This is a genomic window from Hafnia sp. CBA7124 (genome assembly GCF_002355555.1).
In the GTDB taxonomy this organism is placed as follows: domain Bacteria; phylum Pseudomonadota; class Gammaproteobacteria; order Enterobacterales; family Enterobacteriaceae; genus Hafnia; species Hafnia alvei.
Genome location: NZ_AP017469.1, coordinates 2,588,438 through 2,646,108 on the forward strand (window position 1 = coordinate 2,588,438; position 57,671 = coordinate 2,646,108).

Annotated in this window: 58 protein-coding genes and 1 pseudogene (2 of these 59 running past the window's edge); 24 read left to right on the plus strand and 35 right to left on the minus strand. The window is 48.4% G+C overall.

Annotation, left to right across the window (positions count from 1 at the left end):
- Positions 1–982: the 3' portion of a DUF1996 domain-containing protein gene (locus CPY98_RS12085; RefSeq protein ID WP_096387877.1), read on the plus strand. It extends 458 nt beyond the left edge of the window; the window shows 982 of its 1,440 coding nt (coding positions 459–1,440); its start codon lies beyond the left edge, outside the window; the stop codon is at positions 980–982.
- Positions 983–1,063: 81 nt separating this feature from the next.
- Here CPY98_RS12085 and CPY98_RS12090 read toward each other — a convergent pair whose 3' ends face one another.
- Positions 1,064–2,368: an NAD(P)/FAD-dependent oxidoreductase gene (locus tag CPY98_RS12090; RefSeq protein WP_025797100.1), complete on the minus strand. Its 1,305-nt coding sequence runs from the start codon at positions 2,366–2,368 to the stop codon at positions 1,064–1,066.
- A gap of 385 nt (positions 2,369–2,753) precedes the next feature.
- Between CPY98_RS12090 and CPY98_RS12095 the strand changes: the two genes are divergently transcribed.
- Together CPY98_RS12095 and CPY98_RS12100 are read left to right on the plus strand one after the other, a co-directional pair.
- Positions 2,754–4,820, plus strand: coding sequence for a carbon starvation CstA family protein (locus CPY98_RS12095; protein ID WP_046449158.1), 2,067 nt, complete (start codon positions 2,754–2,756; stop codon positions 4,818–4,820).
- 25 nt (positions 4,821–4,845) lie between these two features.
- Positions 4,846–5,151 carry a YbdD/YjiX family protein gene (locus CPY98_RS12100; RefSeq protein WP_157743860.1) on the plus strand — a complete coding sequence of 102 codons (306 nt, stop codon included), beginning with the start codon at positions 4,846–4,848 and terminating at the stop codon, positions 5,149–5,151.
- A gap of 62 nt (positions 5,152–5,213) precedes the next feature.
- Here CPY98_RS12100 and kdgT read toward each other — a convergent pair whose 3' ends face one another.
- Positions 5,214–6,197 carry a 2-keto-3-deoxygluconate transporter gene (kdgT, locus tag CPY98_RS12105; RefSeq protein WP_096387881.1) on the minus strand — a complete coding sequence of 328 codons (984 nt, stop codon included), beginning with the start codon at positions 6,195–6,197 and terminating at the stop codon, positions 5,214–5,216.
- Positions 6,198–6,457: 260 nt separating this feature from the next.
- Positions 6,458–7,123 carry a fructose-6-phosphate aldolase gene (fsa, locus tag CPY98_RS12110; RefSeq protein ID WP_025797109.1) on the minus strand — a complete coding sequence of 222 codons (666 nt, stop codon included), beginning with the start codon at positions 7,121–7,123 and terminating at the stop codon, positions 6,458–6,460.
- A gap of 159 nt (positions 7,124–7,282) precedes the next feature.
- Between fsa and CPY98_RS12115 the strand changes: the two genes are divergently transcribed.
- The 4 genes from CPY98_RS12115 (at position 7,283) to CPY98_RS12130 (ending at position 11,695) form a co-directional block, all read left to right on the plus strand.
- Entirely contained in the window at positions 7,283–8,182 is a 900-nt protein-coding gene (locus CPY98_RS12115; protein WP_096387883.1) for a glycyl-radical enzyme activating protein, read from the plus strand.
- A gap of 4 nt (positions 8,183–8,186) precedes the next feature.
- Entirely contained in the window at positions 8,187–10,619 is a 2,433-nt protein-coding gene (locus CPY98_RS12120; protein WP_096387885.1) for a formate C-acetyltransferase/glycerol dehydratase family glycyl radical enzyme, read from the plus strand.
- Between the two features lie 72 nt (positions 10,620–10,691).
- Positions 10,692–11,453: a DNA-binding transcriptional regulator YciT gene (locus CPY98_RS12125; protein ID WP_043493637.1), complete on the plus strand. Its 762-nt coding sequence runs from the start codon at positions 10,692–10,694 to the stop codon at positions 11,451–11,453.
- A complete protein-coding gene (locus tag CPY98_RS12130) occupies positions 11,450–11,695 on the plus strand; it encodes a DUF2164 domain-containing protein (RefSeq protein ID WP_025797116.1) in 246 nt (81 codons plus the stop codon). Before CPY98_RS12125 ends, CPY98_RS12130 begins: the two co-directional genes overlap by 4 nt.
- Before the next feature lie 169 nt (positions 11,696–11,864).
- Here CPY98_RS12130 and aphA read toward each other — a convergent pair whose 3' ends face one another.
- Entirely contained in the window at positions 11,865–12,578 is a 714-nt protein-coding gene (gene aphA / locus CPY98_RS12135; RefSeq protein ID WP_043493643.1) for an acid phosphatase AphA, read from the minus strand.
- Positions 12,579–12,861: 283 nt separating this feature from the next.
- Here aphA and dinI point away from each other — a divergent pair, with 283 nt between their 5' ends.
- A complete protein-coding gene (dinI, locus tag CPY98_RS12140; RefSeq protein ID WP_025797120.1) occupies positions 12,862–13,110 on the plus strand; it encodes a DNA damage-inducible protein I in 249 nt (82 codons plus the stop codon).
- 190 nt (positions 13,111–13,300) lie between these two features.
- On the opposite strand, the gene tehA is transcribed toward dinI, so the two are convergent.
- The gene (gene tehA, locus CPY98_RS12145) at positions 13,301–14,323 is read right to left on the minus strand and encodes a dicarboxylate transporter/tellurite-resistance protein TehA (RefSeq protein WP_043493644.1); all 1,023 of its coding nucleotides are present in this window, start codon (positions 14,321–14,323) and stop codon (positions 13,301–13,303) included.
- Positions 14,324–14,561: 238 nt separating this feature from the next.
- Here tehA and CPY98_RS12150 point away from each other — a divergent pair, with 238 nt between their 5' ends.
- From CPY98_RS12150 to CPY98_RS12165, 4 genes are all read left to right on the plus strand, one after another.
- Positions 14,562–14,849, plus strand: coding sequence for a hypothetical protein (locus CPY98_RS12150; RefSeq protein WP_096387887.1), 288 nt, complete (start codon positions 14,562–14,564; stop codon positions 14,847–14,849).
- Positions 14,850–15,013: 164 nt separating this feature from the next.
- Positions 15,014–15,268 carry a biofilm formation regulator BssS gene (gene bssS, locus CPY98_RS12155; protein ID WP_004092990.1) on the plus strand — a complete coding sequence of 85 codons (255 nt, stop codon included), beginning with the start codon at positions 15,014–15,016 and terminating at the stop codon, positions 15,266–15,268.
- Between the two features lie 203 nt (positions 15,269–15,471).
- Positions 15,472–16,584, plus strand: a complete 1,113-nt coding sequence (solA, locus tag CPY98_RS12160; protein WP_043493646.1) for an N-methyl-L-tryptophan oxidase — start codon at positions 15,472–15,474, stop codon at positions 16,582–16,584.
- A 165-nt stretch (positions 16,585–16,749) separates the two neighbouring features.
- Positions 16,750–17,370: a LuxR family transcriptional regulator gene (locus CPY98_RS12165; protein ID WP_043493649.1), complete on the plus strand. Its 621-nt coding sequence runs from the start codon at positions 16,750–16,752 to the stop codon at positions 17,368–17,370.
- A 123-nt stretch (positions 17,371–17,493) separates the two neighbouring features.
- Here the strand turns inward: CPY98_RS12165 and proP are convergent, their stop codons facing one another.
- Positions 17,494–19,035: a glycine betaine/L-proline transporter ProP gene (gene proP / locus CPY98_RS12170; protein ID WP_038502296.1), complete on the minus strand. Its 1,542-nt coding sequence runs from the start codon at positions 19,033–19,035 to the stop codon at positions 17,494–17,496.
- Between the two features lie 602 nt (positions 19,036–19,637).
- On the opposite strand from proP, the gene CPY98_RS12175 reads away from it, so the two are divergent.
- On the plus strand, positions 19,638–19,730 hold the full coding sequence (locus tag CPY98_RS12175) for a DUF2770 domain-containing protein (protein WP_309544517.1): 93 nt from the start codon (positions 19,638–19,640) through the stop codon (positions 19,728–19,730).
- Positions 19,731–19,775: 45 nt separating this feature from the next.
- On the opposite strand, the gene CPY98_RS12180 is transcribed toward CPY98_RS12175, so the two are convergent.
- Complete coding sequence (locus CPY98_RS12180; RefSeq protein WP_043493654.1) at positions 19,776–20,813, minus strand: AI-2E family transporter; 1,038 nt, start codon at positions 20,811–20,813, stop codon at positions 19,776–19,778.
- A 321-nt stretch (positions 20,814–21,134) separates the two neighbouring features.
- Between CPY98_RS12180 and CPY98_RS12185 the strand changes: the two genes are divergently transcribed.
- On the plus strand, positions 21,135–22,607 hold the full coding sequence (locus CPY98_RS12185; protein WP_043493656.1) for a PLP-dependent aminotransferase family protein: 1,473 nt from the start codon (positions 21,135–21,137) through the stop codon (positions 22,605–22,607).
- A gap of 19 nt (positions 22,608–22,626) precedes the next feature.
- Here CPY98_RS12185 and CPY98_RS12190 read toward each other — a convergent pair whose 3' ends face one another.
- Together CPY98_RS12190 and CPY98_RS12195 are read right to left on the minus strand one after the other, a co-directional pair.
- A complete protein-coding gene (locus CPY98_RS12190) occupies positions 22,627–23,676 on the minus strand; it encodes a rhodanese-related sulfurtransferase (protein WP_096387892.1) in 1,050 nt (349 codons plus the stop codon).
- 176 nt (positions 23,677–23,852) lie between these two features.
- Positions 23,853–24,407, minus strand: coding sequence for a helix-turn-helix transcriptional regulator (locus tag CPY98_RS12195; RefSeq protein ID WP_043493663.1), 555 nt, complete (start codon positions 24,405–24,407; stop codon positions 23,853–23,855).
- Between the two features lie 140 nt (positions 24,408–24,547).
- On the opposite strand from CPY98_RS12195, the gene CPY98_RS12200 reads away from it, so the two are divergent.
- On the plus strand, positions 24,548–25,528 hold the full coding sequence (locus CPY98_RS12200) for a multidrug resistance efflux transporter family protein (protein ID WP_025797136.1): 981 nt from the start codon (positions 24,548–24,550) through the stop codon (positions 25,526–25,528).
- Here the strand turns inward: CPY98_RS12200 and CPY98_RS12205 are convergent.
- Positions 25,469–26,365 carry a LysR family transcriptional regulator gene (locus CPY98_RS12205; RefSeq protein WP_043493669.1) on the minus strand — a complete coding sequence of 299 codons (897 nt, stop codon included), beginning with the start codon at positions 26,363–26,365 and terminating at the stop codon, positions 25,469–25,471. The genes CPY98_RS12200 and CPY98_RS12205 overlap by 60 nt on opposite strands.
- Positions 26,366–26,492: 127 nt before the next feature.
- Here CPY98_RS12205 and CPY98_RS12210 point away from each other — a divergent pair, with 127 nt between their 5' ends.
- The 4 genes from CPY98_RS12210 to CPY98_RS12225 all read left to right on the plus strand — a co-directional run bounded on the left by CPY98_RS12210 (position 26,493) and on the right by CPY98_RS12225 (position 30,907).
- The gene (locus CPY98_RS12210; protein ID WP_096387894.1) at positions 26,493–27,371 is read left to right on the plus strand and encodes an MBL fold metallo-hydrolase; all 879 of its coding nucleotides are present in this window, start codon (positions 26,493–26,495) and stop codon (positions 27,369–27,371) included.
- Between the two features lie 141 nt (positions 27,372–27,512).
- Entirely contained in the window at positions 27,513–27,947 is a 435-nt protein-coding gene (locus CPY98_RS12215) for a DoxX family protein (protein WP_096387896.1), read from the plus strand.
- A gap of 445 nt (positions 27,948–28,392) precedes the next feature.
- Entirely contained in the window at positions 28,393–29,913 is a 1,521-nt protein-coding gene (locus CPY98_RS12220) for a peptide MFS transporter (RefSeq protein WP_025797143.1), read from the plus strand.
- Positions 29,914–30,241: 328 nt separating this feature from the next.
- Positions 30,242–30,907 (plus strand): DedA family protein, encoded by a 666-nt coding sequence (locus CPY98_RS12225; protein WP_025797145.1) that lies wholly within the window; start codon positions 30,242–30,244, stop codon positions 30,905–30,907.
- Between the two features lie 58 nt (positions 30,908–30,965).
- Here CPY98_RS12225 and CPY98_RS12230 read toward each other — a convergent pair whose 3' ends face one another.
- Positions 30,966–31,613 carry a DsbA family protein gene (locus CPY98_RS12230; RefSeq protein WP_025797147.1) on the minus strand — a complete coding sequence of 216 codons (648 nt, stop codon included), beginning with the start codon at positions 31,611–31,613 and terminating at the stop codon, positions 30,966–30,968.
- Positions 31,614–31,785: 172 nt separating this feature from the next.
- Positions 31,786–33,021, minus strand: coding sequence for an MFS transporter (locus CPY98_RS12235; protein WP_025797150.1), 1,236 nt, complete (start codon positions 33,019–33,021; stop codon positions 31,786–31,788).
- 305 nt (positions 33,022–33,326) lie between these two features.
- Between CPY98_RS12235 and CPY98_RS12240 the strand changes: the two genes are divergently transcribed.
- Positions 33,327–34,142 carry a DUF817 domain-containing protein gene (locus tag CPY98_RS12240; protein WP_043493866.1) on the plus strand — a complete coding sequence of 272 codons (816 nt, stop codon included), beginning with the start codon at positions 33,327–33,329 and terminating at the stop codon, positions 34,140–34,142.
- A gap of 72 nt (positions 34,143–34,214) precedes the next feature.
- On the opposite strand, the gene gntU is transcribed toward CPY98_RS12240, so the two are convergent.
- The 3 genes from gntU to araD all read right to left on the minus strand — a co-directional run bounded on the left by gntU (position 34,215) and on the right by araD (position 37,134).
- Positions 34,215–35,552 (minus strand): gluconate transporter, encoded by a 1,338-nt coding sequence (gntU, locus tag CPY98_RS12245; RefSeq protein WP_096387898.1) that lies wholly within the window; start codon positions 35,550–35,552, stop codon positions 34,215–34,217.
- 4 nt (positions 35,553–35,556) lie between these two features.
- Positions 35,557–36,093: a gluconokinase gene (gntK, locus tag CPY98_RS12250; RefSeq protein ID WP_025797156.1), complete on the minus strand. Its 537-nt coding sequence runs from the start codon at positions 36,091–36,093 to the stop codon at positions 35,557–35,559.
- A gap of 345 nt (positions 36,094–36,438) precedes the next feature.
- Entirely contained in the window at positions 36,439–37,134 is a 696-nt protein-coding gene (gene araD / locus CPY98_RS12255; RefSeq protein ID WP_096387900.1) for an L-ribulose-5-phosphate 4-epimerase, read from the minus strand.
- Positions 37,135–37,502: 368 nt separating this feature from the next.
- On the opposite strand from araD, the gene osmB reads away from it, so the two are divergent.
- Complete coding sequence (gene osmB, locus CPY98_RS12260; protein WP_004092957.1) at positions 37,503–37,721, plus strand: osmotically-inducible lipoprotein OsmB; 219 nt, start codon at positions 37,503–37,505, stop codon at positions 37,719–37,721.
- 74 nt (positions 37,722–37,795) lie between these two features.
- Here the strand turns inward: osmB and yciH are convergent, their stop codons facing one another.
- From yciH to pgpB, 5 genes are all read right to left on the minus strand, one after another.
- On the minus strand, positions 37,796–38,122 hold the full coding sequence (gene yciH, locus CPY98_RS12265) for a stress response translation initiation inhibitor YciH (protein ID WP_025797160.1): 327 nt from the start codon (positions 38,120–38,122) through the stop codon (positions 37,796–37,798).
- An 18-nt stretch (positions 38,123–38,140) separates the two neighbouring features.
- Positions 38,141–38,866, minus strand: coding sequence for an orotidine-5'-phosphate decarboxylase (pyrF, locus tag CPY98_RS12270; RefSeq protein ID WP_096387903.1), 726 nt, complete (start codon positions 38,864–38,866; stop codon positions 38,141–38,143).
- 109 nt (positions 38,867–38,975) lie between these two features.
- Positions 38,976–40,145, minus strand: coding sequence for a lipopolysaccharide assembly protein LapB (gene lapB, locus CPY98_RS12275; protein WP_025797162.1), 1,170 nt, complete (start codon positions 40,143–40,145; stop codon positions 38,976–38,978).
- Between the two features lie 5 nt (positions 40,146–40,150).
- Positions 40,151–40,456 (minus strand): LapA family protein, encoded by a 306-nt coding sequence (locus tag CPY98_RS12280; RefSeq protein ID WP_046359814.1) that lies wholly within the window; start codon positions 40,454–40,456, stop codon positions 40,151–40,153.
- Between the two features lie 248 nt (positions 40,457–40,704).
- Positions 40,705–41,466, minus strand: coding sequence for a phosphatidylglycerophosphatase B (pgpB, locus tag CPY98_RS12285; protein WP_096387905.1), 762 nt, complete (start codon positions 41,464–41,466; stop codon positions 40,705–40,707).
- Positions 41,467–41,752: 286 nt separating this feature from the next.
- Between pgpB and ribA the strand changes: the two genes are divergently transcribed.
- On the plus strand, positions 41,753–42,340 hold the full coding sequence (gene ribA, locus CPY98_RS12290; protein WP_025797168.1) for a GTP cyclohydrolase II: 588 nt from the start codon (positions 41,753–41,755) through the stop codon (positions 42,338–42,340).
- 97 nt (positions 42,341–42,437) lie between these two features.
- On the opposite strand, the gene ptsG is transcribed toward ribA, so the two are convergent.
- From ptsG to yceD, 14 genes and pseudogenes are all read right to left on the minus strand, one after another.
- Complete coding sequence (gene ptsG / locus CPY98_RS12295; RefSeq protein WP_096387907.1) at positions 42,438–43,871, minus strand: PTS glucose transporter subunit IIBC; 1,434 nt, start codon at positions 43,869–43,871, stop codon at positions 42,438–42,440.
- Positions 43,872–44,194: 323 nt separating this feature from the next.
- Entirely contained in the window at positions 44,195–44,983 is a 789-nt protein-coding gene (locus CPY98_RS12300; RefSeq protein WP_043493692.1) for a metal-dependent hydrolase, read from the minus strand.
- A 52-nt stretch (positions 44,984–45,035) separates the two neighbouring features.
- Entirely contained in the window at positions 45,036–46,022 is a 987-nt protein-coding gene (holB, locus tag CPY98_RS12305; RefSeq protein WP_096387908.1) for a DNA polymerase III subunit delta', read from the minus strand.
- Positions 46,019–46,660 carry a dTMP kinase gene (tmk, locus tag CPY98_RS12310; RefSeq protein WP_043493695.1) on the minus strand — a complete coding sequence of 214 codons (642 nt, stop codon included), beginning with the start codon at positions 46,658–46,660 and terminating at the stop codon, positions 46,019–46,021. Before tmk ends, holB begins: the two co-directional genes overlap by 4 nt.
- Positions 46,650–47,675, minus strand: a complete 1,026-nt coding sequence (mltG, locus tag CPY98_RS12315) for an endolytic transglycosylase MltG (protein ID WP_043493697.1) — start codon at positions 47,673–47,675, stop codon at positions 46,650–46,652. Before mltG ends, tmk begins: the two co-directional genes overlap by 11 nt.
- A gap of 12 nt (positions 47,676–47,687) precedes the next feature.
- Positions 47,688–48,506, minus strand: coding sequence for an aminodeoxychorismate lyase (gene pabC, locus CPY98_RS12320; protein ID WP_096387910.1), 819 nt, complete (start codon positions 48,504–48,506; stop codon positions 47,688–47,690).
- A gap of 139 nt (positions 48,507–48,645) precedes the next feature.
- A complete protein-coding gene (gene fabF / locus CPY98_RS12325; protein WP_025797183.1) occupies positions 48,646–49,887 on the minus strand; it encodes a beta-ketoacyl-ACP synthase II in 1,242 nt (413 codons plus the stop codon).
- Between the two features lie 89 nt (positions 49,888–49,976).
- On the minus strand, positions 49,977–50,213 hold the full coding sequence (gene acpP / locus CPY98_RS12330) for an acyl carrier protein (protein ID WP_004092933.1): 237 nt from the start codon (positions 50,211–50,213) through the stop codon (positions 49,977–49,979).
- Between the two features lie 154 nt (positions 50,214–50,367).
- Complete coding sequence (gene fabG, locus CPY98_RS12335) at positions 50,368–51,102, minus strand: 3-oxoacyl-ACP reductase FabG (RefSeq protein ID WP_025797185.1); 735 nt, start codon at positions 51,100–51,102, stop codon at positions 50,368–50,370.
- Between the two features lie 13 nt (positions 51,103–51,115).
- On the minus strand, positions 51,116–52,045 hold the full coding sequence (fabD, locus tag CPY98_RS12340; RefSeq protein ID WP_025797187.1) for an ACP S-malonyltransferase: 930 nt from the start codon (positions 52,043–52,045) through the stop codon (positions 51,116–51,118).
- A gap of 100 nt (positions 52,046–52,145) precedes the next feature.
- Positions 52,146–53,096 carry a beta-ketoacyl-ACP synthase III gene (locus CPY98_RS12345; protein WP_025797189.1) on the minus strand — a complete coding sequence of 317 codons (951 nt, stop codon included), beginning with the start codon at positions 53,094–53,096 and terminating at the stop codon, positions 52,146–52,148.
- A 6-nt stretch (positions 53,097–53,102) separates the two neighbouring features.
- Entirely contained in the window at positions 53,103–54,137 is a 1,035-nt protein-coding gene (gene plsX / locus CPY98_RS12350; RefSeq protein WP_025797191.1) for a phosphate acyltransferase PlsX, read from the minus strand.
- A 27-nt stretch (positions 54,138–54,164) separates the two neighbouring features.
- A pseudogene (gene rpmF / locus CPY98_RS12355) lies at positions 54,165–54,336 on the minus strand (50S ribosomal protein L32).
- Positions 54,337–54,352: 16 nt separating this feature from the next.
- The gene (yceD, locus tag CPY98_RS12360) at positions 54,353–54,874 is read right to left on the minus strand and encodes a 23S rRNA accumulation protein YceD (RefSeq protein WP_040046509.1); all 522 of its coding nucleotides are present in this window, start codon (positions 54,872–54,874) and stop codon (positions 54,353–54,355) included.
- 141 nt (positions 54,875–55,015) lie between these two features.
- Between yceD and CPY98_RS12365 the strand changes: the two genes are divergently transcribed.
- A complete protein-coding gene (locus tag CPY98_RS12365) occupies positions 55,016–55,615 on the plus strand; it encodes a nucleoside triphosphate pyrophosphatase (RefSeq protein WP_096387912.1) in 600 nt (199 codons plus the stop codon).
- Positions 55,616–55,655: 40 nt separating this feature from the next.
- Here CPY98_RS12365 and rluC read toward each other — a convergent pair whose 3' ends face one another.
- Positions 55,656–56,615 carry a 23S rRNA pseudouridine(955/2504/2580) synthase RluC gene (rluC, locus tag CPY98_RS12370; protein ID WP_025797197.1) on the minus strand — a complete coding sequence of 320 codons (960 nt, stop codon included), beginning with the start codon at positions 56,613–56,615 and terminating at the stop codon, positions 55,656–55,658.
- Between the two features lie 607 nt (positions 56,616–57,222).
- On the opposite strand from rluC, the gene rne reads away from it, so the two are divergent.
- Positions 57,223–57,671 carry the start of a ribonuclease E gene (rne, locus tag CPY98_RS12375; protein WP_096387914.1) on the plus strand. Its footprint extends 2,980 nt past the window's final position, so 449 of the gene's 3,429 nt are visible here — the first part of the coding sequence; it begins with the start codon at positions 57,223–57,225; its stop codon lies beyond the right edge, outside the window.

Below are 57,671 nucleotides of genomic sequence, written 5' to 3' on the forward strand. Positions count from 1 at the left end.
CGGTTATAGCAATACTGATCAGCGTACCTGTCAGCGTGCATCTGATGGAACGTTGCAGGTTGATATTGGGATTCGATTTCCTAACTGCTGGGATGGGCATACATTAAAAGCGAAACCCTCTGGCTCACCAGCAAAACCTAATGCCGTTTATTCTAATGACGATGGTTCTTGTCCAGTAGATTATCCGAAACATATTCCGACAATAAATATGAACGTCGCCTATATTATTAACGGATATGACAAATTAGATTTATCGCAGGTTCAATTATCGTTAGATCCATTCATGAATGGCGATCAGCGCATTGATCAATGGGGGACGATGTATACCGCCCACGGGGACTTTGTTAATGGTTGGTCGCCAGATGCAGCGAAATTTATGACAGAGCGTTGCATGAATAATAATTATGATTGCACAGGCTATATGCCATACAGCTACAATGACCCAATTGCTGATACCTATGTCAGTAACTTAGCTGACAGTGACAAAAATTTTAGCTCACAACCCCAAATGCTAGCGCTAGGTGATGTATCCAATAACAACGCGCTAAGCAATCCGATGAAAATAGCGCTGGTAAAATATAAAATCCCCCCGATGCCAACCCAGTATCCCGCTGATCAACTGGCTCTATTCAGCTATAAATTAAGATTATCTGGCAATATTCTCACAACACCAGCAAATGCCATCACTATGTATGCTTATCCCGCCACGACTGACTGGGATGAAAATAGCGTCACATGGAATAATCGGCCAACCTGCGACGTGACAAGCTGGAGCTCTTTGTATTTAGATAATGCAGTTTCCTACCGTGAGTTTGATGTTACAACTCTGGTTCAGAAGGCCCTACAAAAAGGGCAAACTGAAATTGCCTTCTGCATAGCTGGGGACAGTAAAACATCAGGATATACCTATAGTTTTAGCACCAAGGAGACGCCTTATCTGTCTCAGTTACGCGTTGTTGCTACCCAACCTGGCGGCGCATAACACCCTATGTCCTATCATCGGAGATAAAAAAACGGCTCTAATCAGAGCCGTTTCAATTTCTACAATATGCTTACCAACGCATTAGTGCAGTTTCAAGCGCGGGCGAATGACGCGGTTGATGCCCCCCACCAACATCATCAGCCCGGTCTTGATATAGCCATGCAGCGCGATTTGGTGCATGCGGTACAGCGAGATATAAACCATACGCGCAATACGCCCCTCCACCATCATTGAACCGCGCATCAGGTTACCCATCAGGCTGCCAACGGTGCTGAATTTAGACAAAGAAACCAGTGAGCCGTGGTCTTTATACACGTAAGGCTTCATGTTGCCGCCTTTAAGCTGGGCCAAAATGTTGGCGTAGCAGCGGGAAGCCATCTGATGCGCAGCCTGAGCGCGCGGAGGAACAAACCCACCGGATGGCTGCGGGCATGACGCACAGTCGCCAATCGCGAAGATATTCGGGTCACGCGTGGTTTGCAACGTTGGCTCAACCACTAATTGGTTAATACGGTTCGTTTCTAAACCGCCAATATCTTTCATGAAATCAGGCGCTTTGATGCCCGCCGCCCACACCATCAGATCGGCAGGAATAAATTCACCATCTTTGGTGTTGAGGCCATTTTTATCTGCGCTGGTGACCATGGTTTTGGTCAGAACACGCACGCCTAATTTGGTCAGTTCGCTGTGCGCCGCGCCAGAGATTCGTGGTGGCAGCGCAGGCAGAATGCGTTCGCCGGCTTCCACCAACGTTACGTTTAACGCTTCGCTGCTCAGGCCTTCAAAGCCATAGCTGTGCAGTTGCTTAACCGCATTGTGTAGCTCCGCAGACAGCTCAACGCCGGTCGCTCCGCCCCCCACAATCGCGATATTCACCTTCGCGGCTTTATCTTTTTGCGCCGAGAACTTCAGGAACAGATTCAGCATTTCGTTGTGGAAACGGCGCGCCTGATGCGGGTTATCTAAGAAAATGCAGTTATCTTTCACGCCCGGCGTACCGAAATCATTCGAGGTGCTGCCCAGCGCCATCACTAGAATGTCGTATGACAGTTCACGCTGTGGTACAAGGATTTCCCCCTGTTCGTCGCGAATGTCTGCCAGCGTCAGCTGCTGCGCAGCGCGATCGATGTTGGTCAACGACCCCAGTTGGAAGGTGAAGTGATGATTACGCGCATGAGCCAAATAGCTCAGCGCATCCACACCGTCATCCAACGAGCCGGTAGCAACTTCATGCAGCAATGGTTTCCACAAGTGGCTATGGTTGCGGTCAATCAGAATGATTTCCGCTTTGTCTTTACGACCGAGTTTATGGCCCAGACTGGTTGCCAGCTCGAGACCGCCCGCACCACCGCCGACAATCACGATTTTTTTCTTAGATGCGCTCAAAGCTTTCTCCCTTGGTAAAAAATGTAAACCAATAGTTAATTAACGGTAAATATTTAATACCCTTATTTTACGTATGGTTCACTCAGGTTAATTCAATTTTCTAAGGAAAGAATAACACGACAGGTCATTTGGTCATACCAAAATTGATGCACATCAATTTTTATGTTTATTCCTTGGGCGATATGTATCATCCCCTCACAAATTTGAGTTATTTTTCAACGTAATCATTACAAATCAGACGCTCTTCACACTTCTATCGCCTACTCCAGTCATCAACATGACAAAGCCCAGTTTTTAACCTTTATTTAACCATGCGAGCCTAGTCTCCAAACCTCTCTTACAACAAGAAATCGATACCTCTCCCCCTATACGAAGGAGCCGTACAATGAAGAACGTCCGATCCGGCCTGATTTGGCTATTGGTGGCGTTAATCGGCGCTTATGCTTTTGGCATGCTAGCGCTGAGCCGTGGTGAACATATTAATGCGGTGTGGCTGGTGATAGCCGCTATTGCCTGTTACAGCATCGCCTACAGGTTTTACAGTCTGTTCATCGCTGAAAAAGTGTTTGAGCTCGACGACCGTCGCTTAACGCCCGCCGAGCGCCACAACGATGGTTTGGACTACGTGCCAACCAACAAGTGGGTGCTGTTTGGGCATCACTTTGCGGCGATAGCCGGAGCCGGTCCGCTAGTCGGGCCCATTTTGGCAGCACAAATGGGCTTTTTACCCGGCACCATTTGGATTTTGGTTGGCGTTATGCTGGCCGGTGCGGTACAGGACTTTTTAGTCCTCTTTATTTCAACTCGCCGTGATGGCCGCTCGCTGGGTGAAATGGCGAAACAAGAGTTGGGTTCTTTTGCAGGCGTCATCACCATGCTGGGCGCATTAGGCGTGATGATTATCATCCTGTCCGCTCTGGCTCTGGTGGTCGTTAAGGCCTTAGCGGATAGTCCGTGGGGACTGTTTACCATTGCCGCCACGATCCCTATCGCTCTGTTTATGGGCGTTTATATGCGTTATCTACGTCCGGGGAAAATTGCGGAAGTTTCGATTATTGGCTTTGTTCTGATGATGGCGGCAATTATCTACGGCGGCGATATCGCTATGCATCCGTACTGGGGACCTTTCTTCACCCTGCACGGCACCACGCTGACGTGGGTATTGGTCATTTACGGTTTCATTGCCTCTGTGCTGCCGGTTTGGTTGCTGCTAGCGCCGCGCGATTATTTATCGACCTTCCTGAAAATTGGGGTAATTGCCGGTTTAGCCGTAGGCATTGTCTTTGCTGCACCAGAAATGAAAATGCCAGCGGTAACGCGCTTTATTGACGGCACTGGCCCAGTATTCTCCGGTAGCCTATTCCCATTCTTGTTTATTACTATCGCCTGCGGTGCCATTTCTGGTTTCCATGCGCTAGTTTCCAGCGGTACAACGCCTAAGCTTATCGAGCGTGAAAGCCATATTCGCTTTATCGGCTATGGCGCCATGTTGATGGAATCATTCGTGGCCATCATGGCCTTGATCTGTGCGTCGGTCATCGACCCTGGCGTCTATTTTGCCATGAACTCCCCTGCGGCGCTGATTGGCACTACGGTTGAAAACGCCTCACAGGTGATTAATAGCTGGGGCTTTGTCGTTACCCCTGAAACGCTTGCCATGATTGCCAAAGACGTAGGTGAGAATTCCATTCTGTCACGCGCCGGTGGCGCACCGACCTTTGCCGTTGGCATGGCGCATATCATCACGGAAGTTTTCAACAGCCGCGCCATGATGGCGTTCTGGTATCACTTTGCCATTCTGTTTGAGGCATTGTTCATCCTGACCGCCGTAGATGCGGGTACGCGCGCCTGTCGTTTTATGGTGCAAGATCTGGTGGGTGTCGCTATTCCAAGCTTAGCCAACAACCGCTCATGGTTTGGTAATTTAGCAGGCACCACGGTGGCCGTTGCTGGCTGGGGCTTCTTCGTTTATCAAGGCGTGGTTGATCCGCTCGGAGGGATCAACACGCTCTGGCCGCTGTTTGGTATCGGTAACCAGATGCTGGCCTCGATGGCGTTAATTCTCGGCACGGTCGTGCTGTTCAAGATGAAAAAACAGCGCTACGCATGGGTGACTATTCTGCCAACGGTCTGGTTATTTGTAACTTCAATGACCGCGGGCTGGCAGAAGATTTTCCATGAAAAACCAAGTATTGGTTTCTTGGCGCAGGCGAAACGCTTCTCTGCGGGCATCGATTCAGGCACCCTGATTGCGCCAGCCAAAACTATCAAAGATATGGAAACCATTGTGATGAATAACTACATCAACGCCGCGCTGTGTGGCTTCTTTATGTTGGTTGCCGTCACCATGCTCATCTCTGCTTTCTTTGTTATTCGCCGTGCGCTCAATGCCAACCAGCCGACGGTGCATGAGACCACGCCGGCACTGCGTGAGGAAAAATCACATGGCTGATGATCTTGATATCAAAGCGAACATGATGATCAAAAGCGGTTTGCCGTGGAAAAGGCAGGCACAGCCAAACATGGTTATCCTTCGTTGCTTGCCGCTGTCGCTGGGTGAGTCACACCCAACGTCGGCATGGCAGTGGGCAAAACTGATGTATCGGCGAGCCGCGCAAAGCTTTCGGTTGATGGTTGGCGTGCAGGATTACCAGAACTATGTACGCCACCAGCGGCTGCATCATCCCGAAAATACGCCCATGACCGAGCGTGAATTCCATCGCTATTGCTTAGAGGCACGTTTCCCAAGCAAGGGCGGGAAATTGGGCAAATGTCCATGCTGAGGTTCACACGCTAGTCAACGTCAAAACCGGCCAGTTGGCCGGTTTTTTTATGGTGATCTATTCTATTTTACCGCTTGAGGTATGCTTTTCATTGCCAACATACTTTTTGCTCGTTTTGACCACATTGCCGTCAGGATCGGCACCAGTATTGAGGTGACGATAACCGAAGTTGCCACCAGCGCCGTCGCCGCTGGGGCAATAGGTTTGAACGCAGGCACCATCTCAGCAATAAGCACTGGGGTTGCTACCGCCGCGCCTGCCGAACTGGACGCCGCGACACCTGCCGTACCATCGCCGCCGCCGATCAATTTATCGGCAAAAATAAGCGGAATACCGGTGATAATAATAACCGCCACGCCAAGCAGAATACCCAGTAATCCGGTTTGCGCAATCACACCTAAATCAATGGTGTTGCCCAATGCGAAAGCGAAGAACGGAATCAGCGTTTGAACCGCTTTACTGAAAAAGTCACGCAGTTCTGGGTCGAGATTCCCCAAACCAAAGCCGATTAAGAAGGGTAAGACCGCGCCTACGAAAACATGAGGTTCAAACGACGCAATACCTGCAGTACCTAAAATCACCATCGTCATCAACGGCCCTGACTCCAGAGACATTAAGACAAAAGCTCCTGATTCTTCTTTGGTTCCATATTGCTGCATGATCGATGCATATAGTCCGCCGTTCGTCATATCCATAGCGGCAACCAGCGCCAGCGTGGATAAACCGGCGAAGAAACCAATTTCAACGCCGTTTTCCGGGAGAACGCGTGAAGCTATCGCAGCAACCACCCAAGCCACCGCAATCTTAGTCACTACCAAGGTGCCAGACTTACGCAGAACGGTGCCCGTTGCACTGAGCTTAATTGAGGCTCCCATACAGAAAAACCATACAGCCAGAATAGGCACGGTTCCGGTTATCAGACCATTAGTGAACGAACCAAAATATTTGCCCGCATCGGGCGCAAAAGTATGGCAAATCGCCCCAATAAATAACGGAACCAGCATCATACCGCCAGGTATTTTTTCTATTGCGCGCTTGATATGCATGTGAACCCCACCCTGTCATTAAATAAGAAAAACTGACACCTCAGTAGCACTGGATGACATCAGCCAATAACATCGTGGGCAGGACAATACGCATTTATGAGAATGATAAATGTGATCGAAAACCTACAAATAAAACACTGTTTTATTTTTAACGGTCTTTAGTTTTAAATTAAGATCATAATCACATTATTCTCACTGAGCCAAATAGCAGGCATAAAAAAACGGCATCCGTAGACGCCGTTCTTTGCGGACAACACACATTATCCCAATAAATTAGTACCAAACGCACCCTGCCAATCTTGTTCAAATTTCTCAACCGCAGACTGCACCGCTGGGCTTAGTAGCATTTGTTCTGCAATGTCGACCGGCAGCGTGATCGCTTCACACCCCGCTAACATGCAGTCCAATGCCTGACGCGGCGTTTTAAAGCTGGCCGCTAGCACGCGAGAGTTTGGGGCATGCATCTTCAGCAATTGGTGTAATTCTCGCACCATGCCAATACCATCACCGCCCTGCGCATCGACTCGATTAACGTAGGGAGCAACGTAGGCCGCACCGGCCATAGCCGCCAGCAAACCTTGGCCTGCACCATATACCGCGGTGCCAAGCGTGGCGATATTCATTGTATTCAGTTGTTTGATGGCTGCGAGCCCCTCTGCCGTGGTCGGGATTTTCACGATCACGCCAGAAATTCGCTCGGTCAGCATAACGGCTTCTGTCACCATGCGTTCCGAATCATTAGCCATCACCTGCGCAAAAAGTTTACCCGATCCGCCTAGCGCATCCCGCAAGGCTGGTAACACTTCCCAGACAGATTTGCCCTCTTTAGCAATAATGCTTGGGTTGGTTGTCACCCCTTGTAAGGGTAAAACGCGCGCTAATCTCTTCACCGCAATGACATCGGCCGTATCCAGATACAGTTCCATTCACTTCCCCCTATCGAAAATGTGCTCAACGTCTGATTGTGCCCACTATAAAGCATTAAACCTGTTTGCAGTTGATCAATATCAATTCAACTTTCATTCGAAAGTGCATTAATCTTCGTTAGAAGAAAATGAGCATAAATTATACCCTTCGGAGTTCATATGCTATTTAACCTGCAGCGCTATTCGACCCATGATGGGCCAGGGATCCGTACCGTAGTATTTCTGAAAGGGTGCTCTTTAGGATGTCGTTGGTGTCAAAACCCAGAGAGCCGCGCACGTACCCGTGAAGTGCTGTATGACGCAAGATTATGCTTGGAAGGATGTGAGCTATGCGCACAGTGTACACCGCACACCATTCTGCGCGTGAATAGCGGCATAACGATCGATCGTCATGCGATCGCTGATTCCGATTTAGATCGTCTGGAAACATGTTGCCCAACGGGCGCACTATCCGTGTGCGGTTCAGCGCTGGATCTAGATGAGGTGATGGATACGGTGTTGCGGGATTTGCCTTTTTATCAGCGTACTGGCGGCGGAATCACCCTTTCAGGCGGCGAGCCTTTCATGCAGCCCGAAGCCTGTGCAGCATTGTTGCAGCGTAGCCATCATCACCAAATTCATACCGCCGTTGAATCCTGCCTGCATGTGCCTTGGCATAACATCGAGCCCAGCCTTGAGTTTTTGAATCTCTTGCTAGCCGATTTGAAGCACGTTAACGCCAACACCTTTAAACAATGGACTGACGGTTCTGCCAAACGCGTGATGGACAATTTCTGTCGCCTCGCCGCACACGGCGTCAATATGACGATCCGTGTCCCTCTCATTCCAGATTTTAACGCCGATGAAATATCCATTCGCGCAATCACCGATTTCGCCGCCGACGATCTCGGCGCTAAAGAAATTCATTTTCTGCCCTACCACACGCTCGGCATCAATAAATACCGCCTACTGGATATGCCTTATTTAGCGGCGGATAAACCATTGGATAACCCGGAGTTACTGGACTTTGCGCAGCAATATGCCCGCGGCAAAGGTCTTACGGCTCTGCTACGAGGATAATGCCATGACCCAACTCGATCTGACTTCGCTGTCGCCACGTATTCGCGCGCATAAAGAGGCGCTGATCCACATCGTTAAGCCACCGGTATGCACTGAACGCGCACAGCACTATACCGAGATGTACCAGCAGCATCAGGATAAGCCTCTGCCCGTGCGTAGGGCGCTGGCATTAGCCCATCATCTTCAGCAACGCACCATCTGGATTAAGCATGATGAGCTGATCATCGGCAATCAGGCCAGTGAAGTGCGCGCTGCGCCGATATTTCCTGAATATACGGTCAGTTGGATTGAGCAGGAAATCGACGAGCTGGCAGATCGCCCCGGCGCTGGATTCTCCGTCTCAGAAGAGAATAAGGCGGTATTACATAAAATCTGCCCGTGGTGGCGAGGACAAACCGTTCAAGATCGCTGCTACGGCATGTTTACCGACGAGCAAAAAGCCCTGCTCTCAACCGGTATCATTAAAGCAGAAGGCAATATGACCTCCGGTGATGCCCATCTGGCGGTCAATTTCCCCCTGCTGCTGGAAAAAGGACTCGACGGGCTGCGAAATAAAGTCGACGAACGCCGCAGCCGTTTACACCTCACCGACTGGGAAGATTTACACAAGGAGCAATTCCTAAAATCGATTGATATCGCCCTAAGCGCCCTTAGCGATCATATTTTACGTTACGCGGAGCTGGCCAAAAGTATGGCTGAGCAAGAGAATCGACCTGAACGTCAGGCTGAACTCCGCCGTATTGCTGAAAACTGCGAGCTAATTGCACATCAGCCACCGCAAACGTTCTGGCAAGCGCTACAGCTCTGCTATTTCATGCAACTGGTGTTACAGATTGAATCCAACGGACATTCGGTTTCATTTGGTCGTCTCGATCAATACCTTTATCCATGGTACCGCCGCGATGTGGAACTGCAACAAAGCATCAGCCGTGAATTTGCCATTGAGTTATTGCACGGTTGCTGGCTGAAATTGTTGGAAGTGAATAAAATTCGCTCAGGTTCACACTCCAAAGCCTCTGCAGGTAGTCCACTCTACCAAAACGTCACCATCGGTGGCCAAACGCTGGTAAACGGTCAGCCACAGGATGCCGTCAATCCCTTGTCCTACACCGTTTTAGAATCCTGCGGACGTTTACGCTCTACGCAGCCAAACCTCAGCGTTCGATACCATGCGGGAATAAGCAATGATTTCCTCGACGCCTGCGTACAGGTCATTCGGTGTGGCTTTGGCATGCCCGCGTTTAATAACGATGAAATTGTGATCCCAGAATTTATTAAACTGGGCGTTGAACCGCAGGATGCCTATGATTATGCCGCGATTGGCTGTATCGAAACTGCCGTCGGCGGAAAATGGGGATATCGCTGCACCGGTATGAGCTTCATCAACTTCGCCCGTGTGATGCTTGCCGCATTAGAACAAGGCCGCGATGCCACCAGCCAAAAGATATTTTTACCGCAAGAGTTAGCGCTGTCTAAAGGTAACTTTGAAACGTTCGATCAGGTTATGAACGCGTGGGATGAGCAAATCCGTTACTACACCCGCAAATCAATCGAGATTGAATGCGTGGTGGATACCGTACTTGAAGAAAACGCCCATGACATTATCTGCTCTGCGCTAGTTGATGATTGCATCGAAAGAGGCAAAAGCGTGAAGCAAGGCGGGGCTAAATATGACTGGGTTTCTGGCCTACAGGTCGGTATCGCCAACCTCGGTAACAGCTTAGCCGCAGTACGTAAATTAGTGTTCGAACAAGGCATTATCGGTCAGCAGCAGCTTGCCGCCGCGCTGGAAAATGATTTTGATGGTTTAGGCGGTGAACTGCTGCGCCAGCGATTGATGAACAATGCACCTAAATATGGCAACGACGAAGATGACGTCGATAACTTGCTGGTTCGTGCCTATCAGACCTATATTGATGAACTGAAACAGTACCATAATACGCGTTTTGGTCGTGGTCCGATTGGCGGCACCTATTATGCGGGAACCTCATCCATTTCGGCCAACGTGCCGTTTGGTGCGGCTACGCAGGCCACGCCGGATGGACGTAAAGCCAAAACGCCGCTGGCGGAAGGCGCAAGCCCAGCATCGGGAACCGATCATCTTGGGCCTACGGCAGTATTTAACTCTTTAGGCAAACTCCCCACCGCCGCAATTTTAGGGGGCGTATTGCTGAATCAGAAACTCAATCCGGCTACGCTGGAAAATATGCGCGATCGAGAAAAACTGATGCTGATGCTACGCACCTTCTTTGAAGTGCATAAAGGCTGGCACGTGCAGTACAACATCGTTTCACGCGAAACACTGCTGGAAGCCAAAGCCCATCCAGAGCGATATCGCGATCTTGTGGTGCGCGTGGCGGGATACTCAGCGTTCTTTACAGCCTTATCTCCTGACGCTCAGGATGATATCATCGCGCGTACCGAACATACGCTTTGATGTAGGCGATTAAGCACAAAACTATCGGTGGTTTCGGCCACCGATATATTAGCTCGTTAAGCCAAGGAACTCATGAATTCAAGACAGCAAGCTATTCTCCAATATGTCAATGATATACGCCGCGTTAGCGTGGCCGATCTAGCGCGTAATACCGGAGTTTCAGAGGTGACGATCCGTCAGGATCTGAATCTATTGGAAAAGCGTAACTACCTAAAGCGCATCCACGGATACGCCGTGGCGCTAGAAAGCGACGATGTAGATGCTCGAATGATGATTAATTTCACGTTAAAACAAAAATTGGCGGCCTATGCCGCGTCTTTGGTTAACGATGGCGAAACGATTTTTATCGAAAACGGCAGTACTAATGCCCTTCTCGCCCGTTATCTGGCAGAACGTAAGCGCGTTACGTTGGTGACCGTGAGCACCTACATAGCGCACCTGCTGAAAGAAACGGATTGTGACGTCATTTTGATGGGTGGGCTGTACCAAAAACGCAGCGAAACGATGGTAGGTCCACTAACTCGCCAGTGCATTCAGCAAGTTTATTTCAACAAAGCCTTCCTCGGTATTGATGGTTTTCATCCTGAAACAGGCTTTACCGGTCGCGATATGATGCGCACCGATATTGCTAACACAGTATTAGCCAAAGGCGTTGAAAACATTGTGCTGACAGATTCATCAAAGTTCGGCCAAATAAACCCCAACCCCTTGCAGCCCACTCATGCGATTAATCGGGTAATCACTGATTATCGTTTAAGCGACGAATACAGAAACCATCTCAAAAAGATGAATATTGAGCTTGATATCGTGTATGAAGAGCAAGGTACGCTATGAGTGACATCACCTTCAGCCGTGAGCAGACCTCGCAGATGGTCCACAAATTACAAAAATATCTACAGGCTGAATTAGACGTCGAAATTGGTGATTTTGATGCAGAGTTCTTGCTGGATTTCTTTGCCAAAGAGCTCGGCGCGCACTTTTATAATCAAGGGATGGCTGACGCCCTGCGCGTAGTAGAAGAAAAAACGGAAGATCTTGTCGATACCCTAACTTGGCTGCAAAAGCCTGTCGATTAAACAGCTCGACGCGAGGCAATAGATACGGGGTATTACTAATGCACGATTTTAGGGGGAGCACACCGATGGGGTCGTAGCGGCGTAAGCCGCCGGAGCGCCCCACGGTGTGGTAGACCCGTGTATCTCGATTTCCTTATACCCCGTATCTATTTTGCTGTTCTCTAACGTATTAATACTCAGAGTTAACAATAACCTCTTCACCCAGCGCACCGGCTTTTGGCAACGGCTGATAGCTTGAGTTGGATGCGCGCAATACGCGAATACCCCGGATCCCGACATCGCGAGCCGCGGTGATATCTCCATCCGAATCGCCGTAGTAAACCTTAATCTGCTTTTCCTTAATCCAGTTTATCTTGGTATTTTGCCCCGGTTGATCGCCGGCAAAGATCACGCTATTCATGCTGGCTGCCGGTATTGAGAAATCTTCTTGCAAGGTATTGGTAACGGTCTCTGTTTTAGTCGGGCTGCGGCCGGTAATGAAATAGATGCTGTCGCCGCGTTTAAGGTGCATGGCAATCAGATCTTTGCCCACCTGCTTGGGCATACTGAAGCTGTCCCAGCCGTTATTCATTTTCTCCCAAAATGCCGGATCTTTCAGATAGCTTTGATCTTGCGGAGAGAACTCTTTCTGCCCACGATAAAACCCTGGGCTCGAAAATAGCACCGTATCATCAATATCAAAACCGACTGCGATAGGAGGAATGCCCTGTAGGCTATTCTCAATCTGTGTCACCGAAACCCAGTGAATCGGCGCTTGGTGTGCCAGCTGTGCCACAGTAACACCGGCATTAAGAGGCGTATCTGTAGAGACTTTTGCCTGTGTCGATGGGCTTAAACTGATAACAAAAGCTAACGCACTGAGTGCAACCGCAATCTTTCGCATGGATATTCCTTTTATTTGTTATTTCTCACATTCACATCTGTGGGATATCTGATTAGGGTTTTGTCACATTCGCGTTTCATAGTATGCAGCAAATACAGCAGAAAACGTGCTCTGGTTCAAAATTGGTGGGCGTAATAAACCGACAAATTGGGAGAACTTCGCATATTGCGAGAAAAGTGACTGGCAGAAGCACAAAGAAAATAAAAATAGTGCTTGTACAGTATTGCGTTAACAGAATCTCGACTGTATAAATATACAGTATATTGTGAATGCGGAGGCGACCATGCGCATTGAATTAACATTGGATAAACGTAACAAGCTGCCAGACGGTGCTCTGGAAGCATTAAACCACGAATTTTCGAAACGAGTAAATCATATCTATCCTGATACCGCGGTACAGGTGCGAATGACTAACTCAAATACGCTAACCGTTATGGGCGGGCTGAAATCCGACAAAGAACGCATCGAGGAAGTCCTGCAAGAAACGTGGGAAAGTGCCGATGACTGGTTCGATAACGGATTTAGCGAATAACACGAATTCGCGGTGTAAACACACATTTTTACGTCGCAATAATAAGCCTAATTCATTGAATGATAATAGGCGATGAGTTCCATCTCCGTTAGCCATCGGCAATTCCTACGGATAGTAAAATACGTAGGCCGGGAGTCGCTTCCCGGCTTTTTTTTACCTATCAATCCACACAACGTTTTTCCTGCACCCATTATTTCGTTCGCGATGTGCAGCAAGGTCTTTCCACCGTAGGGATCAGCCTTTTTTGCATCAGCAGAATCATTGTTTTAACCATCAGCAAAGCAATCACGACGTTAGTGAAAACGAACATGGGAACCGCTAACGCCGCAAACAATCCATCTTGCTCGCCCACGCTTAAATGCAGAGCGGTGGTTGCGAGTGCTGAAATTCCGAATGAAAAGCTCCAAAAAGAAGCATTGAAAGGCTGTCTCATATACCACGGCATCAGCCGCAACATAAAAATAAGCTGCAACAGTCCATAGCCAAACAGCATCTTGGCAACAAAGTCTGTATGTCCGCCATTAACGCTGAGATAAGCACTGCATGCCACCAACGCCGGCGCAAGTTGAATACCCAGCGAAGTTCGTACCGGCTTAGCCATTTCGCCATGGCTACGCAGTCGATGTAGGATCGCGGGCTCCAAGCTCAACCATGAAAATACCCCCGCGCCGAAGAACATAATACCCAGATCGTGAAAGCCTAATGCGCCACATGCCATGGCACTGATAAAGTTATTGGCCACCGTGGGCAAGTATAAGCCTGGTGTCGTGGCCTCGGCCGGATGCTCTCCTTTCCACAGCCCTGCGCTTTGCCATGCGGCATAGCACAGTTGGACACAGGCACCGATCCCAAACATGATTTCAGCCAGAAGATGCGTTGGCGAATAATGTGCAAAGCCAATTGAAACCAACATTGTGGTGGCTGGGAATAAGCTAACGAAGCTTCCGGTCAGCGGATGACGCATTTCGGCTATCACTAACTGGGGATAACGCACAAGGCGATATATAAAAGCCAGCGCTAAACTGAGCCAAATCAACGTTGCTAGCCCAACTAAGCCTTCACCAATGAAAGGAGAAATGGGCCAAATGGTCGCCGCATAGCGCCAAGCAAAACCCATCCCGATGATGCCCAGCACCATTCCAAAATATCCTGCAGGGATATTGACCACCTGAGGCTCAGTGCGCTCAGCGGCGCTTTCTATAGAACTATTCATGAGAACTTTTACACAACTAAAACAAGACGCAGATTATAGCGGATGATCCCCTCGGTGTTTTCACTTTCATCCTACAAAACTGACAAAGTGTCATTTTTAATACGCTTTTCATCACCTCGCGCTGGATTTAGGTTATTTATCTGATTGTATTGGCATAAAAGGATGGACTAGGCTTAACTTAAACCCGTGGTTTAACTCGTCTTAATACTCTAGGACACATGCCGTAGGAGAACAGTAAATGAACAATGACAACCCAGAACATGCGATGACGTTTGGCGAGCTACTGGAACTGATTCACGATCAGCAACGTAGAATTAATATGCTGGAAACCGCATTTTCCTATTTAGCATTTGGACTCGAGGGAAAAAGCTGTCAATTATTGATCCACAGCTTGAAATTGGAGGCTAACAACCAAACATATGATACTAAGACGCAAGAATACTTCGCCAAGCTTGCAGAGCAGTTTGAGGTACGTAATTCCGGCGTCAGCGAGACAGCAGCAATCCCAAACAATGACAATATCTAGTCAGCTCTACGTTTGATAAATCACCAGAAAACATTTTTTTAACAAAACACACAAAAAATGCGTCATTTAAACAGTTAGATGCGTATACTGAAAATGCTCATCTAATGAGACACATTGATCCTGGTTAGTAGCTCACGACAGTCACTACGTTTTAGGGGGTCTTTATGAACGGAAAAGATGAAGTAATTCAGACACACCCAGTGGTTGGTTGGGATATCAGTACTGTTGATAGCTATGATGCTCTTATGATCCGCCTGCATTATCTTTCTTCACGCGATCAAGATCCTGAGAAAGCGGAAGTCGATCGCACTCTGTGGTTAACCACCGATGTTGCACGGCAGCTCATTGACATCCTCGAAGCCGGAATTGAAAAGATAGAATCCTCGGAATACCAAGACATTGATTATCTTAAACATTAGTACATTAACGCACCGCTAAAGCACCGCCCCTCACAAGGCGGTGTTTTTTTATGTATCGATTTTCCTCTGCCCCCCTGCAAAGGTTATCATCAGGTTGTAAAATAGATCGTAAATGTTGTTTAACCAGGCTGATTGCGCTGGATTCGTTTATTGCAATAAAGCTGGTGTACTCATGGAAAAACCATGACACGGAGGATCCCCTTATGAAATACGATTTAGCGATTGTCGGCTGCGGCTCTGTTGGTGCTGCCGCGGGTTATTATGCTGCGCTTTCAGGCTTAAAGGTTCTGATGCTAGATAGCCATACACCGCCCCATCGGCATGGTAGTCATCATGGTGACACCAGAATTATTCGCCATGCCTATGGCGAAGGTGAAAAATATGTTCCCTTAGTGCTACGCGCGCAGGAACTGTGGACCAAGTTAGAAGAAGTTTCAGCCGTACAGCTCTTTCATCGCAGCGGCGTGCTCAACATTGGGCCATCCAGTTCTGAATTCATGCGTAATGCCGAAAACAGCGCTACTCAGTTTGGGCTGACCGTAGAGAAAATGGATGCCGAGCAACTGCAAAAACGCTGGCCTGAGTGGTCCGTGCCTGATGGTTATATCGGCCTTCTAGAACCTAACGCCGGTTATTTAAAAGCTGAGCTCGCGGTGGGTATTCTCAATGAAAAAGCCGCAGAGGCCGGTGCTGATCTACACTTTAACTGTCAGGTGAATGCCATTACGCCTGAGGATAAGGGGGTAAAAATCACCACAGCTGAGGGCGAGTTTAATGCACATCGAGTTGCCGTTACTGCCGGAACATGGGCAAAAGCGTTGCTGCCGGAATTGCCAATAACCCCAGTACGTAAAGTATTCTCTTGGTATCAAGCCGATGGGCGCTATAGCGAAAACAATAACTTCCCTGCTTTTACGGTTGAAACGCCTGAAGGGGATCAGTTTTATGGCTTCCCATATAACAATGATGGTCTAAAATTGGGTAAACATAATGGTGGACAGCCCATTACCGTGCCCGAACAGCGCCGCCCGTTTGGCACTAATCCACAAGATGGGAGTGAAGTATTTGGCTTTTTACGCCAATTTCTGCCTGGCGTCGGCGTCTGTCTGCATGGTGAGGTTTGCACCTATGATGTCTCTCCAGATGAAGATTTCATTCTAGACTCACTTCCAGACTCGCCACAGATCAGTGTCGTGACAGGCTTAAGCGGGCATGGTTTCAAATTTGCTACCGTATTAGGTGAGATTATTGCGCTTCAGGCTGCTGGCCAACCCGTTCCATTCGATTTATCTCCTTTCAAAATAAGTCGATTTTAATTGCTCGCCCGCGAAAATTGCGGGCCAATAATTTAATCGCACAAACCATCAACTGTAATGGTTATTTTAGAATTGACAACTACATATTAAAAACACTAACTTATAGAGGTTAAATTTATATAAACCATATCACAAAACATAAGACGTTATTTTCAAGGATGATGAATGAACGTATTAGTTGTAGACAAGTGTCTCTATACACGACTAGGGATATCCTGTTATTTTTCTGAAGAAACAGGTATAAATATTCACCATGTGAATTCAGTGAATCAAGCTTTAGAGAAAAAAGATATACCTAATCCTGATATTATTTTAGTCAATCTAACTGATTATTGCCGTATCAATGAGCAAGACACCTCTCTGATAAGATTTTTCTCTCAGTATTCACACGTTAAAATATTCGTTTACCTCGATGCAGACTATCCGAATGGCACTAGACCTATCATATTAAACAGTCATGTATATATTATTAATAAACAAAAACTTACGTCACTTCTTGCTGTTTTTACTGATTTACATCAAAAACCAGACCTACATAAAAGCATACAGCAATACTTTGGCAACTACCCCGCATTGACAGACCGCGAAGCTTCCATAACCCAATATTGGATGGAAGAAATGCCGAACCACAAAATTGCACGTAAGTTAAATATCTGTGGACGAACTGTATATGTACATAAACAACACATCACCGAGAAAATGCATGTAAGGAATCGGCTCGAATTCTGCTATCTCTATAATGTCATTAAGTATGTCGTCTGCCCTGCCCCTTGCTTTATAAAATAAATACTGCGGTATGAAAAAGCCCGCGAATGCGTCGCGGGCTTTTTTTAAAAGAAAATGCTTTTCATAATATAATTCACAAAACAATAGTTTTATATTTACATCATAATTAATTAATAAGCATCTTTAATTTACAGTACTCTGGTTATTTTGTAAGACCAGCTCTTGTTCTTTTTTCTGGCGGCGTAAACGTAATTTGTTTATCAAGGCTTTCGCTTCAGCTTTGGTCGCTACCGCAGGCGCCGAACCACGCAGTGGCTTCCTCGCTGTTTCTCGCATAAACAGCACAGTGACAACGCCAATCACACCTGCCCCCATCAAATAATAAGCCGGAACCATTTGATTGCCCGTTGACGAAACCAGCCATGAAGTCATCAACGGAGTCGTTCCGCCAAATAATGAAACCGAAATATTAAAGCCTACCGCCAAAGCACTGTAGCGAGTTTGCGTAGTAAATAACGCAGGCAATGCTGATGGCATGGTGCCGCTAAAGCAGGTATGCAGCACCCCTAAAATCATCAAACCTGCAAATACTGCCCACATATTCCCTGTACCTATCAGCATCAGGGATGGGATAGCCAAGACGATTAAACCCAGCGCACCAAACATAATGACCGGCTTACGACCTAAACGGTCATTCCAATGGCCCCACAGCAGCGTCATTGGCATCATGATAAACATGACCACCATGATCAGCATTAAGCCACTGAGCTCGCTCAGACCCAGCACACCGGTCAAATAGCTCGGCATGTATGAGGTCAGCATATAATTAGATACGTTGAACAGCAGGACGAGGCCAATACACTTCAACATCTGCTGCCAATAGGTGCCCATCATTTCGAACAAGCCCATCTTCGGCTTACTTTCTTCAATGGCTTCCTGTTTTTCCATATGCTTTTGGAACGCAGGTGTTTCTTCAAGTTTCAAACGGATGTAAAGACCAAATAATCCTAACGGCGCAGCGATAAAGAACGGAATACGCCAACCCCATGCAAGCAATGTTTCTTCAGGCATGATCGCCGTCAGCCCCGTCACCAGCATCGCACCTAACAAATAGCCGCCGAATGTACCGAACTCTAACCAGCTCCCCATGAAACCACGGCGCTTATCCGTTGAATACTCAGCGATAAAGGTAGCAGCGCCACCGTACTCACCACCGGTGGAAAATCCCTGAACCAAACGAGCGACCAGAAGCAAAATGGGAGCCGCAATACCAATACTTTCATAGCTTGGGATCAGACCAATACAGAATGTTCCCACCGCCATCATGATCATGGTAAACGCCAATACCTTTTGGCGACCAATGCGATCGCCGAGCGGGCCAAACACCATGCCTCCGAGTGGACGGACCAAAAATGCTGCCGCAAAGGCGGCGAAGGTAGCGATCAACTGGGCTGCAGGGCTGCCGCTGGGGAAGAAGACTTTACCAATGGTCACAGCTAAAAAACTGTAAACACCAAAGTCAAACCACTCCATGGCGTTACCCAACGCCGCAGCGCCTACTGCACGCTTGAGCATGCTGCGGTCGACGATAGTAATATCGTCAACGGTCATTTCTGGTTTTTGATTTTTCTTTTGACTCTTGCGCCAAAACGCAAGATGGGATGAATGTGGCTGTGCATTAGCCACGCGCGTTTCTGACGCGAGAGTCTCTTTAGGATCGGTCATAGTTACCCTTGATGTGCATTGAATTAATTCTCAGCAGCACCATAGATTTCGCGTCCCCGTAATTACGGCTTAATCCCATTTTCGGATCGCAGCGTGAGGCGAGATCTATGCAGCAGCATTAACGAGAAGTCGTTAAAAGTTACCTATTTTTTGTCGTGTTATTTTCTGCTCCCTTAGCAGTTTTTTTATTTTCCATGACACCTTTACATATCTTTAATTTACACATTTTAGTGACTTCGGTCAAGTTTTTGACTTTTTGTCTAACACATCATCTCGGTAATTTACCGACGTCATCACATGCGGTTATTATTTAAAAATAACTTACTATTCATATGATTAGATTAAATTTTGTTTTATTCATGTTCGCTGTAAACCGGGTAAAACCGATGCTAAAACTGATGCTGAATAAGGCTTTATCACACACCGTTTTTAGCTAGGAAATTGACAAAAAAAGACAGACAATTAAGCCAGGTTTTCAAGGGGAATATATGTGGTAAATCCGACAGAAATATCATCTGCTGATTGTAGTTTTAGATATAAAAAATTATACTTTTTTCAATCTGCACTTTTGAGCTGCACGCATGTTTGACAAAATAATTCAGATGATTATTAACAACGTTCGAAATCATCTGATCTTTTATCTGGCCATTTCGTTATTACTCCTTCTGTTAGATATTTATCTTCTTTACTTCTAAAATCGCCTTCCCCCTCTTCCCACGAAGAGAGGGCTTCGTCACAGGCTATTTCTCTTCCACGCCCTCACCTAAAAGAACCGCAAAACGCGATCCCACAGGGGTAAGCTCTAGCAAGATTTTCACGACGATAGTTAATGGAACCGACAACAACATACCGATAGGGCCAAGCAGCCATCCCCAAAATATCAGCGACAAGAACACCACCAGCGTTGAAAGCCCCAAACCACGCCCCATCACTCGGGGTTCGAGAATGTTGCCAAACACCATATTAATGACGATATAACCCGACGCCACCATGACGGCATCGCCAAAACTATTGAACAACAGTGCCTGAATCACCGGTGGAACAGCGGCAATCACTGAACCAATATTCGGGATATAGTTCAACACAAAAGCCAATACGCCCCACATCATGGCAAAGCGAATCCCCATCAGGTGCAACATTAGCCAAACCACCACGCCAGTAATAACGCTGATACCGGTTTTCAACGCCAAATATTGGGTTACACCATCCAACGCCCGCTGAATACTTCCCATGCCCGCATCAGCATTGGAGAGTGACTTTCGTAGTTTGTAAGGAAGATGGGGAACTTCCATCAACATAAAAACGACCGTCATCAGCAGCAGGAATAAACTCGACATTGCCCCTGATAATTGAGTGACGATCCGCGTGGCCATATTCATCACCACTCCGGGATCAAAATGATTAGCTAATTCGATAGGTGAAAAATTCAGATTCAAGCGCTCGGCAATATGCTGTACCACCGCAAGCTTGTTGGCTAACATGCCGCGATACTGCGGTAACGTTCTGCTGAAATCGTTGAGCGAGGAGCCCAGCATACCAATCATCAGCGTCAGCAGCAGAATAATAATAACCAGTACCAGCCCAACTGCAGCTGCGCGTGGCAAGCGTAACCGCATAAGCCCCGTCACTAACGGGTTTAGAATAATGGCCAGAAACAGGGCCAGTAAAAACGGTACAATAATGTCAGACGCTGCTCTTACACCGGCTAACACGATAACCAGAGCCGCAGCCATAATCGCAATTCGAATACCCTGCGCGCTTAATACGGTTCGGGACATGGTGATTCCTTGTTGTCATATATCCTGATCGGTGCTTTCCGATCCTGTTGTTCGCATAATTCCTATCCAAGCCCTTGCTCACCCATCATTCTTCAGATGCTGTCTCTAGCCAGATACGGTCATTCTCTATAGATTATCGCAAGATTTTTTTGATCACTACCCACCCACTAAATTCAGAATATCAATATGAATAAGGTCATTGGTAGTGGTAATTAAATAATTGATTGTAATATATTTTACGTCAACATATTGATGGATACTCCATCCCATTGGCTAGAATCACGTATACTGGCGTTTTATTCTCTTTGATCCGGATCCCGAATGCTGTCGTTTAACCTCGATCGCCACGACTCTCTGTCGCTGCAAAAACAGATTTATCAGCAAATCCATACGGCGCTGCACAACGGAGTGTTAACGAACGGCGAACGCCTGCCTTCCATTCGTGAGCTCGGAGAAAAGCTACAGGTTTCTCGCAATACGATTACCGCCGTTTATGAAAAACTGGTCCTGGAAGGCTTTATTGCCAGTCGTCCCGGCGTGGGATACAACGTCATCCTTTCATCCCGGGTAGAGCTCCCCGAGTCTAAAACACCGCAAAGCGATTTAGACCATCCGCCCAGCGTTTTGCAGACTCAGGCTCCAGACACCTACGTTGACGTAGATAGCCCCATGTTTTTCAGCCTGGGTAATCCAGATGAATCCTCGTTTCCTTGGCAGCGCTGGCGCAGTTGGAATAACAAAGCCTCACGCAGTAAACATCTGTTGATGACGCGTTATCACCCACCGGCAGGTCTGATGTCGCTGCGACAAGAGTTGGTCAAATACTTGGCGAATGCACGCGGCATTCATACCGATGCAGATCACATCATCATCACCAACGGCGTCCAAGAAGGTTTAGCCCTGATTGCGCGCACGCTATTAACGCCGCAAGAGCATATAGCCGTGGAGTCCCCCTGCTATTCCGGCGCGTGGAATTTATTTAGTAGCTGCACCCCGCATATTCACGCTATTCCGGTAGATGATTTTGGGTTGCAAACCCAAGGCCTGCCAGACCAGCAGTGTGCGCTAGCCTACGTGACACCGTCACATCAGTATCCTGTAGGTGGAACATTGCCGCTAGAACGACGCAAAATGCTGTTGGACTGGTCGCGGCGCTCAAACGCCTACGTGATTGAAGATGATTACGACACGACGTTTCTCTACGGCACACAGCCGCTTCCGGCGTTGAAATCATTGGAAAATGCGAACAACGTTATTTATCTCAGCAGTTTTTCGAAAACGCTGGGACCCGGCATGCGCATTGGTTTTATGGTATGTCCAGAGCGGTTAGTTGCACCAATTCTTAATCTAAAAGCGCTGTGGAATCACGGTGCCAGCTGGCTGTATCAGCAATTCCTCGCCGACTTTATGCACGATCAGGGTTATCACCGCCATTTGCGCAAACTGGAAATCGAATATGGCGCACGCCAAAAATTATTACGTGAAGGCCTAATGACGCTATTCCCCAGTGCCACGCTGCTAGGCACCTCGTCGGGCCTGCACATCACGTTAAAAACGTCACTATCGGCCCACACCGTTAGTCAACTGCGTGAACGCTGCCTGCGAGAAGGCGTACGTTTTGATACCTTAGGTAGCATGTGCAATGGATCAGAGAACGCCTATCTCGCAGAAAATCAGGATACGCTGATGCTGTTTGGCTTTAGCGCATTGTCGCAGGGACATATTCGGTTAGCATTAGAGATTATTGGCAAAGCCTGCCGGGAGCTGAGTATTTCATCCACCGGCAAAGCTTAACTGCGGCTATTTGTGCGGGTTATTCGTCGCGGCCAGGAATGCGTAAGCGAAGGGGCTTACTGCGTGACTTGTTGAAAATCATATTGCCATTTTCACGTCCGGCACGGCGAGCCCGCTGCTCTTCAACCGGCAGCGCTCGTTCCTCTTGGCATTCAGAACTACAGCAACCGCTGTATTTCTCTGCGCAGGACACACATTGAATAAATAGCAGATGACAACCGTCGTTCAAACAGTTGGTGTGCGTATCGCATGGTGTCCCGCACTGGTGACATTGAGAGATAATATCGTCGGTGATGCGTTCGCCCATGCGCTCGTCAAAGACAAAATTTTTGCCAATAAACTTCAGCGGTAATCCCTGCTCACGGGCACGGCGAGTGTATTCGATGATGCCACCTTCCACATGATAAACATTATTAAACCCGTTATGCAGCATATAGGCGCTGGCTTTTTCACAGCGTATCCCACCGGTGCAATACATCACGATTTTCTTATCTTTATCCTGCTGTAACATATCTACCGCCATCGGCAGCTGATCGCGGAAAGTATCCGAAGGCACTTCTAACGCATCGGTGAAATGCCCAACCTCATACTCATAGTGATTGCGCATATCCACAAACACCGCATCAGGATCATCCAACATCGCATTCACTTCAGCCGCTTTTAGATATTGACCTACGTTGGCAGGATTAAAGCTAGGGTCATCAATACCATCGGCAACAATTCGCTCACGTACTTTCATACGCAAAACCCAGAACGATTTTCCATCATCGTCTAGCGCCACGTTCATTCTTAACCCGTCGAAATCAGGGTGCGCCTGATACAACGCGCTTTTCATCGCTTCGTAGCGGCTTGCAGGAACGGAAATCTGTGCGTTAATCCCTTCATGAGCGATGTAGATACGGCCGAACACACCGAGATCGCGAAACGCAATGTAGAGAGCGTCACGAAACAGCTGTGGCTCTTCGATTCGGCAGTATTTGTAGAATGAAACCGTGGTGCGCGGCTCAGTTTCGGCCAGCATCTTGGCTTTTAATTCTTGGTTGGATATTTGGTTATGTAACACTGGCATGGTGTTCATTTCCTCAATGTTAGTTTTTCAGATTCTCACAGGCTCATCGGGCATATAATCCGAGGCCGCCCCATAGGGCGGCGATTATGGATATTCATTGATGAATAATCCACCGACAGACCGTGTGGTTATTTAAAAAATAGCTAACAAAAAGATAAATAAATGTTGCTGGGTGCTTATTCATCCTCACGTGATTGGGGATAATGAACAATATTGTAGAATTTAGCGGCTTGATTGCTCGTATTGCGATAGCTGTGTATTTGGTCAGCTACAAAGCGCAATGGCTTGCTGGTGGTCACCGCCTGCCATACGCCTTTCACCTGCACTTCGATTTCGCCATCGATCATGAGAATGTCTTCAATAACCCCTTGCTCGTGCGCATAGGAGTTGTGAATGCATCCCGCGTGCAAGGTGATAAGAAGCACTTCATAGCCCAACTGGGCATCAAAACTGAGTTGAGTCTGAGCAGTAATTGCCTCATCTTCATGATGCAAACTTAGCATAGGCTCTTCATCCACCAGCTGCGGAGGTAAAAATTCACTGAAGGAAGCCTGTAGCCCGCTAGAGATCCGCCACAGGGTGACCACGGTTGGGCTCGATTCGCCACGCTCTATTTGCCCAAGCATAGCCTTGCTCACCCCCGTGGCCTGCGCCGTTTTATCTAGACTCCATCCGCGCCGTTGACGCAGTTCACGCAACGTTTTTCCAATATGAAGAGCAAGATCGGTCATGATTTATTCTCATTGGTGTTGTGCGTTATAACGCACAATGCTAATCTTGTTTCGTGCGCTATAACGCACAAGGCGGTGAAAAGTTTATCCTACTACAAGCCATTCACCAATCCTGATACATAAAAAACTCGGACTTACCCATGCAGGCTATTGTCTACGGCGTGATCTCATCCCTTTTCTTCGCCTTCACTTTTATTTTCAATCGTTCTATGGAAATTGGCGGCGGCGACTGGATGTGGAGTGCCAGTTTACGATTTTGGTTTATGGCACCAATGCTATTGGTGCTTGTCGCCCTGCGCGGCCAGCTACGCCAAAGCCTTGCTCATCTGCGACAGAATATCCGCCCCTATTTGCTGTGGAGCACGCTGGGCTTTGGGCTGTTTTATGCGCTTGTTACGTTGGCGAGCGCCTATGGTCCCGGCTGGTTAGTGGCGGGGACGTGGCAAATTACTATTATTGCAGGATCGTTGCTGGTGCCTTGGCTGGGCGCAAGCGGTGAGCCTAAGCATAAAATTCCGTGGTTTGGACTACGTTGGTCACTGCTGATCTTACTCGGTATTGCGCTGATGCTGTGGCAACAAGCTGAACATATCAGCCTGTTTCAGGCGCTGGCGGGGCTCATCCCCGTGGTTATCGCCGCATTTTTGTATCCTCTTGGCAACCGCAAGATGATGAATATTTGCCACCATAATGTGGATACGCTGCAACGCGTATTGAACATGACCCTCGCCAGTCTGCCATTTTGGTTGGTGATTTCGTTAGTGGCTTGGTCACGTGTTGGCCTTCCTTCCGCGCCACAGGTCGAGCAATCCGTATTGGTGGCGCTGTTTTCTGGCGTTATTGGCACCCTGCTTTTCTTTGCTGCAACCAACCGCGTGCGTAATGATCCCTCGCAGCTTGCCGCCGTGGAGGCCACACAATCAGGCGAAGTATTGTTTACGCTGCTGGGCGAGATGTTTTTCCTCGGTGCTGCGCTGCCTTCCCCCGTTTCTCTGCTCGGTATTACCTTAGTTATTTTAGGTATGATTGCGCACAGCATGGCTTCTAAGCAAATAAGAGGCTCAGGCAAAACGCGGATCCGACGCAAAGCGAGCCACCAAGAAATCGAGAAACGCGCGTAGGGAGACGGGCAGAAACTGGCGCGACGTGTAAACACCATATATTCCCAGATCTTCTGGCTGATATTCAGGCAGGATCTCAACTAATTGCCCATCTGCGAGCAATTGATTCACCAAATAACGCGGCAACAAGCTGATGCCAAAACCACGCAGCGTTGCCGCCGTTAACACCGTTGCACAATTAGCACTTAAATTGCCGCTTATCGGCACCGTGATGGATTCCCCTTGATAGACAAAGCCCCAATGGTGATGAGCGTAGTATTCATGCGTCAGGCAGTTATGTTCACTTAAATCCGTAATTGTTTGCGGTAACGCATGGTGTTCGAAATAGCGAGGAGCCGCACACAATACCGAATGACAGGTTCCCAAGCGGCGAGCAATCAGGTTGTGATCCAGCTGATTCGTAATGCGGATTGCCAGGTCGATACGTTCATCCACTAGGTTAAGCGTTTTTTCTTGGCGGCAAATATCAATCTGAGCAACCGGATTGAACGTCAGGTAGTCACACACCGCATCGGTAAGAAAGGCCTGTATCAGCGACTGGCTGCTCGTGATACGTAACAAGCCTCTCGGTTGCTGCTGACTATTATCAACCACCTGCTCAATCTCTTCGCTTAACAACAGCAACGCTTTACAGCGCACAAGAACCTCTTCGCCGGCGCTGGTTAGGCTTTGGCTGCGCGTAGTTCGATGCAACAGGCGGCCACCAATCCACTGTTCTAAGTCTGCCAAATAGCGTGAAACCATGGCTCGCGAAAGATTCAGCTTCTCTGCGGCGCGACTCAAACTCCCCTGCTCAACGACGCAAACAAAAACCCGCATCGCACTGAGTCGATCCATATGTTCTCTCCTACGATTTGCTCGATTTGGTAAACAGTATGTCTACTATTCTGGCCTATTTCTTTCAACGATTGCTGAATATACTTCCAAACAGTAATAATTCACATTAATAATAAAGGCCTGTCTCATGCAACCATCCATCGCGGTTAAACCTCTGATTTTGTCGTTAGTTCTCTCCACCAGCGCCTTTGCAGCACAGGCTAAAGCGCTTGAGCTACAAACCTATAACCCGGGTGCGACCAGTCTGTTTCCGGTCTCTTCTGAATTAATTGTTGGCGATAAAGAAGCTGTGCTAATTGATGCACAATTTGAGAAAAAAGACGCTAATGCGCTGATCGACATGATCAAAAAGAGTGGCAAAACCCTGACCACAATTTATATCAGCCACGGCGATCCTGACTTCTATTTTGGCTTACAAACGCTAGCAGCGGCCTATCCGCAGGCTAAGATTGTGGCAACTCAACCTACCGTTGACCATATCAAAGCGACTCAAAACGCCAAGCTTCAGTATTGGGGCCCAATGATGAAAGATCAGGCGCCAACAAAAATCATTACGCCAGAAGTCCTTCAGGGCAATGAAATCACGCTTGAAGGCCAAAAACTGATTATTGAAGATCTCGATAGTGCCTCACCAGACCGTACCTATGTCTGGATCCCCTCACTCAAAGCCGTAGTAGGTGGAGTATTAGTTTCAGCCAATCAACATATTTGGACTGCCGATACCCAAACGAAGGCCTCGCGTGAAAACTGGATTAAAGCGTTAGATCGCATGCAGGCGTTACACCCTCAAACGGTGGTTCCTGGCCATTATTTAGGAACACCTCCGAAAGGTGACGCCGCAATTGTATTTAGCCGTGACTATCTGAAAAAGTTTGAACAGGTTTTAGATACTCATAAAACCTCTGCGGGTGTGATCGACGCTATGCAAAAGGCTTACCCTAGCCTGAAAGATGGTGAAAGCCTTAATTTAAGCGCGAAAGTGAATACCGGCGAAATGAAGTGGTAATATTTCAATTATTTTGATGTTGTTTATCAATGTTATCCGGTTACTTGCGGGGGCAGAGTGCCGGATAATAACCATACAGTTTAGCCAAGAAATTTTACTTTTCCGGTGCTCGTTGGCACCACCTCTACAAAGGATGTAAGTATGCTCACCTCGCTGAATCAGGCTTTCACACGTTTAACCGATCACCCAGACGGTGGAAAACTATTGCTGCGTCTCACCTTTGGCCTATTGATGCTGTTTCATGGCGTTGCCAAAATCGAACACGGCGTTGGCTGGATTTCTGAGATGCTACAGGCACAGGGTTTACCTGGGTTTGTCGCCTATGGTGTATTTATTGGCGAAATCGTTACGCCAGTGCTGATGGTTTTGGGCATTTTCACCCGCCCTGCGGCCCTGATTTACGCCGTTAACCTGCTGGTCGCCACCCTGATGGTCGGTACCGGCAAGTTCTTTACCCTGACCAACGTCGGTGCTTGGGGACTGGAAAATGAAATGCTGTATTTCATGGGTGGCATCATCATCATGTTGCTAGGCAGTGGACGTTACTCTATCGTCAGTAATCAGGCCCTGCGTTAATACTGCAATTACTCCCCTTACCGCTCGCTTAATCTGCCCTACCCAAAAGCGCTATTTGAGGATTTCAAATAGCGCTTTTGCAAAACATCCCTTCTTAAAGTCATACACCTCAAGAAAGCCATTTGTCGTCAAAAGCCCTGTGCCATAGAGATTCACAGCGGAAAAACCGTACCATTAACGATGTTTACCCTGCTTTACACCTCATTTTCGTTACAAAAATCCAAATAACTGTTCACAAAACAACGATTTTGATGATAAAAAGATGACCACGCCTATAAATCTATGTTAGTTTCCAAATCCCGTATTATTAATGAATACTCGAATAACATGGCAAAAGCCAAACTGTTCATTAATAAATACTATAAATACAATGAGTTAAATATTAAGTTTTTAAGTTATCAATCATACGCTCTCGTTCTTTGCGTATAGTTAATGGGAATACAACATGCAATCCTCTGATAAAACACAGCAAGGCCGTACTTTCCTCGGTCATCCCTATCCACTCGGGTCATTGTTCTTTACCGAGATGTGGGAACGCTTCTCCTTTTACGGGATCCGCCCGCTGCTTATCCTGTTTATGGCCGCCAGTGTTTATGAAGGCGGAATGGGCATCCCACGTGAGCAAGCCTCGGCTATCGTCGGTATTTTCGCCGGTAGTATGTATCTGGCAGCGCTGCCGGGTGGCTGGTTAGCCGACAACTGGTTAGGTCAACGTCGCGCTGTTTGGTATGGTTCGATTCTGATTGCGCTGGGCCATCTAGCCATCGCGCTTTCTGCGCTGTGGGGCAATACCCTATTCTTCGTGGGTCTGCTTCTTATCGTTCTGGGAACCGGTCTATTTAAAACCTGTATTTCGGTCATGGTGGGCACCCTTTATAAAGACGGCGACACGCGCCGCGATGGCGGATTCTCACTGTTTTATATGGGGATTAACCTCGGTTCATTCATTGCGCCGCTGGTAACCGGTTTGCTCGTGGGTGAAAAAGGCTGGCATTGGGGCTTCGGTATTGGTGGACTAGGCATGCTGGTTGCGTTGCTGATTTTCCGCTTCTTCGCTGTTCCTTCCATGCGCCGCTACGATCGTGAAGTCGGTTTGGGATCGAGTTGGAACCATGCCGTTGTTGAACGCAAAAACGTTGGTCGCTGGATTTCTGTCTTAGCCGTGATTGCCATCGTTTTGATTGGCCTGCTGGCAAACGATGTCATTCCCATTAACCCTGTCTTAATTGCCAGCGTGATGGTATACGTCATCGCCGCTTCCGTGACGCTGTACTTTGTGTATCTGTTCGCCTTTGCAGGATTAGCATCGGAAGAGCGCGTTCGTTTGCTGGTCTGCTTTATTTTGCTGGTTTCTGCGGCCTTCTTCTGGTCCGCATTTGAGCAGAAGCCGACCTCATTCAACCTGTTTGCCAATGATTATACCCAACGCCAGTTTGGTGATTTTGAAATCCCAACGGTATGGTTCCAGTCACTGAACGCCCTGTTTATCATCATCCTTGCGCCGCTGTTCAGCTGGTTATGGCCTGCGCTGGGCCGTCGCCAAATGCAACCAAGCAGTATGGTGAAATTTGTTATCGGTATTCTTTTTGCCGCCGCAGGTTTTGGCATCATGATTTTGGCCGCGCAGGATGTATTGGCCACCAGCCAATCTGTATCGCCGTTCTGGCTTGTGGGAAGTATTCTGCTACTCACGCTGGGTGAACTTTGCCTAAGCCCAATCGGGCTGGCGACCATGACATTACTGGCTCCCGATCGGATGCGCGGTCAGGTGATGGGGCTATGGTTCTGTGCGAGCTCCCTGGGTAACCTTGCTGCGGGCTTGATCGGCGGTCAGGTTAAAGCTGACCAGCTTGATATGCTGCCAGACCTATTTGCGCGCTGCTCTATCGCACTGGTTATTTGCGCCGCTGTACTAACGCTGCTTATTTACCCAGTGCGTCGCATGATGAAAAACGTCGAAATCTAATATCGACCATTTCTCAATCAGTTCATATTCCAAGGCACCCTTTCAGGGTGCCTTGCTGTATCTGCGACCACGATCGCAGTCACATCCCGACACCCTATTTCCACAGATTTACATTTGTCATACTAAAAACATGGTAAAATGCGCCTGCATTAGGGGTTGAGCATTCCTAAGCGGTATTTAAAAAAGAATCTCTTTGTCAGTATGAACATCAATAAGCGATAAATTGATGTGCGGTATCTCCGAAACTTCATGCCATTTAGCTTACAATGAATAGACTTGGGCTGAGCGTTTTAGAGCGGATAGCATACGCAGTTATTAAGGTAGAGTAATGGAAGTAATCAAAGAGATCCTACACGCACTGTGGGAACAAGATTTCAGTGTGCTAAGCGATCCCAAAATGATTTGGGCAATTTACGGTATTTTGTTCACTACGCTGCTACTGGAAAATGGGCTTCTTCCTGCCGCATTTTTACCGGGTGATAGCCTGCTGTTACTGGCTGGTGCGTTAATTGCCAAAGGTGTACTACCCTTTTTCCCCACCCTAAGTGTGTTAGTCATCGCATCGAGTCTCGGATGTTGGATGAGTTATATCCAAGGCCGTTGGCTTGGCGATACTAAACTGGTTCAGGGATGGCTTGTACAACTTCCCGCGCATTATCACCAGCGTGCTTACCATATGTTCCATAAGCACGGATTAGTCGCTCTACTCGTGGGCCGATTTTTAGCATTTGTGCGTACCATTTTGCCTACCATTGCAGGTATTTCTGGCTTGAAAAATGCGCGATTCCAAGTGTTCAACTGGCTCAGTGCGCTGTTGTGGGTTTGTTCTGTCACCGGCGTGGGATTAGCCATCAGCTATATTCCGTTTGTTAAGCGCCATGAAGATCAGGTGATGACCTGCTTAATGATTTTACCGATTGTGCTGCTAGTGAGTGGATTGGTGGGTACGATCGTGGTAGTAGTACGCAAAAAACGCCAAACGCCCGCTCAATAAATTCCGCCAATTGTCCTGTAAGGCATCGTTGCAACTGCCTTACAGGACAGCATATCTTTTAGAAACCTTCGTAACGCAGCAGCTCCGCTTTTAACTCCGCGTAGGGTGCGAAGAGTTTTGCTGCCGGTATTAGCCGCTGGCCCTGCTCTCCTACGACGATCAATGCAGGAACTCCGTTAATATTGTGTCTATCTAACAATGTTTGCGTGTCACGCAGGCTATGTTCGTAATGACGCAACAGCTCTTCGGTGGGGCGAGCCACCGCTAATGCTTCGCTCTCAAAACCTTCCCGCTCCAGAATCTCAACCACGCTTTTACTGCTAGTGTTATCAAGTCCGTCAACATACCGTGCTTTTTGCAACGTTTTAAGCACATCACCAGCGCGCTCTGGCTCAAGGGTGTTGGCAGCAATCACCGCTAACGTCGAGGCAAAGGAATCAAACACGCCGCCCTGATGTAATACGTTTTCTCGATACGCCTCGCTAAATACCTGCCCTGTCGATGATTCAATACGCATGTCATTTTGCCAAGCATATTGGGCAAACTCCGGCGTCATATCACGTGCGCCTTCACGGGCAAAAAGCCCAGTGGGACGAAACGTTACGTTAAAATCGCTATCCTTAACCAGTTGGCTAATTTTCGGTGAAGCACCGTAGCACCAGCCACAAAGCGGATCAAAAAGATAAACGAGTTCTCGGATCTTCATCAGCACTCCTTGGTGTTGTTCAGCTCGTAGCACCATTGATACTGCGATAAACATAATGTGTGATCGTGATTCTGCCAAGTCGCGGCAGGACGATATAATCTAAGTCTGGCTCAAAATCAGAGACTTGCCACCCTATTCCACTCAGTTAGCGTCGAGCGAACATCAAATAATGTTAAAGTTCGATACTGCGAATGCTTTTATTACGACGAGATTTTTTAGGTTTGATATCCGGATCTGAGTAGTATGACCACAAGAACAGCAATATCCCGCCAGCCGCTAAACCTGCGCCAACCCAACCGGTAGACGACCATCCAAACCCTGCGGCAATGCTTACACCACCGAGCCAAGCGCCCAAAGCATTTGCGATATTGAAAGCGGAATGATTTAAAGCCGCCGCCAAGGTTTGTGCATCTTCAGCAACGTCCATCAGGCGGGTTTGTAAGGCAGGAACCAGAGCAAAACTACCGCCGGTGAGCAACACGACCAATACGGTGGCCCATGCAATATCCGCCACCAAATAGAACGTCGTAAGAATAACCACGTTCCAAATTAATACACCAACAATCGTGCCCATCAAGGAACGGTCTGCCAAACGAGAGCCAAAGATATTCCCTAAAATCATACCCACGCCAAACACAATCAGCACCAGAGGCACACTCGCCGGTGACATCCCAGTTTGATGAATAAGCGTGGGTGCAATGTAGCTAAACACAGCAAATAGGCCACCAGAGCCCACCGCGGCGATACCGAGCGTGAGCCAAACCTGCTTGCGCTTGAGCGCACCCAACTCACGCAGCGGGCTAGCGCCTTCCTCAACCTTATCTTTTGGCAGCCATAACATGACGAGCAACGCCGTTAGCGCCCCAATCACACCCACCATCACAAACGCTGCACGCCAGCCCATCAGCTGACCAATCCACGTTGCCAGAGGTGAACCTAACAGAGTAGCCAACGTCAGGCCTAGCATCACCCGTCCCACCGCTTTCGCGCGTTGCCCAACACCCGCCATCGATGCGGCCACCAGCGATGCCACACCAAAATAAGCCCCGTGAGGCAATCCACTGATAAAGCGAAACACCATCAGATTTCCATAGCTAGAACTCAATGCGCTCGCAATATTGCCAACTGCAAACAGCACCATCAAAAGCAGCAGTAATGTGCGGCGAGAAAGTCGCGCGGCCAAAGTCGCAATCACCGGTGCTCCGATCACCACGCCCAGCGCATAAATACTGATCACGTGCCCTGCCTGCGGAATAGAGATCGCCAAATCCTTTGCGACATTCGGCAGCAAGCCCATAATGGCAAACTCGCCGGTACCAATACCAAAACCACCGACAGCGAGCGCGAGTTCTGCCCCGCGTCGATGAGCAATGGGTGATGGTGCCGCTGACGGCGTTGATGTAGACATAGCTACCTCTAATATCTGAAAAATTTCTGACGCTCAAGGCGCAAGAAAGCGTGATTTGAATCACATAATTAAGTGAGGAGAGCAGGATACCGAAGCTCACATTCAGCAGCCACTACTTTGTTAATTTTTCGTTGAATTTAGAATGAGCACTGTCAGGATAGAATAAATGTCGGCGTAGCCGCGATGGTTCAAAATACAAAACACCATGACGTGCTCATCTGCACAGGTTAATATTCCCGCAACTTAACCCATGAATTTTGGACAGGACGTTCGTGCCGCGACTCTATCAGTTCGATCAACATCTCATGCGCGCTCATCATGCGCCAGAGCTTACGGGAATACGCCGCTTTATTATTGAATTCTTCTATTTTGGAATAAAAGAAGCGCGTGCTTGTCTCTTCGTTGGCCTGTTCTTTATCGCTGTCTTCTGCGTGCCTCGCGGTGGTTTTTTGCATATAGCCCGCTATGACCTTTTATTCATCATCGCGATCTTAATTCAGCTATGGATGGTGATGAATCATCTTGAAACATGGGATGAACTTAAAGCGATTACCCTTTTTCACGTAGTCGGCTTTGCTCTTGAAGTGTTTAAAACCTCAGGCAGCATTCAATCTTGGAGCTATCCTGATTTTGCCTATACAAAACTGCTTGGCGTACCACTTTTCGCCGGGTTTATGTACGCCGCGGTAGGCAGTTTTATTATTCAATCATGGCGACTATTCGACCTCAAAATTCGCCATCATCCCCCTTATTTTCTCAGCACCACAGTCGCCCTGCTGATATATATCAACTTTTTTACCCATCACTATATTGGTGACTATCGTTGGTATATCACCGCCTTTGTTATCGGCATCTATGCGCGGAGCATAGTGGTTTTCACCCCTTACGATCGCGAACGAAAAATGCCATTACTGTTGGCCTTTGTCCTTATCGGCTTCTTTATCTGGCTCGCCGAGAATATCAGCACCTTTTTTGGTATTTGGAAATACCCTAATCAGCTTGGAGCGTGGTCTGCGGTACACGTTGGAAAGTGGAGTTCATGGGCTCTGCTGGTCATCATGACATTCACGATTACCACCTATCTTAAAGATATCAAACGACGGATCCATATTGCGCAGTAGCGCAAACGCTCTTTGATTAAATGAAAAAAAGCCCACGGAATCACTCCCGTGGGCTTTTTCATCACATCACGCTTAGAACAACGTGAATGCAATCATTCCGACGACGCCACCCACGGTGCCCAGAATAGTTTCCATTACGGTCCACGTTTTCAACGTTTGCAGTTCGTTAGCGCCGGTAAATTTACCGAACAGCCAGAAGCCCGCATCGTTCACGTGGCTCAATACAATCGAACCACCTGCAATACAGGTAGCCAGCGCCGCGAGTTGACCACCGTTCAGACCAAGCTGAGTGGTAACCGGTAAGACCAAGCCTACCGTCGTTAAGCATGCAACGGTTGCAGAACCTTGGATCACACGCACTGCGGCCGACAATACAAAACACGCAACCGCAATCGGTAAACCGGCACCAATCAATGCATCACCCAGCGCAGGGCCAACGCCTGAATCGACGAGAATTTGTTTAAATACGCCGCCCGCACCGGTCATCAGCAGGATAATCCCCGCTGGTTGAATCGCCGCAGAACAAATAGACATGATCTGCTCTTTGCTCATGCCGCGTGGTTTTGCCAAGCCGTAGATAACCACCAGACAGGCGATCAGGATCGCGGTAAATGGATGACCGATAAACTCTAACCAATCATATAAATTTGTATTTGGTGTTACGAAGCGTGCACCAATGGTTTTCATCCCTACCAACACCAGCGGGCAAAGCACCAACGCCAAGCTCAGGCCAAATGAAGGCATGTTTGATTTATCTAATACCGGTGCATTTTCTTCTTCTGGCATTGGCCAGCTAACACGTTTGCTGATGAAGTTACCAAACAGAGGACCCGCCAGCAGCATCCCCAGAATCGCCGCCACCAGACCAATCGCAATCATCCAGCCAAAATCTGCATTCATCTGTGCAGCTAACAACATCGGTACCGGCCCTGGCAACAAGAATGCAGCCGCGCTCGCAACACCGGCGAACAGCGGGATCGCCATTTTTACCACATTGCCGTTAGTACGACGTGCTACGGCAAAAACCACACCAATCAACAGCACAATCGCCACGTCAAAGAATAGCGGCAGCGCACACACCAAACCGGCAATACCCAGCGCATAATGAGCGCGTTTCTCACCAAAGCTTTTCAGCAAATGGGCTGCAATCTGGTCTAACGCCCCTGTCTCATGCAGGATTTTGCCAAACATCGCACCAAGAGCCACCACGATAGTCAGGAAGCCCAGTGTGCCGCCCATACCATCCTGCATGGCCTGAGTAATTTTACTCAGCGGCATGCCAGAAAAAATACCTGCGCCAATCGACACCAGCATCAGCGCGACAAAAGCATGCAAACGCGCTTTCATCACTAAAAAAAGGAGAAGCAGTACAGAGCCGACAGCGGTGCCGACAAGAGTCATGGTATCCACAGAATTATCCCTGATTAGAACGTTGTTGGATGTGTTTCAACGTGTCAGCAATGACGGCGTCGAGCGGTTGATTAATATCAATGGCACAAACATCCTGTTCGTCTGAATCAGGCACTTCCAGCGCCTCAAATTGGGAAACCAACATCTGAGGTTTAAAGAAATGCCCTTTACGTGCTTTCATACGGGATTCGATAAGATCAAAATCGCCATCCATATACACAAAAGAGAGATTTCCATTACCTTCACGTAAACGGTCGCGGTAGCGTTTTTTCAGTGCGGAGCACACGATGATTGAAACATCGTTGGTGCGTTGCATGGCAAATGCGGCATCGTTCAACGCACTCAGCCAAGGAGCACGATCTTCGTCGTTCAACGCATGCCCTTCTGACATTTTGTTAATGTTGCTGCGTGGGTGCAAAAAATCGCCATCTAAAAAGCCACACGATAATTTTTGGGACACCGCACTCGCAACGGCCGATTTGCCGCTGCCCGATACGCCCATAACCACATACACGTAATGGGGCTTTTGTGTGTTTTTCATTGACTGGCTCCAGACATTTAGTGTTTTGTTGACGCTGGCATGCAAACCCCACGTCGATGTTACCGGTAATTGTTATCGGTAACATTGTCAGCCCCTTTACATAAACTTGCAATGTGAGCCAGCGCACAAAACTTTCTTGTGTGATCTATATCGCAATTTTAATTAGCGTCAGAACAATCACCATGAGAAGAAATAACAGGAATGCAACAGATGAAGGAGTAAAAACAATTTCATTAATGTTATTATTCAGTCATGAAATCAGTTAATTAGCGCGAAGAATCGGAGATTAAAAGAGCGCCAAAGCGCTCATTTTGAAGGGGGATGTGGGATGAAAATCAGAAATAGCTACTGCCCGTAATAGGCATTTTCGCCATGCTTACGTAAATAGTGTTTATCCAGCAACGTTTGCTGCATATCCGGTAACTGAGGGCTTAGTTGCTGCGAGAAAATCCCCATATAGGCAACCTCCTCAAGCACAACGGCGTTATGCACCGCATCAATGGGATCTTTGCCCCAAGCAAATGGCCCATGAGAATGCACCAAAACCGCAGGCATCTGTTCAGCATCAATATGACGCTCTTGAAACGTCTTAACAATCACCTGCCCTGTTTCCCATTCATAGCTATGCTGAATCTCTTCAGGCGTCATTAGCCGGGTACAGGGAATGTTTCCGTAATAGTAATCAGCATGGGTTGTGCCCCAAGCAGGGATGTCCCGCCCCGCCTGAGACCAAATCGTTGCATGGCGTGAGTGCGTATGCACAATTCCGCCAATATTCTGAAAAGCTAAATACAGACCACGGTGGGTTTCAGTATCCGAAGATGGCTTCCACTTTCCCTCCACCACCGCGCCTGAGACCACATCGACTACCACCATATCTTCAGCGTTCATACCTACGTATTCGACACCAGAAGGCTTAATCACCATCAGCCCCGTAGCACGATCGATGCCGCTGACGTTTCCCCAAGTAAATGTGACCAACCCATATTTGGGCAGCGCCAAATTTGCGGCCAGTACCTGCTGTTTCAGTTCTTCGAGCATAGCTTCTCTCCCCACGTTGATAGCCTATTGTCCAGAACATGGCTCATCGCGGGTATGGGAAAACTGGCTACAAATCACTGGGGAATTGGCTAAATAAGAGGAATTGAGAGCATGCGCAACCGCATCGATAGCACTATTCGTTCATAGGAATAATTCAAAATAAGAATATTTACCTATTTTGAATTTAGCAAATAAATATACTAATCCACATAGATATCACGGCAGTCAGCAGAATTATATTTCACTGATACGGCCAATACCAAGCATTACATTCTGGATTAACAATAACCAACAGCTAATTTTCTGCACGAAGCATGTCCTATACTTATATGGAAATATAATCGTCAGAAGCTTAAAAGGAGTAAGTGATGAATACAACAATGAAACGTTTTGCAGCGGCAGCACTGGCAGTGACGCTGGTTGCCTCTCTAAGTGCTTGTTCAAACTGGTCTAAACGCGACCGTAACACCGCGATTGGTGCTGGTGCTGGGGCCTTAGGTGGCGCTGTTCTTACCGATGGCAGTGCGTTAGGTACCGTGGGTGGTGCCGCTGTTGGTGGGATCATCGGCCATCAGGTTGGCAAATAATACGACTTCTATGATTTATCTGTGGGCTGATTTTTATATCAGCCCATTTTTTATTCAAAGAACAAAACGGCTAATCAGCCACCGGCTAACTTTACCTTGTGACCTTTGGCCTCAAGTAGTTGCTTCAGCAAATCCCTCTTGTCACCTTGAATTTCAATCACGCCATCTTTCACTGCACCACCGCAACCGCACTTCTTTTTCAGCTCAGCAGCTAGGGTCTGCAAAGCTGTATCGTCAAGATCCAAACCGCTAATCAGGCAAACACCTTTGCCTTTACGACCGCTGGTCTGGCGCTGGATACGCACGATGCCGTCGCCTTTTGGGCGCGCGACAACAGCCTTCTCTTCATCAATTCGCCCGGTTTCCGTTGAATAAACCAGTCTGCTGTTCTTGTCTTGCATGGTTGGAGTCTGTCCTGCTTAAGCTAGAGATTTTAATATTTCGCGCAACGTTTCTGCGGGCTCTGGAGATTGGGTGATCGGGCGACCAATAACCATATAATCCACGCCTGCTTGAGCGGCTTCAACCGGAGTCATGATCCTACGCTGATCGCCAGTTGAACTTCCTGCTGGTCTAATGCCCGGCGTGACCAGTTTAAACGCCTGCCCGCAGCTCGCTTTCAAACGAGTTGCTTCATGCGCAGAGCAAACTACGCCGTCTAGGCCACACTCTTTCGTCAACAGTGCCAAGCGCTCTGCGTAATCAGCTGGTGATAATTCAATGCCAATACCGCGCAGATCTTCCGCTTCCATGCTGGTTAGCACCGTCACTGCAATCAGCAGCGGTGCATCTTTTCCAAACGGTAGCAGCGCCTCACGGGCCGCAGTCATCATGCGCGCTCCACCGCTGGCATGCACGTTGACCATCCAAACCCCGAGTTCTGCCGCTGCCGCAACGGCATGAGCGGCCGTATTTGGAATATCGTGGAATTTCAAATCGAGGAAAATTTCAAACTGACGCTGCTGTAATTCACGCACAAACTGCGGGCCAAACAGAGTAAACATTTCCTTGCCGACTTTAAGGCGACAGTCACGCGGATCGATATTATCGACAAACGCTAAAGCAGCATTTTTATCGGCATAATCGAGAGCGACTAGGATCGGTGACGTAATAGCGTTTGCCTGAGATGGCGTAGAAATGGACATTGCGACTCCCTGAAGCTGGCGGTAAGTGAAATAAGGCCTTTATCAGGGAGGGCATTGTACACAGCGTTAGACAATGTGCCTAGCGCAGAGAGATATGAACGAAAAAGAATTACTGACCATCGAGCCCACGAATCGGCTTAATAGTTGACCACGCACGACACGATGGGCAATGCCAATACATGGTGTGTGCGGTAAAACCGCATTTCATGCAACGGTAGCGAGGCTTAGTGCGAATTTGCTCACCCACCATATCACGCAGTAGCTGCAAGCTTTCTTTCGCCCTACCGTCTTCGGCTTCTGCCAGATGGTAATCCATCAACCGATGGAAGGTTCGCATCGTTGGATGACGTTGTATTTGGCGCCCCACATATACCTGAGCGACCTCGATACCTTCGTTTTGTTCCAAGACTTCGGCCAGCATCAGCTCTGCGGTTGCGCCGGTATTCTCTTCTACACAACGGCGTAAAAATGAAACCCATTGATCCGGCTGGTTAAGCTGCTGGTAACACTCTTGCATCATTGGTAAGACTTCGCTGACCAGCTCTTTGTCCTGCTCTAATACCTGAGACAACGCCTCAACTGCCTTTGCTGGCTCATTTTTTGCGATATAAATACGGCCAAACATCACCGACACGCGAGCACAATTTTTATCCGCAGAGGCCGCTTTTTTTAACAGCGCCATAGCTCGGTCTAAATCATCGCTGCCCATTGCCTGCAATGACAGTTCACAGTAGAAATGCGCAATTTCAGTGCGTTGCTGATCTTTACCTAGTTTCACTAATTTCTCAGCAACATCGATGGCTTTTTGCCAATCGCTGGTCGCTTGATGGATAATCAACAGCTGTTGCAGCGCAGAGACTTTAAAATCCTGTTCATCAATAAGCTGATTAAACATTTCCTCAGCGCGATCGTACAAACCGGCAGCCATATAGTCACGACCAAGCTGCTGCACGGCTAGCAGCCGCTGATCAAAAGTCAGAGAAGCACTCTCCATCAAAGACTGATGGATACGGATAGCGCGGTCGACTTCGCCACGCGAGCGGAATAAGTTGCCTAACGTAAGATGCGCTTCGACCGTATTACTGTCCTCTTTAAGCATATCAAGGAACAGGTCGACCGCTTTGTCCTGCTGGTTAGAAAGCAGGAAGTTCACCCCGGCCACATATTCACGTGAAAGACGGCTCGCTTCCTGTTGCTTATCCTGCTGAGCACTTCTGCGTCCCATATACCAACCATAGGCGGCAGCAACGGGAAGAAGCAGAAACAGCAGCTCTAACATAGTCTCTATTCCTTCGGTGTCGCAGAAGGTGCGAGGTTTTCTGGCTCAGTCGGCACAGCCTGCTGTTCCAGTCGACGGATTTTCCGTTCAGCGCGCACTAAACCCAAGCGCACTCGGACATAAAACAGACCGCAGATAACCCAACCCAAAATGAATCCGGCTGCAAACAATGTGGCAAGCAACGTCGACAGGCGGTATTCGCCCTGAGCAATTAAATAGTTGAACGCAACAACCTGATCGTTATGCGCACCCAATGTGACAGAAAGCACAAAGATGGCTAAAACGACCAAAAAAATCAGCAGATATTTCACATTTCTTCCTGTAAATCAGGTTAACCGGATGAATTATGCCAAAGAAAACAGCACCCGAATGGTTAAATTATCATTTAGTTATATTGTAGGGAAACCCCACGTAGCACTAAAACCCTGTTTTAACAGCGTGCTCACCCTAACAACATCATGCCATTCTCCAATGAGATCCCCAAGTACCACACGGAAGAATAGATAAATATTAGGATCATATGGGGCCAAATGCCTAAAACTTCAAGCGTTCTTCTGCCTTACTCTTCTGTGCGCGCACGGATTTCCTGAGATTCAGGCTCGCTGATGCCAAGAGAACCGCACCATCGCTGCACCAGCACGCAAGAAAGCGTGACAAGCGCCCAGCTTATCCCGCTGGCGACAATTAAATCCACGGGCCAGTGCATTCCTAATACCAGACGGCTTCCCATCACGCCTATTGCCCAGAGGGTGATTAGCGCCGTTGAAACATAATGGCGGCGCGGCAACAGCAGGCCAAACGCGAGCAATGCCCACGTTGCAGCAAACATTGTGTGCCCAGAAGGAAAAGCAAAACCCGTTTCAAACGCCCAATGACTTTTCAGCCACTGTGGAATTCGTGTTTCATGCAGCAATTGTTCTGTGACAAGAGTGCTGCGCTCTGCACGTTTGAGCGCATAAAACGCCTGAGCATCAACGCTATGTTCGCTTTCGAGCCATAAAACAAAAGGCCGCGGTTCTTGCACCCAGCCTTTTATCGTCGATTTAATCGTCTGCCCCACCAACACCGTTGCCATCAGTATAATAAATAGGATTATCGTTGCTTTGATCCGAAAGCGTAAACACCATAAAAACCAACAGCCAAGGATCAAACACGTAAGGATGCCCCACGGCGCTGTCACTGTTTCAGTCATTGCAAAGAGGGCTTTGAGCACATTGTCTGAGCCATCAGGCTGCCATTTCCAGCCGCAAAGCCAAACACTCACCGGCATCGCCAGCAGCACAATCAGGCCCAAAGTAGTACGTTTTGCAATCTGTAACATCAATTAATCCTTTCTTTCTATTGATTATTCAGTGTAGCAACACCATATCAATGAAGCCTATCAGGAATTGCCGAGCGGTGTTTTATTGACCGGTTGAAACAAATAATACGTGTCCTACAGCGAAAACTGCTGTATCGCCGCGACTTGTGGCAAAATAGGACCCCTATTAACGATTCGGTTTTACCGGATTTACTTCGGTTGTGCCTGCACTCACCTGCATCGGCGGCGCACAATAACCGATGTCCGTTATGGACAGTATCTAAAAGATGTAGTTGTGGAGATCAACATGCAGCTTAAACGAGTGGCTGAAGCAAAACTGCCGACACCTTGGGGTGATTTTTTGATGGTCGGCTTTGAAGAGATTGCCACCGGTCATGACCATCTGGCATTAGTTTATGGTGATGTGTCTGGCTCAACGCCCGTGCTTTCACGCGTGCACTCCGAGTGTTTAACCGGCGATGCCCTATTCAGCCTACGCTGCGACTGTGGTTTTCAGCTAGAAGCGGCGCTTGAACACATCGCTGAAGAAGGTCGAGGGATCTTGCTTTATCACCGTCAAGAAGGTCGCAATATTGGCCTGCTCAACAAAATTCGCGCTTACGCCTTACAAGATAAAGGTGCGGATACGGTTGAAGCTAACCACCAGCTAGGCTTTGCCGCTGACGAACGAGATTTCACCCTCTGCGCAGATATGTTCAAGCTATTGGGCGTAGACCAAGTACGTTTGCTGACGAACAATCCAAAGAAAGTAGAAATTCTGACTGAGGCAGGTATCAACATTACCGAACGCGTACCTCTAATCGTGGGTCGTAACCCTAAGAATGAACGCTATCTGTCGACCAAAGCCGCAAAGATGGGTCACCTGCTCGATTAAAATATATCGATGTGATGTATTGCTGATATAGCTACAGAGACAACAAAGGAGGCCAATGGCCTCCTTTTTAATGTGCACTTAACGATATCGCGCAGGATTAGTGACTACGGATGTACTCATCCATATCGGTTTTCAGGTTATCGGATTTTGTCCCGAAGATAGCCTGAACGCCAGAACCCGCAACGACCACACCCGCAGCACCCAGTTTCTTCAGGCCCGCCTGATCCACTTTAGCCACATCGGCCACGCTCACGCGCAGACGAGTGATACACGCATCGAGGTTTGTGATGTTGTCTTTACCACCGAAGGCAGCGACCAACGCGGCAGACATTCCCTCATTACCCTGAGCGCTTTGTTCGGAAGATGAATCCTCACGGCCAGGCGTTTTCAGGTTCAGTTTGGTAATCAACACACGGAAAATCGTGTAATACACCAGACCGTAGATGATCCCCACAATCGGGAACAGCCAGATTTTGCTGCTGTTTCCGCTCAGAACGATAAAGTCGATCAGACCATGTGAGAAACTTGTCCCATCACGCATGCCCAACAGAATACAAATTGGGAAAGCCAGACCCGCCAGAATCGCGTGAATCGCATACAAAATTGGCGCTACAAACATGAAGGAGAATTCAATCGGCTCGGTGATACCCGTCAAGAACGAGGTCAACGCAGCAGAGATCATAATCCCACCGACTTTGGCACGATTTTCAGGTTTAGCAGAATGCCAAATAGCAATCGCTGCCGCTGGCAGACCGTACATTTTAAACAAGAAACCACCCGACAGTTTACCTGCGGTTGGATCGCCTGCCATATAGCGAGGGATGTCACCGTGGAATACCTGCCCTGCCGCATTGGTGAACTCACCGATCTGCATTTGGAAAGGTACGTTCCAAATATGATGCAAACCAAATGGTACCAGAGAACGCTCAACCAACCCGTAGATGCCAAAGGCAACAACAGGGTTTTGATAAGCCGCCCACTGCGAGAAGGTTTGAATTGCGGTGCCGACCGGAGGCCAAATAAAGGACAGCACAATGCCCAAGAAAATGGCAGCCAGACCAGAAATGATCGGAACAAAACGTTTACCGGCAAAGAAACCCAGATATTCAGGGAGTTTAATGCGGTAGAAACGGTTGAACATATAGGCCGCAATAGAACCCGCGATGATCCCACCCAGCACACCAGTATCGGCTAAGTGCTTCGCGACGATCTCTTCGGCAGGCATGTGCAATACCAACGGCGCGACAACAGACATGGTTTTCACCATAATGCCGTAAGCGACCACCGCTGCCAGCGCAGATACGCCGTCATTGTTAGTAAAGCCGAGTGCAACACCAATAGCAAAAATCAGCGGCATGTTTGCGAAAACTGAGCCACCGGCTTCAGCCATCACATGAGAAACTACCGCAGGTAACCAGCTAAAGTTGGCAGAACCGACACCCAGCAGAATACCTGCGATGGGCAATACGGAAACTGGCAGCATTAGCGACTTACCCACTTTCTGCAGGTTTGCGAATGCGTTTTTGAACATAGTTGAGAGTGCTCCTGAATAAATAGTGCTCTTTTATTAGCCTGCCCCCGTATGCCCGAGAGTCACGCCGCGAACAGGAAGAGAACCTGAACGCCTAGAAGTGTCTTAGCACTCCTTTAATTTTTACGCAGGGTAAAATAAATAACCTGCAATATGTTTGATGGCTGTCACGTTTCCATAATTACAGAGATCCAAATAACATTTTTGACAAAAAAATGTTAAAAAAATCACCAAAATGGTTTCACAAAACAGCCATGTAAACATTTTCGAACAGCAAGATACCTGCTTGAACGATTAATTACGAGCAATAAAATAAATAGCCATTACCCATGTATCGGCAATGTCACACCAAATAAACGGCTGAAATTGTCTGTCGTTTGCTGAGCTAAGTCATCAGGGGTCATCCCCTTCAATACCGCAAGATACTCAGCAACATCGCGTACATAGGCAGGTTGGTTCTCTTTACCACGGTGAGGCACGGGAGCAAGATAAGGCGAGTCGGTTTCCACCAGCATACGATCGACAGGAACATAGCGAGCAACTTCACGCAGCGCATCCGCATTGCGGAAAGTCACGATGCCAGAAAATGAAATATAGAAGCCCATATCGAGCAGTTGACGCGCTGTTTCCTGATCTTCAGTAAAGCAGTGCAGCACGCCGCCGCATTCGCTCACCTGCTCTTCACGCAAGATATCTAACGTATCCTGACGCGCATCACGGGTATGCACGATCACAGGTTTATGCAGCTCTCGACCGATGCGAATATGCTGACGAAAAGACTCCTGCTGCAAGGGAATATTGTCTTTCTGATAGAAATAATCGAGACCAGTTTCCCCCATCGCAACCACTTCTGGAACGTTCGCTAACTGGCGTAGTTCGTCATAGTCATAGCCCCCCTCCAGATTCAGCGGATGGACGCCACAGGAAAAGGCTACATTGTCGCGCTGTCCGATTTGTTCACGCATCGCGCGATAGCCCGGCAACGTCGTCGCCACCGCTAGAACAAAACCGACATCGCGCGCCTTGGCATCAGCTAAAACGCTATCGACACTTTTGTGCAGATTTTCATAATCCAGACCATCTAAATGGCAATGGGAGTCAACTAAGTACATAAATTTTGACCTGATATTAATAACGGAACGCGTATATCACCCCAAGGTATGGTTACGCGCTAGGAGGAAAGGAGTCACTCCACAGGCAAAGCTGACGAGTGAGCATTAGCTCGCGATTGAGCCCGGTGGTAATGAGAAGCTGATGACGGCAGAAAATCCATTGTTCTAGCTGTTGCTGCAAAATCGTCGTTGCCTGAGTCGACGCCAATTGAAAAACCAACGGCTGTTGATCCAAGTTGGCAATAGCCGTCGTGGCACCTTGTTGCAGCTTCATCGCATCAAGCAGCAACGCACATAACCATGTTAGTCGATCATGCACATTATCGTGGTTTAACAGCGGTAATAACTGCATCCACTGGCGTTGAGGGATCGCTTGCTGCAACCCCTGACACAGCTGAAGACGCTGTTTCCAGCTATTTGGCTCAAGCAAACTCATGGCGGCCACCGGCGCACCGCCGTTTAAGCGTAATGCGGTACGCATAGCCAGCTCATCACCCGGCTGTTGGCTTTGAAGCCAACGTAAGCTTAATGATTCGTCAGGCACAGCAAGATGCATATAAAAACAGCGGCTACGCAATGTGGCTAGCAAATTGGCCGGCTCACGCGTCCCCAATAGGAAATAGGTCTTCTCTAGTGGCTCTTCAAGCGTTTTCAACAACGCATTAGCTGCCGCTTCCGTCAGCGTTTCAGCGCGCGGCAACAGAACAACCTTAGCGCCCCCTTGTTGAGCATGACCATAAAGATGCTCGATAATCTGGCGAACAGGCTCAATGCCGAGGCTCGTTTTCCCTTTTTCCGGCTGTAAGTCGTACCAGTCAGGATGGTTACCCGCCAACATCAAGCGACAGCTATGGCACTCACCACAGCTTTTGTCACCGTTTGGCCGCTGACACATTAGCCAACGCCCTAATGCATACATCAACGAATCATCACCGCAACCCGCAATCGCGTGCACCAACAAAGCATGGTGCCCTCGCCCACTCTGGTGCTGAGCAACCAGTTGACGGTAAGGTGCGGTCAGCCAAGGATACCAATTCACGCGTGTTGCTCCTGATCCTTAAACCACGCCTGAAGCGCAGTGCGAATAGAGGCCGTCACTTCAGGTAAAGTTTGCGCAGCATCAACGGTGATAATGCTGTCATCCTGTTCGGCTAAGGTCAGATAGCGCGCTCTGGTGCGTTCGAAAAAGGCCAACGATTCTTGTTCAATACGATCTAATGCCCCACGGCTACGCGCTCGCTCTAAACCTATCGCCGGAGGTAAATCTAGATATAGCGTTAAGTCAGGTTTGAAGTCACCAAGTACCGTATCGCGTAGCGACTGCATCAGGCGAGAGTCAATCCCTCTTCCGCCACCTTGGTATGCCTGAGAAGAGAGATCGTGGCGATCGCCAACCACCCACGCTCCGCGAGCCAACGCCGGTTTGATCACATTATCCACCAACTGAACGCGGGCAGCGTAAAGCATCAACACTTCGGCTTTGTCAGTCAGCTTTTCGTTTTCAACACCTTGCTTAACCAAATCACGCAACTTTTCAGCCAACGGAGTTCCACCTGGTTCACGGGTGAAAACGATATCCTCAATACCCTGCTGACGAAGCTCATCTACTACGGTATCGCGGGCAGTCGTCTTACCGGCCCCTTCCAGACCCTCAATCACGATGAACTTACTTTTCATTCTTTTCCCTTAGCACCTGCAAATAGTTGCGTACGGCTTGATTATGGCTCTGTAAATTAGTGGTAAATACGTGTCCACCTTTCCCATCTGCAACAAAGTACAAATAAGAGGTTTTATCCGGATGCGCTGCGGCCTCTAACGAGGCTCGGCTCGGCATGGCAATCGGCGTTGGCGGCAAACCGGAGATTACGTAAGTATTGTATGCGGTTGGCTGCTGTAAGTCGCGCCGCGTCAAATTACCGTTATAGTTTTTGCCGAGACCATATATCACCGTAGGATCAGTCTGTAAACGCATGCCAATACGAAGGCGATTGATAAAAACCGATGCCACTTTGCCGCGCTCTTCACCAACGCCAGTTTCTTTTTCAATGATTGACGCCATGGTCACCAGATCTTCAGGTGTCTTATAAGGCAGATTTTTCTCGCGATCTTGCCATATTTCGTCAACTTCTTTGCTCATGCGATTATACGCCCGCTTAAGTATCATCTCATCGCTATTGCCCGCGGTGTAATGGTACGTATCGGGATAAAGCCAGCCTTCGATTGGGCGACCTTCAGGTATGCCCAAGACTTTGGCGATCTGGCTTTCATCTTTATTCGCCAAAGCATGTTTCAGGTTTGGCGAAGCCGCTAAGACCTGCATCCAATCTTGAAAACGCGTTCCTTCAATGAAGCGCACGGTAAACTGTGCTTCTTTGCCGCTTTTAAGCAGTTCAAGAAATTCACGCACGGTCATTCCGGGTGTAATGCGATATGTACCCGCTTTAAAATTAGCCAATTCAGGCTCAAGTTGCAGTAGCCACGGAAAATAACGGGGATGCGCAATAAGCTTGTCCCTTACTAGCAGGCCTTCTAACGCCACGCGTCCGGTGCCCGCAGGCAGTTTAAACAGCGTTTCTTGAGTAATCGCCAAAGGCGTTCGGGCAAACTTCTGCACTTGTTGATAGCTCCAAAATAGCGCCACTAACAAAACAACAATGCAGACAACAAGAAGTCCAAACAGTTTTTTCTTCATTCAACCGCCAAATCATGACTCATACACAGGAAGTAAACACTGTGGTAATAAATATTCCGCCAATTGCCGTGAGTTGAAGCGATACTCCCCCGCTTCATTCACCGGCAACAGCGGCATTAAAGAGTTGCATATAAAAACTTCTTCCGCGTCTCGCAGCACGTCTAAAGGTGCGGAAACAATGCTTAATTCATACTCGCTTTCGGCCAATAAACGAATAATGCGCTGACGCATTAGCCCAGCTACGCCGGCGTTGGCAAGCGTTGGCGTAAATACTCGCATTCCAATACGCCAGAATAAATTAGCCGCACAGCATTCCACTAGCCTTGCATTGCTGTCAAGCACCAGCGCCTCATGGGCGTTCGTCTGCTCAAGCTTTGCCTTAATCAGCACCTGCTCTAGGCGGTTAAGATGTTTTATGCCAGCAAGAGAAGGGTTGATGCCTAAGCGAATAGGGCTTACGGCAAGCGTGATGCCATCCTCCTGCCACTGAGCATACTGAGCTGGGAGTGCGCTATTTGAAAATATACGACACGGGTTTTCAGCACCGGAAATGGAATAGCCACGCCCACCACTGCCACGCGTTATCATCGCTTTAACCACGCCATTCCCTGTCTCAGTCGCCGCTTGACGGAATTCTGTAAGCCACGCCGTCCAATCAACCGGTTCAATCAGTAACCGCGAACAGGCAAACTGCATCCGGCTAAAGTGAGCATGAATATCATCGATTCGCCCATGAACAGCACGAGCCGTGGTGAAACAACCATCGCCATAGTGCAAGCCACGGTCGCTGAGCGAAATAACCCCTGCGGGTGTTCCATTAAGCCAAAACATCACCAACTCCCGACGATGGCCAAGGCGTTCTGCCTCGATCCGGTATTCATATTTTAGCGTTTTGAGAGACGCAGGTAAAAAAAATGGCCCCATAAGGGCCATTTGATTTTTGCAGATAACATCTCAAAACTTAAGCGACTTAGATCTTGCGAAAAATCACAGAACCGTTAGTGCCACCAAAGCCGAAGGAGTTACACAGTGCATATTCCAAACCTTTCACCTGACGAGCTTCGCCTGGTACAAAGTCAAGATCACAACCTTCATCTGGGTTATCCAAGTTGATGGTTGGCGCGACAATTTGGTCGCGCAGCGTCAGAATAGTAAAGATTGATTCAACTGCACCTGCGGCACCCAGAAGGTGGCCCGTCATAGACTTGGTAGAGCTGACCATTACTTTAGCGGCATCTGCGCCGTATACACTTTTCACTGCCTGAGTTTCTGCTTTGTCGCCCGCCGGAGTAGACGTTCCGTGAGCGTTGATGTAGCCAACCTGAGATGGATTCAAGCCTGCATCACGCAGTGCATTCACCATCGCCAGCGCTGCACCTTCACCGTTTTCCGGTGGAGAAGTCATGTGGTAAGCATCGCTACTCATACCGAAACCAACGATTTCAGCATAAATTTTTGCACCACGCGCTTTCGCATGCTCGTATTCTTCAAGAACCAGAATACCAGCACCGTCACCGAGAACGAAACCGTCACGATCTTTATCCCACGGGCGGCTTGCCGCTTGCGGGTTATCGTTACGCGTTGACAGTGCGCGTGCGGCACCAAAGCCACCGACACCCAGAGGTGTACTCGCTTTTTCTGCACCACCTGCCAGCATGACGTCTGCGTCGTTATACGCGATCATACGAGCTGCATGTCCGATGTTATGCACACCAGAAGTACATGCCGTAGCAATAGAAATGCTTGGGCCACGCAGACCTAACATGATAGTCAGATGACCCGCTACCATGTTCACAATGGTTGAAGGCACGAAGAATGGGCTGATTTTACGCGGTCCGCCTTTAACAAGCGCACTGTGATTTTCTTCAATCAGGCCAAGCCCACCGATACCAGAACCAATCGCGGCACCGATACGTGGAGCATTTTCTTCCGTTACTTCAATCCCAGAATCTTTAAATGCCTGAATACCGGCAGCGATTCCATACTGAATGAAGGCATCCATCTTGCGTGCATCTTTACGCGAGATGTAGTCTTCACTATTAAAATCCTTTACTAAGCCAGCAAAACGCGTTGCATAGGCGCTAGTATCGAAATGGTCGATTAAGCTGATGCCACTCTGCCCGGCTACGATAGCATCCCATGTGGAATCTACGGTATTACCGACAGGAGACAACATGCCCAGTCCGGTCACAACAACTCGACGCTTAGACACGCTTGTCCTCCAGGGAGGGAATTTAATTTGAAACTCTATGAGAGCAGGAAAAAACGTAGGCGGTCGAGTGACCGCCTAGATGTGTTCGATTACTTGTTCGCAGATTCGATGTAGTCGATTGCTGCTTGAACAGTAGTGATCTTTTCTGCTTCTTCGTCCGGAATCTCAGTATCAAACTCTTCTTCCAGAGCCATAACCAGTTCAACGGTGTCAAGAGAATCAGCACCCAGATCGTCAACGAAGGAAGCAGCATTCACGACTTCGTCTTCTTTAACACCCAGCTGTTCGATAATGATTTTCTTAACGCGTTCTTCGATAGTGCTCATACTCTTAAATTTCCTATCAAAACTCGCTTTCGCGATGGTTTTCGTAGTGTATTGAAAGTTGAAAAAGATGCAACTAAATCCCGGCTGGTCAAACCACGATTTTGCGTTATTTTGCGGCCATTCCCTCAAAAAACGCAAATTATTTTCGTGATTTTTAGATCATATACATGCCGCCATTGACATGTAAGGTCTCACCGGTGATATAGCTAGCCTCATCTGAGGCTAAAAATGCAACAGCGTTAGCGATTTCTTTTGCTTCACCCAAGCGGTTCGCTGGGACCTGCGCCAGAATGTCTTTACGCTGCTCTTCCGTTAGCGAACGTGTCATATCGGTCTCAATGAAACCAGGAGCCACGACGTTAACGGTAATGCCACGAGAAGCAACTTCTCGTGCTAGAGACTTACTAAAGCCAATCAAACCTGCTTTAGCGGCCGCGTAGTTTGCTTGTCCAGCATTGCCCATTGTACCCACAACAGAGCCAATGGTGATAATGCGGCCACAGCGTTTTTTCATCATAGCTCGTAAAACCGCTTTTGACAGGCGGAATACCGAAGTCAGATTCGTGTCGAGGATATCCTGCCACTCATCGTCCTTCATACGCATCAATAGGTTATCACGAGTAATGCCGGCATTATTGACCAAAATGTCAATTTCGCCAAATTCAGCACGGATAGTGCTCAATACTGCATCAATAGAAGCCGGATCAACAACGTTCAGGTTTAAACCTTTGCCGTTTTCGCCCAGATAAGCGCTAATATCTTCTGCGCCTTTATCACTAGTTGCGGTGCCAATAACGCGGGCACCACGGGCAACTAAAGTCTCAGCAATAGCGCGGCCAATACCACGGCTTGCGCCGGTGACCAGTGCAATTTTTCCTTCGAAGCTCATCATTTTCCTCTTCTTATTGTGCAAGCGCTGCAGATACAGACGCAGCGTCGTTAATCGCAGCTGCCGTCATAGTATCGACAATACGCTTGGTCAGACCGGTCAGAACTTTACCCGGGCCAACCTCCAGCAGGTGCTCAATGCCCTCACCTGCCATAAATTCAACTGATTCACTCCAGCGTACTGGGCTATACAGCTGACGCACTAAGGCGTCGCGGATAGCGTCTGGCGAGGTTTCAGTTTTAACATCCACATTGTTCACTACGGGGAACTGAGGCGCATTGAAAGCAATACCCTGCAGTGCAATTGCAAGCTTATCCGCCGCGGGCTTCATCAGTGCACAGTGCGATGGCACGCTAACAGGCAACGGCAGCGCACGTTTAGCACCAGCAGCTTTACACGCAGCACCAGCACGCTCAACGGCGTCTTTATTGCCCGCAATAACAACTTGTCCAGGAGAGTTAAAGTTCACAGGAGAGACAACCTCCCCCTGAGCAGACTCTTCGCACGCTTTTGCAATGGCATCGTTATCCAAACCGATAATGGCAGACATCGCGCCAGTACCCGCAGGTACTGCTTCCTGCATCAGCTTACCGCGCAGTTCAACTAAGCGAATAGCCTGTTTGAAATCCAGAACACCAGCACAGACCAACGCAGAATACTCACCGAGGCTATGGCCAGCCATCATCGCAGGCTGAGCACCATTTTCCTGCTGCCATACGCGATAAATCGCGACGGAAGCCGCCAGCAACGCAGGCTGTGTTTGCCACGTTTTGTTCAACTCTTCAGCCGGGCCTTCCTGAACTAGCTTCCACAGGTCGTAACCCAATGCGTCAGATGCCTCAGCAAAAGTCTGCTCTACAATCGGAAATTGTGCCGCAAGATCGGCCAGCATACCTACGGTTTGCGAGCCCTGACCTGGAAACACCATTGCGAATTTAGACATGTTTGTTTTCCTGATATTCTTTTTATAACCAACGAGTTAAATATTGTTACCCTGTAACTTATGCAACAATACTCATGCCAACGTCAGAAAATCTTAACGATTAAAAACGAACCAAAGCAGAGCCCCAGGTGAAACCACCACCAAAAGCTTCCAGCAGAATCAGTTGTCCACGCTGAATGCGACCATCACGTACGGCCTCATCTAACGCGCAAGGCACGGATGCCGCAGATGTGTTTCCGTGACGATCTAAAGTCACGATCACGTTTTCTAACGTCATGCCCAATTTTTTCGCGGTTGCGCTGATGATGCGCAGGTTAGCCTGATGCGGAACCAGCCAATCCAAATCGCTACGCTCAAGATTATTCGCAGCAAGAGATTCGTCGACGATATGCGCGAGTTCAGTGACGGCCACCTTAAACACTTCGTTACCCGCCATAGTCAGATAAGCCTGATCTTCGGTGTAACGCTGGCGATTTGGCAGAGTCAGCAACTCGCCATAGTGCCCGTCAGCATGGATATGAGTCGAAAGAATACCCGCTTCTTCAGATGCACCGAGTACAACAGCACCCGCGCCGTCACCAAAGAGGATCACGGTGCCACGATCGGTCGGATCTAGGGTACGGCTCAAGGTATCAGAACCGATCACCAGCGCATGTTTAACCGCGCCGTTTTTAACGTACTGGTCGGCAATACTCAGCGCGTAGGTAAACCCTGCGCAGGCAGCGGCAACGTCAAAGGCCGCACAGCCTTTGATATCCAGCATCTGTTGCACCTGACACGCCGCGCTTGGGAACGCGTGCGTTGCCGATGTGGTAGCAACAACGATCAGGCCAATATCATTTTTGTCGAGGCCAGACATCTCAAGCGCATGTTTCGCCGCTTCAAATGCCATGGTTGATACGTTTTCATCCGGCGCAGCGATGCGACGTTCGCGAATGCCTGTACGGGAAACAATCCACTCATCAGACGTTTCAACCATACTTTCTAAATCGGCGTTGGTACGCACTTGTACGGGCAGGTAGCTCCCCGTACCGAGAATTCTTGTATACATGTACGATCAATCACTCTTGGGTAATATCGCCTCAAGGCGCAGGGCAATTCGCTGTGGAATTTGCCTTTGCACCGCCTGCACAGCCTGTTCGATAGCGACAGCGAACGCTTTTTGGTTCGCCGCGCCGTGGCTTTTAATCACGGTGCCACGTAATCCTACCAGACAAGCTCCATTATACTGGTCGGGGTTCAAATCACCGAAACGCTTAGCAATTCTTTTTTGTATCAAGCGCCCCAATAATTTTAACCACCAAGAGCGCTTGCGCTTCTCTCCTGGTGATTTGAGAAGGGATAGAAACATACGTACCACCCCCTCCATCGTCTTTAACGTAACATTACCCACGAAGCCGTCACAAACCAACACATCTGTTTTGCCTGTCAGCAAATCATTACCTTCCAGATAGCCGATATAGTTAATCGCTGGCGTGCTTTTGAGCACAGCGGCGGCTTCGCGGATATTGTCTAAACCTTTAAACTCTTCTTCACCAATGTTCAGCAGGGCGATACGTGGCGAGGTTATGCCAACGATCTCTTCCGCCATTACCGCACCCATCACGGCAAACTGCACTAACATGGCACTACTGCTTTCAACGTTAGCGCCCAAATCTAGCACTACCGTCTTACTCTTTTGCTGATTCGGTAATACCGTCATCAGCGCTGGACGCTCAATACCATCTAGCGGTTTAAGCATCAATTTCGCCAGTCCCATCAGCGCGCCGGTATTCCCCGCACTGACAACGGCCTGAGCCTCGCCATTCTTCACTAAATCAAGCGCGATACGCATCGATGTTCCTTTGCTGGTGCGGATAGCATGCGAAAGTTTAGCATCGTTGGGTATAACTGATTCAGCAGGGATCACACGCAAACGTTGTTGAAGCGCAGGTGCTGCTTTAGCAAGATAAGGTGCGATGGCGTCGGGTTGTCCGACAATTAGAAGGTATAGCGACGAAGTAGACGCCAGTGCCTGCAAAGCTGCAGGCACTGTGATGCAAGGACCGAAATCCCCGCTCATAGCATCTAACGCGAGGGTTAGACGAGTCAAAGTATCGCCTTGTAAATACTAAAAGTATTACTTAACGATAACCTTGCGACCGCGGTAGAAACCGTCCGCAGTGACATGGTGACGCAGGTGAGTTTCACCGGAAACCTTGTCAACAGAGACGGTAGTCGTGGTCAGCGCATCGTGTGAACGACGCATACCACGGCAAGAGCGGGTTTTTTTTGTTCTGTTGTACGGCCATTGACCTTACTCCTTGATTACTTACGCTTTAAACTGGCTAATGCGGCAAATGGATTTGGTTTGTCTACCTCAGGAGGCAGTTTACCAAATACCATGTCCGCGTCGGACACTTCACAGTGTTCAGATTCATGCACCGGAACTACCGGCAGGGCGAGGATGATTTCATCTTCAACCATTGCCAGCAAATCGACTTCACCAAAATCGTTGACTTCGATCGGCTCGTAAGCTTCCGGCAATGCCTCAGCCTGCTCGTCATTGGCGACCGGGCTGAAACAATACGTTGTATGGACCTGCTGTTGGAACGTCTGATTACAGCGCTGACAACATAACGTTACCGCTACATCGGCATGGCCGGTAATCACCGCTAACCGCTGGTTATCAATATTAAATGACAACGACACGGCAACATCGCTATCCACACTGACCACAGATTCAGCAACTCGCGTTACCTGCTCAGACGAATAGAAACCAACGTAATCTAATCGTTTCTGTGCAGTACGAACTGCATCAAGGGTCAAGGGTAATTTTACCTTTTGCATAGGGCGCGCATATTAACTTTGTAAAGACCGAGAGTCAAAGGAAAAGGCCTTGCAGGCACACTTTCCCTCCAATATTCGCTTCCTGAGCGGCGGACAGTTTAAAATGTCAGATTCAATTACGCCATGCTTTATGGAAAAAATATGTCACCTTTAATTTTAGCCTCTACTTCGCCCTACCGCCGAGCTTTACTTGAAAAGCTCGGTGTTGAATTCATTTGCGCCGCGCCCGACACGGATGAAACCCCACAAGATGAAGAGTCAGCAACCGATCTCGTCCAGCGCTTAGCACAAGAAAAAGCACACTCTCTGAGCGAAAAATTCCCTAATCATTTTATTATTGGCTCCGATCAGGTCTGCGTTATTGATGGGAAAATCGTCGGAAAACCGGGGTCGATTGAGAATGCGCATCAACAATTACGTGCCGCTAGTGGAAAAGTCATTACCTTTTATACCGGCCTCTGCGTGTTAAATAGCCATACAATGCAAAGGGAAATAGTGTGTGAACCTTTTCACGTACATTTTCGCCCCTTAACCGATGACGAAATCCACGCCTATATTCAACTCGAGATGCCGCTGTACTGTGCCGGTAGTTTTATGTGCGAGGGTGCCGGTATATTGCTGTTTAGCCAGCTTGAAGGCCGCGATCCTAACGCATTAGTGGGTTTGCCTCTAATTGCTCTCAACGAAATTCTGCTTAAATTTGGCTATAACGCATTGCTTAAAGGTAAAAATAAAGCATAAAAAAAGCCGGAATAATCCGGCTTCGTTAATTTATCAGCGACTAGCTGGCTTTGGTTTTACGCAACACATCGAGACAATGGCGCAATTTCTTGTCCATAGGGGCTTCCACCCGCATGGTTTCGCCTGTATTCGGATGTTCAAAGCGTAATGCGGCAGCATGCAAGAATAAGCGGTCTAGGCCAGTTCCCTTCAGCTCAGCATCAAAATCACGATCGCCATAGCGATCGTCAAAGGCAATCGGATGGCCAGCATGCAGTGCATGCACGCGGATTTGGTGAGTTCGGCCCGTAACAGGACTCGCCTTCACCAAGGTTGCATGCTCAAAACGCTCTTCAACTTTAAAGCGCGTTTCAGACGGTTTGCCTTCAGCATTGACCCGAACAATACGTTCGCCGCTTTGCAGAATATTTTTGAGTAGCGGCGCCTGCACGACTTTACAATGCGACTGCCACTGGCCACGAACCAGCGCCAAATAGTCTTTCTGCATCCCTTTCATGCGCAGTTGCTCATGCAACGCGCGCAGTGCAGAACGCTTCTTAGCGACCAATAATACACCGGAGGTTTCACGATCTAGGCGGTGCACCAGTTCAAGAAAACGCGCTTCAGGACGTAATGCGCGCAGTCCTTCGATAACACCAAAGCTTAAGCCACTGCCGCCATGCACGGCGGTACCCGACGGTTTGTTCAGCACCAGTAGATGATCGTCTTCAAAGATGATGCAATCATTCAGCGCAGCTACTTTGTCCAGCTTCGCCGACACGGGAGCCTCGTCTCGTTCGGCAATTCGCACCGGTGGAATTCGAACTTCGTCGCCCGGCTGTAATTTATATTCTGGCTTGATGCGTTTTTTATTAACTCGCACCTCGCCCTTACGCACGATGCGATAAATCATACTTTTTGGCACGCCTTTCAGCTGATTGCGCAAAAAATTATCAATACGCTGCCCTGCCTCATCGGCGGCAATCGTGACTAACTTTACTGAGGTGTTATTCATATTCATGGACGCGATTTTAAAGAGGCATTCAACGGCATGCCACTTCTTTTTTGAGCTAACGGCAGATTATCGCGAAAGGTGAGAATGATGAGAGCTGGGAGAACGTTTGCGCCCGCATTCTGCCTAATATACGAGCAACCAGACAGACTTGTTGTGAAGTACCGCAAGAATCTTCTTGATAAGGGTAAAAGTCGTCTTGCTATACAGGCCGTTGCAGTGGAATAATGACAAAGATTTCCGCGTTAATTCTCATTAAGACAGGGAAAACGACGGGATTTGACGTTTACTTGATGCCACAGAAATGCAGCAATGGCGTAAGACGTAGTGTGAAATCAAGTAATTAGCGGGCTGTGGGTAGCAGTCTGACCTAAAACATGGAATCAGCAATGCTGCATATTTTTGCAATTATTGACTGATAAACAGTGCTGTGTTTCACAAAGCTGTATTTTCGCTAAGAAACATAGGCTTACCGAAATATGCGCCCCTATGCAGGCGACAACCGTGAGGTTGACGACTTTGCGATAAGACTCGGGGTCATCGGTCTTCCTCTCGGTCAGGACGTTATTTTGCCCGCAGCTTAGTTGCCAATGCAAAAAAAATGAGTAAGTTGAAGATGAAAAGAATGTTGATTAACGCAACTCAGCAGGAAGAGTTGCGTGTTGCCCTTGTAGATGGACAGCGTCTGTATGATCTGGATATTGAAAGCCCAGGTCACGAACAGAAAAAAGCGAACATTTACAAAGGGAAAATAACCCGTATTGAGCCAAGTCTGGAAGCTGCTTTTGTAGATTACGGTGCTGAACGACATGGTTTTCTCCCCCTCAAAGAAATTGCCCGCGAATATTTCCCAAACAATTACTCCTCACATGGCCGTCCAAACATCAAAGATGTTTTACGCGAAGGTCAGGAAGTTATTGTTCAGGTTGACAAAGAAGAGCGTGGCAACAAAGGCGCAGCACTGACCACGTTTATCAGCCTTGCTGGTAGCTACTTAGTACTGATGCCTAATAACCCACGCGCTGGCGGCATTTCTCGTCGCATCGAAGGTGATGACCGCACAGA

Coding starts and splice junctions, on each gene's coding strand:
- CPY98_RS12095 (WP_046449158.1), top strand. CDS start 2,754: ATGAAGAACGTCCGATCCGGCCTGATTTGGCTATTGGTGGCGTTAATC.
- CPY98_RS12100 (WP_157743860.1), top strand. CDS start 4,846: ATGATCAAAAGCGGTTTGCCGTGGAAAAGGCAGGCACAGCCAAACATG.
- kdgT (WP_096387881.1), bottom strand. CDS start 6,197: ATGCATATCAAGCGCGCAATAGAAAAAATACCTGGCGGTATGATGCTG.
- fsa (WP_025797109.1), bottom strand. CDS start 7,123: ATGGAACTGTATCTGGATACGGCCGATGTCATTGCGGTGAAGAGATTA.
- CPY98_RS12115 (WP_096387883.1), top strand. CDS start 7,283: ATGCTATTTAACCTGCAGCGCTATTCGACCCATGATGGGCCAGGGATC.
- CPY98_RS12120 (WP_096387885.1), top strand. CDS start 8,187: ATGACCCAACTCGATCTGACTTCGCTGTCGCCACGTATTCGCGCGCAT.
- CPY98_RS12125 (WP_043493637.1), top strand. CDS start 10,692: ATGAATTCAAGACAGCAAGCTATTCTCCAATATGTCAATGATATACGC.
- CPY98_RS12130 (WP_025797116.1), top strand. CDS start 11,450: ATGAGTGACATCACCTTCAGCCGTGAGCAGACCTCGCAGATGGTCCAC.
- aphA (WP_043493643.1), bottom strand. CDS start 12,578: ATGCGAAAGATTGCGGTTGCACTCAGTGCGTTAGCTTTTGTTATCAGT.
- dinI (WP_025797120.1), top strand. CDS start 12,862: ATGCGCATTGAATTAACATTGGATAAACGTAACAAGCTGCCAGACGGT.
- tehA (WP_043493644.1), bottom strand. CDS start 14,323: ATGAATAGTTCTATAGAAAGCGCCGCTGAGCGCACTGAGCCTCAGGTG.
- CPY98_RS12150 (WP_096387887.1), top strand. CDS start 14,562: ATGAACAATGACAACCCAGAACATGCGATGACGTTTGGCGAGCTACTG.
- bssS (WP_004092990.1), top strand. CDS start 15,014: ATGAACGGAAAAGATGAAGTAATTCAGACACACCCAGTGGTTGGTTGG.
- solA (WP_043493646.1), top strand. CDS start 15,472: ATGAAATACGATTTAGCGATTGTCGGCTGCGGCTCTGTTGGTGCTGCC.
- CPY98_RS12165 (WP_043493649.1), top strand. CDS start 16,750: ATGAACGTATTAGTTGTAGACAAGTGTCTCTATACACGACTAGGGATA.
- proP (WP_038502296.1), bottom strand. CDS start 19,035: ATGACCGATCCTAAAGAGACTCTCGCGTCAGAAACGCGCGTGGCTAAT.
- CPY98_RS12175 (WP_309544517.1), top strand. CDS start 19,638: ATGATTATTAACAACGTTCGAAATCATCTGATCTTTTATCTGGCCATT.
- CPY98_RS12180 (WP_043493654.1), bottom strand. CDS start 20,813: ATGTCCCGAACCGTATTAAGCGCGCAGGGTATTCGAATTGCGATTATG.
- CPY98_RS12185 (WP_043493656.1), top strand. CDS start 21,135: ATGCTGTCGTTTAACCTCGATCGCCACGACTCTCTGTCGCTGCAAAAA.
- CPY98_RS12190 (WP_096387892.1), bottom strand. CDS start 23,676: ATGCCAGTGTTACATAACCAAATATCCAACCAAGAATTAAAAGCCAAG.
- CPY98_RS12195 (WP_043493663.1), bottom strand. CDS start 24,407: ATGACCGATCTTGCTCTTCATATTGGAAAAACGTTGCGTGAACTGCGT.
- CPY98_RS12200 (WP_025797136.1), top strand. CDS start 24,548: ATGCAGGCTATTGTCTACGGCGTGATCTCATCCCTTTTCTTCGCCTTC.
- CPY98_RS12205 (WP_043493669.1), bottom strand. CDS start 26,365: ATGGATCGACTCAGTGCGATGCGGGTTTTTGTTTGCGTCGTTGAGCAG.
- CPY98_RS12210 (WP_096387894.1), top strand. CDS start 26,493: ATGCAACCATCCATCGCGGTTAAACCTCTGATTTTGTCGTTAGTTCTC.
- CPY98_RS12215 (WP_096387896.1), top strand. CDS start 27,513: ATGCTCACCTCGCTGAATCAGGCTTTCACACGTTTAACCGATCACCCA.
- CPY98_RS12220 (WP_025797143.1), top strand. CDS start 28,393: ATGCAATCCTCTGATAAAACACAGCAAGGCCGTACTTTCCTCGGTCAT.
- CPY98_RS12225 (WP_025797145.1), top strand. CDS start 30,242: ATGGAAGTAATCAAAGAGATCCTACACGCACTGTGGGAACAAGATTTC.
- CPY98_RS12230 (WP_025797147.1), bottom strand. CDS start 31,613: ATGAAGATCCGAGAACTCGTTTATCTTTTTGATCCGCTTTGTGGCTGG.
- CPY98_RS12235 (WP_025797150.1), bottom strand. CDS start 33,021: ATGTCTACATCAACGCCGTCAGCGGCACCATCACCCATTGCTCATCGA.
- CPY98_RS12240 (WP_043493866.1), top strand. CDS start 33,327: ATGCGCGCTCATCATGCGCCAGAGCTTACGGGAATACGCCGCTTTATT.
- gntK (WP_025797156.1), bottom strand. CDS start 36,093: ATGAAAAACACACAAAAGCCCCATTACGTGTATGTGGTTATGGGCGTA.
- araD (WP_096387900.1), bottom strand. CDS start 37,134: ATGCTCGAAGAACTGAAACAGCAGGTACTGGCCGCAAATTTGGCGCTG.
- osmB (WP_004092957.1), top strand. CDS start 37,503: ATGAATACAACAATGAAACGTTTTGCAGCGGCAGCACTGGCAGTGACG.
- yciH (WP_025797160.1), bottom strand. CDS start 38,122: ATGCAAGACAAGAACAGCAGACTGGTTTATTCAACGGAAACCGGGCGA.
- pyrF (WP_096387903.1), bottom strand. CDS start 38,866: ATGTCCATTTCTACGCCATCTCAGGCAAACGCTATTACGTCACCGATC.
- lapB (WP_025797162.1), bottom strand. CDS start 40,145: ATGTTAGAGCTGCTGTTTCTGCTTCTTCCCGTTGCTGCCGCCTATGGT.
- pgpB (WP_096387905.1), bottom strand. CDS start 41,466: ATGTTACAGATTGCAAAACGTACTACTTTGGGCCTGATTGTGCTGCTG.
- ribA (WP_025797168.1), top strand. CDS start 41,753: ATGCAGCTTAAACGAGTGGCTGAAGCAAAACTGCCGACACCTTGGGGT.
- ptsG (WP_096387907.1), bottom strand. CDS start 43,871: ATGTTCAAAAACGCATTCGCAAACCTGCAGAAAGTGGGTAAGTCGCTA.
- CPY98_RS12300 (WP_043493692.1), bottom strand. CDS start 44,983: ATGTACTTAGTTGACTCCCATTGCCATTTAGATGGTCTGGATTATGAA.
- tmk (WP_043493695.1), bottom strand. CDS start 46,660: ATGAAAAGTAAGTTCATCGTGATTGAGGGTCTGGAAGGGGCCGGTAAG.
- mltG (WP_043493697.1), bottom strand. CDS start 47,675: ATGAAGAAAAAACTGTTTGGACTTCTTGTTGTCTGCATTGTTGTTTTG.
- pabC (WP_096387910.1), bottom strand. CDS start 48,506: ATGTTTTGGCTTAATGGAACACCCGCAGGGGTTATTTCGCTCAGCGAC.
- acpP (WP_004092933.1), bottom strand. CDS start 50,213: ATGAGCACTATCGAAGAACGCGTTAAGAAAATCATTATCGAACAGCTG.
- fabG (WP_025797185.1), bottom strand. CDS start 51,102: ATGAGCTTCGAAGGAAAAATTGCACTGGTCACCGGCGCAAGCCGTGGT.
- fabD (WP_025797187.1), bottom strand. CDS start 52,045: ATGTCTAAATTCGCAATGGTGTTTCCAGGTCAGGGCTCGCAAACCGTA.
- CPY98_RS12345 (WP_025797189.1), bottom strand. CDS start 53,096: ATGTATACAAGAATTCTCGGTACGGGGAGCTACCTGCCCGTACAAGTG.
- yceD (WP_040046509.1), bottom strand. CDS start 54,874: ATGCAAAAGGTAAAATTACCCTTGACCCTTGATGCAGTTCGTACTGCA.
- CPY98_RS12365 (WP_096387912.1), top strand. CDS start 55,016: ATGTCACCTTTAATTTTAGCCTCTACTTCGCCCTACCGCCGAGCTTTA.
- rluC (WP_025797197.1), bottom strand. CDS start 56,615: ATGAATATGAATAACACCTCAGTAAAGTTAGTCACGATTGCCGCCGAT.